This window comes from Dyella sp. NPDC103356 (assembly GCF_055584465.1).
The window spans coordinates 1-57,671 of record NZ_JBVJLZ010000011.1 but is presented as its reverse complement, the minus strand read 5'-3'; the positions used below and the strand labels follow the sequence as shown (position 1 = coordinate 57,671).

Genomic DNA, 57,671 nt, shown 5'->3' with positions numbered 1-57,671 from the left:
CCTCGACGAAGTCGACGGCGTGCGCCGCCTGCTGCAGCGTTTTGATCCCACCGGTGTGGCAAGCCTGGACTTGCGCGATTGCCTGCGAGTGCAGCTGGAACAGTTCGACCCCGACACGCCGCATATCGAACTGGCGCTGCGCATCGTCGACAACGAACTCGAATTGCTCGCGCGCAACGACGTCAGCAAGCTGGCGCGCCGTCTGCGCGCCGAGCCGGAAGAGGTTTCCGCCGCGTCCATGCTGATCCGCAGCCTGGATCCGCGCCCTGGCGCGTCGATGGACCCGACACCGGTCGAATACGTTGCGCCCGACGTGTACGCACGCAAGGACGGTGGCCGTTGGCGCGTGAGCCTCAATCCCGATTGCCAGCCGCGCCTGGGCCTCAACCAGCACTATTGCAACATGATCGCGCAGGCCCGCGGCGAAGACGCCAGTTGGATGCGCGGGCAACTGCAAGAAGCGCGCTGGCTGATCAAGAGCCTGGAGTCGCGCGCGGAAACCTTGCTCAAGGTCGCCGAAGCCATTGTGCGGCGACAGAGCGCTTTTCTCGACTACGGCCCCGAAGCGATGCACCCCCTGGTGCTGCGCGAAGTCGCCGAAGAAGTCGGCATGCACGAATCGACGATTTCTCGCGTGACCACGCGCAAATACATTCACACGCCGCGCGGCACGTTCGAACTCAAGCACTTTTTTTCCAGTGGTGTTTCCACCGAAGACGGCGGCAGCGCATCGGCCACGGCCATCCAGGCGATGCTACGCAAACTCGTCGACGCGGAAGACACACGCAAACCTTTATCGGACCAGGCGATCGCCGAAGAATTGCGCCGCAAGGGCATTCAAGTGGCGCGTCGCACGGTTGCCAAATATCGGGAGGCCATGCGCATACCAAGTTCGAGCGAGCGCCAACGCGCCAATTGATCGGTACGTGAGAAATAAATTCGCGCTTGCGGGAACTTGATCGCGCCAGGAATGTTCCCAGCTTATGACTGATGGTGTTTCCTCGACACCCGAGGATGCATCCAACCCAAGCCGCGAAACGCGGCCAGCATCATGAGGAGGCGCAACATGCAATTCCAACTCAGCGGTCAGCAGATCGAAGTCACCCCGGCCCTGCGCGAGCACGCTACCGCCAAGCTCGACCGCCTTACCCGCCTCGACGAAAAGATATTGAGCCTCAATATCGTTCTCTCGGTCAGCAAGCTGCAGCAGAAAGCCGAAGGCAATCTGTCGGTAAATGGCAGCGTGCTCCACGCCGAGGCCGTCGAATCGGACATGTATGCCTCCATCGATGTCCTGTTCGACAAGCTCACCGCGCAATTGCGCAAACACCGCGACAAGATCTGCGACAAGCACCAGCGTGAAGTACGCGCGGAGCGGCAGTACGGTTGATCTCTCGGGGGCTGGCTAGAGCAAGAGCCCCCTCACCCCAGCCCTCTCCCCCGGCAAGCCAGGGGAGAGGGAGCAAAACCCGGTCCTCTCCCAGCCCATGCCTCGCGACCCGGTATCTTTCGGGGGCGCGTCCTTGTGCTGCAGGGCACAAACGGATCCAAACTGGCACAATATCGCCAGGTGCCGCTCGCGCGGCCAAAGGGACTCCGCTTGGACCGCCTCACCGCTCGACAACTCTACGATGGCGTACACGAACGCATGGCCTTGCGCTGGGTGTCGGGCATGCGTGGGGAAGCGCGCGTGCTCGAACACGGCGTCACCATCAGCCGGCGCCCGTCGCTGATCGGCTACCTGAACGTCATTTACCCCAACAAGATCCAGATCATCGGCACGGAAGAGCTCAACTTCCTCGATGGGCTTGATTCGCGCCAGCGCTGGGAAGTGATCAACAAGATCGCCGCTTACCAGCCGGTGGCGATCATCGTGACCAAGGATCAGGCGATCCCCTCCGATCTGCGCGAAGTCGCCGAAGAAACCAATACGCCCCTGTGGATCAGCTCCAAGCGCGGCCACGAGCTGCTGACCTGGATGCAGTACTACCTGGCGCGCATGCTGGCGCCACGCATCACCCTGCATGGGGTGTTTCTCGAGGTTTTTTCGATCGGCGTGCTGATTACCGGCGAGTCCGGCTCGGGCAAGAGCGAACTGGCGCTGGAACTGATCAGCCGCGGCCATCGGCTGGTGGCCGACGATGCCACCGAATTCACGCTGATCGCGCCGGATGTCATCGACGGCACCTGCCCGGAACTGCTGCAGGATCTGCTCGAGGTCCGCGGCCTGGGTGTTCTCAACGTACGTGAGATGTTCGGCCACACCGCGGTGAAGCCCTCGAAGTATCTGCGCCTGGTCGTGCATCTCAAGCCGTTGCGAGACGGCGAGGACACCGATGGCATGACCCGCCTGACCGGCGACGTCGGCCGCCGCGAGATCCTGGAAGTGCAGGTCCCGCTGATCACCATCCCTGTGGCACCGGGTCGCAACCTGGCGGTCCTTGTGGAAGCGGCTGTGCGCAGCCATGTATTGAAGAGCAAGGGCATCGATCCGGCACAGACCTTCATCGACCGCCAGGCGCACCAGATGCGCCGGTTGCCGCCCTGGTAACAGAGAACCTTCATGAGCGATTCCCCGCAACTGGTTCCTAGTATCGAACCTGACGAAACCCACCTGATCGTCCTGACCGGCATGTCCGGCGGCGGCAAGACCGTCGCCCTGCGCGCGCTGGAGGACCTGGGGTTCTATTGCGTCGACAACCTGCCCACCGCCCTGCTGCACGAACTGGTGCGCACGGTCATCAAGAACGACAAGAGTGGGCAGCGCCGACATATCGCTGTCGGCATCGATATCCGCAACCGTGGTGACGATTTCCGCCAGGTGCCGGAGGTGATGTCCGAGCTGGCATCGGCTGGCGTGCAGGTGCACCTGATCTTTATCGATTGCCGCGACGAGATCCTGATCAAGCGCTATTCGGAAACGCGCCGCAAGCACCCGCTTTCGGCACGCGGCCTGTCGTTGGCCGATGCGATCGCCGAAGAACGCCGGATTCTGCGTCCGCTGTCTTCGCTGGCCGAAAAGGTCATCGATTCGAGCGAACTCAACGTGCATCAGCTACGCCGCCTGATCGCCACCGGCTACGCCGAGGCGACCAAGGGCCTGACCCTGATGTTCGAATCGTTCGCCTATCGCCGTGGCCTGCCGCCGGACGCCGACTTTGTTTTCGACGCGCGCTGCCTGCCCAACCCGCACTGGGACGCGCGTCTGCGTCCCTATTCAGGCAAGGACGCACCGGTGCGCGAATTTCTGGACCAGCAACCGCTGGTAGGTGAGTATTTCGCCGATACCAGCCGCTGGCTGGACAATTGGCTGCCGAGATTCGAGCAGGACGACCGCAGTTATGTGACTATCTCCATCGGATGCACCGGGGGACGCCACAGGTCGGTGTATCTGGCCGAGAAACTGGCCGCGCATTACCGCACGCAACGAGAAAACGTGCTGATCTTCCACCGCGAGCTTGAGTAGTAGTAACCATCATGCACGCCATTGAAAACCACCAGGGGACACTGCGGCCATGAGCGTCGGAGTGATGTTGATGACGCACGAGGCCGTAGGCCAGGCGTTGATCTCGGCGGCACACCACGTGCTGCCCAAGTTGCCGTTGAACATCCAGGCCGTGGAAGTTCCAGGCCAGGCCGATCCGGATGTCATGCGCACGCTCACCGAGCGGCATGCGCGCGAACTGGATCAAGGCGAGGGGGTGCTGGTTCTGGCCGACCTGTATGGCGCCACGCCGTGCAACATCGGTCTGTCGCTCAGCCCGCTGGGCGTTCGCTTGCGTTGCGTCTCCGGCCTTAATCTGCCGATGCTGCTGCGCGTACTCAATTACGCGGAAAAACCACTGGACGAGCTGGCGGAAATTGCCGCGAGTGGTGGCCGCGGAGGGATTTTCATCGATCATGCTTGAGAAAGACATCGTTATATCGAACAAGCTCGGCCTGCACGCACGCGCCTCGGCCAAACTGGTACAACTGGTGCAGGGTTTCAAATCCACCGTGTGGCTGGTCAGCAGAGGCCGTGAAGTCAACGCACAAAGCATCATGGGCGTGATGATGCTCGCCGCCGGCCTCGGTACACCACTGACGATCCGCGCCGACGGCCCGGACGAACAGAATGCATTGGAGGCGGTGGTCGCATTGTTCGATCGAAAGTTCGACGAAGGGGCGTAAGGATGGAATGGGGAAACGGTGATAACGCCAGGCAAGAAAAATTCGGCATGCAACTGATGGCCGTCTGTCGTTGTCTGATGCCGCGCTTGCCCTCTTCCCCACCGCTTCCACCATCGAGACCGCTTGCATGAGGCATCTGTTGCCTGGCACGACCGCATCACGAGGCATGGCATTGGGTCGTGCGCGACTGGTACAGCCGAGCCGTTATCTGGTCGACACCCGCCCGCTGGGCGAAGATGAAGTCGACAGCGAAATCGAAAAGCTGCACCGCGCGCTCGACACGGCGCGTCTGGAGCTGCGCGAACTGCGCGGCAAACTGCACGGCGCACTGGCACGCGAAGTCAGTGAGTTTATCGACGCACATACCTTGCTGCTGGACGACCCCGAGTTGCTGCGCGGGCTCGACGACCTCGTGCGCATCGGCCATTACCGTCCCGGTGCGGCGCTGAAGAAACAACGCGATCGCCTCGCCGCCATCTTCGAGGCGATGGACGATCCTTACCTGCGCAGCCGCAAGGAAGACATCGACCAGGTCATCAACCGCGTGATCTCGGCGCTGCAGCGCCAGACCAGCGTGGAAGAGCGCAAGATCGCCGCGCGCGTGGGCGAAATCCTGATTGCCGACTCGATCGCGCCGGCCGACATGGCGCACCTGGCCGGAAACGGCCTGCTGGGTGTCGTCGCCAGCTCGGGCAGCCCGTATTCGCATAGCGCGATTCTCGCGCGCAGCCTCGACCTGCCCATGCTTGTCGGCGTGCGCGACGCGCTTTCGACCATCCACGATGATGACCTGATCCTGCTCGACAGCGAGCGGGGTGAAGCAGTCGTGCATCCGACCGCGCAGGATCTCTCGCGCTACCGTGCGTGGCAGCGCGAAGCCGCGCAAGCAGGCCGTCGTCTTGCCACGCTGGCGAACGCACCCACGCGCACCCGCGACGGCGTAGATATCCGGCTGTACGCCAACGCCGAAATGGCGCCCGACATCGCCTCGGCGCGCGCACGCGGCGCCGATGGCGTGGGGCTGTATCGCACCGAATTCCTGTTCTTGCGCCACAAGGGCCTACCCTCCGAAGACGAGCAGTTCATCGCCTATCGCGATCTCGTGCTCGGCATGGGCGGCCTGCCGGTCACCATTCGCACACTCGATCTGGGTGCCGACAAGGCCGATGCGGCCGGACTGGCGATCCGTGGCGAAGAAAATCCCGCGCTCGGCGTGCGCGGTGTGCGCCTGTCGCTACGCTATCCCGCCGTATTCACCACGCAGATTCGCGCGATCCTGCGTGCGGCATGCTATGGCCCGGTCCGCGTGCTGGTCCCCATGGTGACCCAGCCGGACGAACTGATCGCCGTACGTACGCTGTTCAAGCTCGCCCGCCAGGAGCTGAAGCGCGAGAACATCGATCTGCCGGAGAAGCTCTCGCTTGGCGCCATGATCGAAGTGCCCGCCGCGGCCATCAACGTGCGCGAGCTGCTCGAACATGCCGACTTTCTTGCGATCGGTACCAACGACTTGGCGCAGTACGTGCTCGCCGCCGACCGCGGTAACGACGCGCTGGAAAATATCTACAACCCCTTGCAGCCGGCCCTGCTGCGACTGATCTCGCACGTGCTCACCGCCGGCCGACGCGCCAGGAAGCCGGTCAGCCTGTGTGGCGAAATCGGCGGCGATGTGAACTTCACGGCGATGCTGCTGGCGTTGGGCTTGTGCGAATTCAGCATGCATCCGGGCCAGTTGCTGCTGGTACGCGATCGCATCGCATCGCTGGATTTCCATATGCTGCGCAAGCATGCGCCGAAGCTGATACGCGCGCGTTCGCACGAAGAAGTGGCCGAGATGCTTGGCAAGATCATGCTTGCCTCGCAAGCCGTGTGCAGCGAACCGATCAGTGTCAACGCGCCGGTGCTGTGACCGGCGTAAATGCAGCCAATAGCTTCTTCAGCGCCTTGAGCGCCGCTTTGGATGTTTCGTCGTACTGAGCACGAATGATCGCGCCGTCGATCGCCACGGCGATTGCGACGGCGTCACCCGCGCGGCGCGAGGCAGGCGGCAGATACCGGGCTATCGCATCGACCATCGACTGCTTGTGCCCTCGTGAGACCTCCAGCACATCGGGCAGGCTGCCGCCCAACTCCACCACACTGTTGATGAAAGCGCAGCCGCGAAACGTACTGGACTCGAACCATTCCTGCATGGCGGCGATGACCGCGGCTGCAATCTTGCCCTCGCCCGCTCCATACCTGGCCAAGGCATCTACAAACCAGTTCATCCAGCGCTCGTGACGATAGTCGAGAAACGCGCGAACCAGATCGTTCTTGCTGGGAAAGTGTCGATAGAACGTCACTTTCGTCACGCCCGACTCGGCAATCACCCGATCGATGCCGGTCGCACGCACCCCTTCGCTGTAGAACAGGTCGTGGGCGGTCGTGAGGATGCGGTCGCGGGCGGCGGAAACTTGGGTCTGGGTTACCATGCCTGGATAGTAGACAGGTCTGTCTACATTAGCTAGCCTTGTCATGTAGACAAATCTGTCTACCCACCCTTATGGATGCCCGCCATGACCACCAAGCCACCTGTGCCGCCATTCACCGAAGAAACCGCCAAACAGAAAGTGCGACTTGCCGAAGACGCCTGGAACAGCCGCGATCCCGAGCGGGTGTCCCTGGTCTATACGACCGATACGCATTGGCGCAACCGCGCTGAATTCGTCGATGGCCGCGAGGCGGTGCGTGCGTTTCTCGAGCGCAAATGGAATAAGGAACTGGACTATCGGCTGATCAAGGAACTGTGGGCCTTTGCCGGCAACCGGATTGCGGTGCGATTTGCCTATGAGTGGCATGACGATTCGGGGCAGTGGTATCGCAGCTATGGCAACGAGAACTGGGAGTTCGACGCGGACGGGCTGATGAAGTTTCGCCATGCGAGCATCAATGATCAGCCGATCAAGGCTGAGGAGCGGAAGTTTCATTGGGCGCAGGGGCGGCGGCCGGATGAGCATGTGGGGTTGAGTGAATTGGGGTTCTAGAGCCCCCTCACCCCTACCCTCTCCCCCGGCAGAGCCAGGGGAGAGCGGGCCGGGTACTCACGAAATACTTTCCTGCACCGCTCTAAAACCTCACCGATCAACCGACGCCAGAAATGCCTCCAATAGCGCCCCGCGATACTTCCCCTTATGCAACAACAACGACAGTTTCCGGTGCAGGTCCAGGAACGGTGTCTTCAATACTTTCAACCGCCCCGCCGCTACCGCATCGACCACTGCAACCTTCGGCAGGCACGCGATGCCCAAACCCGCAACGACGCTTTGCTTGATCGCTTCGGTCTGATCGAGCTCCAACACCGTTTCGCCCGGCGGCAACTGCGCCAGTGCGCGTTCGCTGGTGACACGGGTTGCCGAGCCGGGTTCGCGCAATACCCAGCGCGCACCGGCAAAGTCGGCGGGTAGCAAGCGGCGTTTGCGGGCGAGTGGATGGTCAGGTGGCGCACAGACGACAAGATCGTCGTCGCGCCATGGACGCAGTTCCAATGATGGGTGTGCCACCGGACCCTCGACACAGCCGATATCCAGCGCGTGTTCCAGCAATGCATGCGCAATCGCATCGGTGTTGGCCACCCGCAAACGTACGGCAACCTGTGGATGCTTGCGTACGAAATCGCCCAACAACTCGCCGACGCGGTAGTTGCCCACCGTATTGCTCGCGCCAATACGTAATTCGCCGCCCAACGTGGCTTCATGACCACTACGCCGGCCGAACTCGGCATGACGCTCCAGCAGTTCCTGTGCCAAGGGCAGCAGCTCCCGTCCACGCGCATTGAGATGCAAGCGCCCTCGCTCACGAGCAAACACGGGAGATCCAAGCAGACGCTCCAGCTCGGCCAGCGCCATGCTCGCTGCGGGCTGGGTGAGATGCAGCGCATCGGCGGCGGCGCGCAGGCTGCCGTGCAAGGCGGTCTGTACGAAGACTTCGAGCTGGCGCGGGCTGATATGAAGCATAAGCTTATCTTATGCCATCTATCAGTAATTCCAAGTTTTCTTGATAAGTGCCGCGCAGGACAATGGCCGCGCCCCCAAGGAATCCCCCATGTCAGCCCCCGCAGCGTCACTTCCCCTTCCCAATCTCGGCCAGCGTATGCCGGGACTTATTCTCGCCATCGTTGTCGCCCTCGTCGCCCTGGGACTAGGCCGACTGATGCCGTTGGTCGGCGGCCCGGTGTTCGGGATCGTGCTGGGGATCCTGATCCGTAATCTGGTCGCGCCAGGGGCGCAATTCACGCCGGGCATCCAGTTCGCCGGCAAGCAGATCCTGCAATGGTCGATCATTGCGCTCGGCTTCGGCTTGAGCCTCAACCAGGTGGCCAAGACCGGGCTGGAATCGCTGTCGGTGACCCTGGTGACGATGACCGTGGCCTTTCTCACCGCCTGGGGTCTGGGTCGCGCGCTCAAAGTGCGCGACAAGCTGAAGATCCTGATCGGTGTGGGTACGGCCATTTGTGGCGGCTCGGCGATTGCGGCGGTGACGCCGATCATCAAGCCGGACGAGCACGATACGGCCTTCGCGATCTCGACGATTTTCCTGTTCAACCTGGTCGCCGTGCTGCTGTTTCCCCTGCTCGGCCACCTGCTGCACCTGTCCGACCTGGGCTTCGGCCTTTGGGCAGGTACCGCGATCAACGATACGTCGTCGGTCGTCGCCGCCGGTTACAGCTTCAGCAAGGAAGCGGGCGACTACGCCACGATCGTCAAGCTGACGCGTGCCACGTTGATCATCCCGGTGTGCCTGGTGCTGGCTTTTGCGGTGGCCTGGCGCGAAAAGAAAAAGGGCAGCACCGACTTCAGCCTGCGCCGCATCTTTCCCTGGTTCATCCTGTGGTTCCTGGTCGCCTCGGCGATCCGCACGGCTGGCCTGGTGCCCGCGACGATCCTGCCGGCGATTCACGTGCTGGCCGAGTTCCTGATCATCGTCGCGCTGACCGCAATCGGCTTGTCGGCGAACCTGCGCAAGATGGCATCGACCGGACTGCGTCCGATCCTGCTCGGCCTGGGTGTGTGGGCTGCCGTGTCGATCAGCAGCCTGCTGGTACAGTTGGTCATCGGCCAGCTGTAAGAAGCCTTACGCGCGGCCCTGTTCGACCAGGGTCAGCGCTACCTTGTCGCGCAGATAGACCGGCAAAGCGAGCTCAGGCGCATGCGCATGGCCGGCCTGAAACTCGCGTACGGCAAGCTCCGCCACGTGACGCGCCTGCGGATAACGCGCACCATCGGCCCATACGGGCGCCGAAGGCAAACGCTCGCGCAATACGGCCTCATACGTTGCCCAACCGCTTCCCACGACCTGCCACGATGCCGCTTCAGGCAGGCTGAGCGTATCGGCGGTGCCGACACGCTCCGTATCGAGCGATACCAGGCCACCTTGCCCATCGCTGCGATAACAGGCCGCATAAATCTCGCCCATGCGGGCATCGATCACCGCGAGAATAGCTGCATCGTCATGCTCGGCCTCCAGCGCCAGGGCCGCCAGCGAGGACACTGTAATCACCGGGCAGTCCAGCGCCAGCGCCATGCCCTGCGCCAGCGATACGCCCAGGCGTACGCCGGTAAACGCACCCGGACCGCGACCGACCGCGATCGCGTCGAGCGCATGGCGCCCCAGGCCGGCCTCGGCCAGCAGGGCGTCGGCCATTGGCAACACCAGCTCGGCATGTCGCCGCGGTGCCAGCTCGCTGCGCGCGATGATTTGATCCCCGTGCACGAGGGCGACGGAACAGGCTTCGGTGGCGGTTTCGATGGCAAGCAGGTTCATAGCGTTTCCATGGTAGCCGGATCGGGGCGTGCGGCGGAAATCGGCGCGTAGGCGTACCAGTCGATGCGACGGGTCAAATACATCATCAAGGCGACCGCGGCAAGCAGGGCGAAGGCGCCGACCAACAGGGCGTATTGCTCGGCGGCAATCAGCCCATAGAGCAAGGTATAAACCAGCGCCAACGCGCCGCCGAGCAACAGGCCGGCACGCCGTGCACGTAGCACCGCGGCAGCATAGCCACCGACAATGACAACCACGGCTACAGCGGCCAAGGCGTACGCCAGCGCAAAACCAATCTGCTCGGACAGCGCCAGCAGCACCACATAGAAGGTCGCCAGCGCCGCACCGATCAACAAGTACTGCACCGGGTGCACGCGTAGTCGCTTCAGCACTTCGAACAGAAAGAACACCACGAAGGTCATGCCGATAAACAGCAGGCCATATTTCACCGCGCGCTCATTGCGTTGATAGATATCCACCGGTTGATACAGCTGCACACCGAACGCCGAGGCACTCATGGCCTGCCCCACGCCGGCGTCGCTGTATTCCCAATGCTGACCATAGCTGCGATTGAGATCGGAAGCGTGCCAATGCGCGCTGAAGTTCTTTGTCGACACTTCGCGCTCCACCGGCAACGCGGCGCCGATAAAGCTCGGATCGCCCCATGGGGCATGTATCGTCAGGTCGCTATTGCGCCCCAGCGGAAGCACCTGCAGCGACTCGGTACCTGCCAATTGAAGCTGCAACTCGAATTCGATCGGCTGATCGCCCAGCGCATCGAGATCGATCGGCACGACCACGCTGGACAGGTCGCTCATACGCTCGGCCGATGAAGCAAAACGTGCGGGCTTGCCGTTGATGCGCAGATCGCTGGCGTCACGCAGCCCACGCAGATCGCTCAGGAGCAGCCGCACCTCCGCCTTGCCAGGCTGCCACTGCGACGCACTGGCCTGGCGCGCCTTGAGCAGATCCTCCGGCGAGAAGCGTCCGCTGATGTGTACGGACGAGAGGTAGACCGGCGCGGCATAAATGCCATAGCTGCGTGTCTGTACCTGCATCGTCACGTCGGTCTTCAATGTATCGGGCAGCACGGCGTCGGTAGTGGCGATCGTGCGCGTCGTCTGGTTGTCCGCCAACAGCGCCGTACGTTGTCCTGGCACCGCCAGCAACAACCCACCGAGCACTTGGCGACCACCCCACCCCTGAGCGATCTGGGTGACTGCCGTTTCTCGCAGTGCTTGTCGCTCGGTCACCAGAGTCTGCACCTGGCCGAGCGGGATCAGCATCAACAATGCCAGCAGCCCGACACCCAGGACCTTGGCAGTAACGGTATGAAACCAGCTTTTCACGATGCGACCCCATTCCTTGTTGGAAACGATCGCATGACATCACGCCCATCCGTCGCCAGCCGGGCCTGCCCTGGCAGCGCGCGGCGCGACAAGGGGCAAAGTTATGACGCTGCGTTCTCGTCGAACTGAGGCGAGGGAGTACGGGCAAAAAACGCCTGCACATCGGCAACCTCGCGCGTACGTGGCATCGGCGGCAGGCTGGCCAGAAAAAGCTTGCCGTAGCCTTTGCCGGTAAGGCGCGGATCGCACAGCACCAGCACGCCGCGATCACGCACGTCGCGAATCAAGCGCCCAGCACCCTGCTTGAGCGCGATGACCGCGCTGGGCACCTGCCAGCCCATAAAGGGATTGATACCTGATTGTTCGAGCGCTTCCAGACGTGCCTGCAAGACCGGATCGTCCGGCGCCGCAAACGGCAGCTTGTCGATCACGACGACCGAGAGCGCCTCACCCTGCACGTCGACGCCTTCCCAGAAACTCGCCGCACCGAGCAACACGCCATGACCGCTGGCGCGAAACTCTTCCAGCAGACGGTGGCGCGGTGCATCACCCTGGACGAACAACGGCCACGGTACGCGTTCGCGCAATAGATCCGCCGCGCGCCGCAGGGCACGATGCGAGGTGAACAGCAGGAACGCGCGGCCGTTCGATGCCTCCAGCACCGGCATAACCGCATCGATGACGCGTTCGGTGTAATCGCGTGCAGCCGGATCGGGCAAGCCCGGCGGGAGATAACACAGCGCCTGCTCGCGATAATCGAACGGACTTTCCAGGCTCAGCGTCTGTGGATCGTCCAGGCCGAGCTGGCGCGCGAAATGTCCGAAGTCACCAGCGACCGAAAGCGTGGCTGAGGTATGGATCCATGCCGCCTGGGTACGCTCACGCAAACCGCGCAGCGGTGCGGCAAGATCCAGCGGCGTGGCATGCAGCGCAAAACCGCGCGGAAACTGCTCGTACCAGCGCACGTCCTGTTCGCCATCGCCTTCGGCGATACGGTCGAAACGCTCGCTTAGCACGGAGGCACGCTCGTAGACGTTGGCAAAGCCGCGCGAGCGTTCGGCCTGGGACGCCAGCACGTCGGCCAGCGCCGCGATCAACTCGCGCACGTCGCGCATCGCCTCACGCACATTGACGTGGCTTTCGAGTAAATGAAACGGGCCACGTTGCGGTAACGGATCGAGTGTCAGGCGCAATCTGCGCACGGCATCCTGCACCGCTTCGACCGGTTCGAGCACGGCACCGATCGCACCGGTGATGCCGTTGCATTCGTTCAAGCTGTCCTGCGCCAATTCGGTCAACTGACGCGCGCTGATGCTCTGCGAGAAGAACTGTCCGGCCAGCTCGGGAATCTGATGCGCCTCATCCAGGATAAAAGCCTGCGCACCGGGCAGAATTTCGCCGAAGCCTTCCTGCTTCAAGGCAAGATCGGCAAACAGCAGATGATGATTGACCACCACGATGTCCGCTTCCTGCGCATCCCTGCGTGCCTTGATCACGTGGCAGTCGTCATAGAACGGACACTCCACGCCCAGGCAGTTTTCCGGTGTGGACGTTACGCGAGGCCACAGCGACGATTCCTCGGGGACTTCGGCCAGCTCCATCCGATCGCCGCGCCGTGTGCGTGCGGACCAGGCACGTATCGATGCGAGCTGCGAGGCCTGCGTGCGATCGAAGGTGGCACCTTCGCGCACGGTCTGATCCAGCCGATACAGGCACAGATAATTGGAACGCCCTTTGAGCAGCGCAGTTTTCAGGTGGGTTCCCAACACCGAATGCACACGCGGCAGATCGCGAAAATACAGCTGGTCCTGCAATGCCTTGGTGCCGGTCGATACGATCACGCGATCGCCCGACAGCAAGGCCGGCACGAGATACGCATAGGTCTTGCCGGTACCGGTGCCCGCCTCGGCGATCAGGATGTCGCGCTCGGCGATGGCGTGCTGCACCGCCCGCGCCATCACCTGCTGCGCTTCGCGCGGCAGGAAGTTCGGCAAGTCGCGGGCGAAGGGGCCGTCCGCACCGAGCAGTGCGGAGATATCCGGGTCGGTCATCGGGCTAGTATCGCCGATTTGGGGGTGGCCGCTAATGTGGCGCCTGCCATTGGCATGAACTGAGCAGCAACTTCAAGGAACCTTGAAGAACCTCAGTTTTCATCGTCATCCCGGCGTAGGCCGGGATCCAGTGGCTCCAGTTATCAGTTTTCGCGAGCGTGTTCAGATGCTTTCGCGAAAACCCAGCGCTGACGCCACTGGATTCCGGCCTGCGCCGGAATGACGGAGAGGTTGTTTGGCGTGGCTTGCTACTAAGTCACGAGCCGGTCGCGACTGAAGTCGCTCCTACAAATACCTCCAAGCGTGCACTACGCCATCAATAACGCGGCACACCCTCGACATGGCACTTCTGAACCCACTTGCGCGCGCTGGCGGCAGCGGCCTGGTCGCCCGCACGATCGCGCAGCTCGACGATGGTCTGCCAGTTGCGTGCGCACAGCGGCCCCAGGCGCGGGCCCAGCTCCCACGAGTGGTGGGCGAGCTTTTCGGCACCGGCGTAATCATGCAATCGGATCGCCACTTCGGCACGGTCCTGCAACAAGTCCGGCGAGTCGGGGCTGAGTTTGATCGCCTGATCGAGCTTGGTCGCCGCGTCGGCATAGCGACCGGCAAGCACATCGGCGCTGGCACCGTCCTGCAGCGAGGTCACGCCGGGTTCGCGCAAGGGATTGACGTCGATGATCGACTTTTCCTTGTCGCCGGCGGCCTTGATCGACGCAATGATCAAACTATCGGCACGCACCTGCGGGGCCGGCGGCGCGGGTGGCTCGGGCGTGGCGCAGGCTGCAAGCAGCAGTGCGGCGAGAGCCAGTGGGACATGTTTCAGTAAAGACATGAGGTCAATCTCGTGCGGGCGCAGTGGAGGCCGGGGCGGGCTGATCCTGACCGCCGCCGAACAGATTCTCGACATGTTGCCAGAAGCAGCCTTCCGTGTTGGCGGCCAGCGTACCGGCAATCACCGCAAATTGTCGTGCGCCCTGGCAGGAAGGGTCGGTGCGCTTGCCTTCCTGCGGATTGATCCAGGCCAGCTCCAGGTTTTCACCCACCGCCGCCGGCAACGGCCGCGTCGGCAGCTTACGGAACAGTTCCTGCCACACGCGCAGGCTGCCGGTGGCGCCGTACAGGCCGCTCGGCTTGTTGTCGTCGCGGCCCATCCAGAACACCGCCAGATGATCACCGGTGAAGCCGGCGAACCAGCTATCGCGCTGATCGTTGCTGGTACCGGTCTTGCCTGCTGCGTTGAGCACACCGAGGCTGGAATTGCCGATCGCCGCTGCCGTGCCCGAACGCACCACCTGCTGCATCGCCCAGGTCGTCAGTCGCACGGCGTCCTGGTATTCGCCCTTGCCGCCCTTCACTTCATAACGCTTGATGGTGCGACCGTCGCCGTCGACCACGCCACGCACCGCGAGCAACGGCAGCGCATGGCCATCGGTGGCGATGTATTGGTAGAGCTGCGCGACTTGCAGCGGCGACAGATCCTGCGCACCCAGCAGCAACGAGGGGCTCGGGTTCACGTCCTGCAGGCCGAACGACTCCAGGAAAGCTTTGATACGGGGCACGCCGACATCCATGCCCAGATGGATGGTCGCCAGGTTCCACGAATGAATCAGGCCATCGACCATCGGCACCAGGCCATGGACATCGTGTTCGTCGTTCTGCGGCGTCCACATCGTGCCGTCGGGCTGACGCATCGCCACCGGCGAATCGTCGATCAGGGTCGAAAGATTCCAGCGCGACGGATCGGTCAGTGCGACCAGATACACGAACGGCTTCATCAACGAACCGATCGGGCGACGCGCATCGATGGCGCGATTGAAGCCCTGATCGCCCGGCTCCTTCGAGCCGACGATCGCCAGCACATTGCCGGTTTGTGCATCGGTCACCACACCGGCCGCCTGCGCCGCGTCACCGCGCTTGCCCAATGCCTTGGCGGTGGCAGTGATGGCCTGTTCGGCATAGAGCTGTGCGGCCGGATCGAGCGTGGTGAAGATGCTCAGATTGCCGGCGCTCAACGTGTCGTCGTCGAAATCGCTGGTGATCTGCGCACGCACTAGCTGCATGAAGGCAGGGAAGCGGTTATGCGGCAACTGCCCCGCGCTGGCCAGCCCCAACGGCGTCGCTTGCGCTGCCTTGCCCTGCTCGGCGGTCAACAAGCCCGTATCGACGAACTGTTGCAGCACCAGGTTGCGGCGCGACAGCGCATGATCGGGATAGCGACGCGGATCGTAGTAGCTCGGCCCCTTGACCATGCCCACCAGCAAGGCCACTTCCTGCGGACGCAGGTCTTCCATGCGGCGACCGAAATAGAATTCCGACGCAGCGGCAAAACCATGCACCGCCTGCCCGCCTTGCTGACCAAGGAAGACCTGGTTGACGTAGGCCTCGAGAATGCGGCTCTTGTCGTAATGCGCTTCGATCAGGATCGACATCAGCGCTTCGTTGAACTTGCGCGTGAAGTTCTGATCGCGATCGAGGAACAGATTGCGCACCAGCTGCTGGGTCAGCGTCGAGCCGCCCTGTACCGTATGCCCGGCGCGTAGATTGGCAAAACTCGCGCGCAGGATCGCCGACAGATCGATACCGAAATGATGCTTGAAGTCGCGATCCTCGACCGCCTGCAAGCCACTGAGCAACAGCGGCGGCACATCGGCGAGGCGCACGATGCGGCGCTCTTCCTGCGACGCGCCATACAGCGTGGCAATGCGTGCCGGATCAAGATGCGCGCTATCGACCGGCTTGCCGCTGGCCAGATCCTTGACCGACAGGATCTGGCCCTTGCCGAAGACGACGCGAACGCGTCGCGGCAACTCACCGCCGTCGGGGCCGGCATAGCCACGCGAATCGATCACGTAGGCGGAGCCGTCCTTGGTCCAGCTGCCGGCGACGTCACCGCGCTCATCGCGGGTATAGCCGGCGAAGGTCAGCTCCAGCTCCAGCGCGGCCGGCGTCATCGGCGTGTTGGCCGCCAACGGCAAGGGGCGCGCGTAGACACGCGTCGGCACGGCGAAAACCAGGTCGTTGAAGCGATCCTGGACGCGCTTGTTGAGGATGACCGTGTACGGCAGGACGAAGCCGAACAAAAGCCCCATGCAGACCCAGAATGGAATGCGTATCCAGGGCCAGCAGGCGCGAGCGAACGAGGAAAGTCGGTTCAGAAAGGCCAACGCGGGGAGATCCCTAGCTGCAAAGTGTCAGGGATCATAGGGCCTGCTGGCCGGCGGGCGTCTGAACGCCGGGCCGGGATTCGTGACTATTTGCGGGCATGAGAGGGCGAAACGCTGCTATCAAGACCCTGGGCTAGCTTTTCTTGTCATATCCCCAGCAGGTCGGATCGGGCCGGAACGGCCGTGGCCGCACGCCGAGGCGACGCTCCAGCTCACTGTTGTCGGCCACCAGATCCACCTGGAAACGCGACAGGGCACCGCGAACGCTATGCACCATATAGCGCAACACGCGCAACACCCGCATCGGGACCGGCAAGGGCAAGGTCCAGCCGGGAAGGCTGCTGCGAATGCGCGCGAACATGTCGTGCACGCTCAGGCGTTCGCCACCGCCGATCGGCAGCACATAGCCAGAGGCTTCGCGATGATCGAGTGCAGCGATGATGGCCAGCGAGATATCTTCGGCGTGTACCGGCTGACGCAATCCCTTCCCAGCGAGCAGGGGAAACACTCGGGTGCGCATCGCGCGTCGTGCGATCGGCGTCAGACTCTTGTCCATGCCGACGCCATAGATCATGGTCGGCCGCAACACCGTCCAGGCACAACCGTTACGTTCGCAGACACGCGCTAGCCGCGCTTCGCTGTCACGCAGGCTTTGCGCCAGCTCGCGCTCGCTGCGCAGTTCCGAATCGAGCTTGGTCTGCGCGCTCATCGAGCTGGTGGCAATCACACGCGGTCGCGAACGCAGATCGACCCTGCCCAGCCATTCGTCGAAACCGACCAACGGGCCCATGCTGATGATGGCGCTGATCGGTCCTTCCGGCAGCGACGCAACGGCCACGTGCCCATGCAGCCAGCGTACGCCTTCGATCGGTGGCTGCTCGTTACGACTGAACGCAACTACTTGTTCGCCACGAGCCAACAGGCTCGGTAGCAAAAAGCGGCCGATCTGGCCGCTACCGCCAAACACCACCACCGTCATGCCGACCTCACCGCCCTGCCGACAAACGTGCCTGCAATTGCTGCAGCCTTGCGTTGCCCGTCGCCAGCTTGTTGGCGTGGTTGAGCGATTGCGCAGCACCGGGACGATCGCCGCGCCCGAGCTGTTGTTCGGCCTGATCCATCCAGGCACCGGCCAGACGCTGACGCAGCTGATCCTGGCCGGCATCGCCCGGCGCCAGATCGGAAAGGTCGCCGAGGAAACCTTCGGCCTGCACCAGATTGCCGTTGGACATGGCCTGGTTGAACTGGCGCGACACCAGGTTCGGCAGCTCCTGCAGCCCACGTCGTGCGGCTTCGTTGTTGCCGTCGATGGCCAGCGCGCCGCGATACAGATCGTAGGCACTGTCGCCCGGCGGCAACATGATCTGGCCGCGCTTGGCGGCGATATCTGCGTTCTGCAGCATGCGTGCGATCTGCGCGCTCTGCTGCGGTGTCAGTTGCGCCGGCGACGCCTGTCCCACATCGCCGTCTTCGCCGGCGGCCGTGGCGGTGAGATTGGTATTGGCGGTGGCGCGTCTGTTCAAATCGCCCAGACGAGCGCGTGCAGCAGCAAGGTCGGCCGACTTGGGCGCAAACGATGCGGCACGATCCAACAGTTGTGTGGCGTGTGCGCTGTCGTTCGCATCGATCGCTGCGTTGGCCTGCACGATCAAGGCTTGCGCGACCTGTCCGAGCCCGGCCTTGGCTTCGGCATTGTCCGGGTCGATCGTCAGTGCCGACTTGAAATACGCCAACGCGGTGTCTTCGCCGTCGCCATCGATCCGACCGGCACGCAACGCATCCTGACCTTGCTTGAGGTCGTCGGCCAGCTCGCCGCTGTCCTGTTTCTGCGCCTGCACCAGGGCGGCACGCAACGACGGCAGCTCGCCGTAATTGGGCAGGAGCACGGCCAGCTTGTCGACGATCGCTGCCGCGGCGTTGCGGTCACCCGCATCGAGTGCCTTGCGTACCTGCGCGGCCAGGCCGTCGGCAACCTTATCCATGCCGTGCAGGGCGATCGCGTTATTCGGATCGATCGCCAACACCTGCCGATACAGATTGCCAGCGCCGTCGTCGCCATCCAGACGGCCATCGGCCAGTGCCTGCTGCGCACGTTCGATCAAGCCATCCGGCTGCACATTGGCGCTGCGCGCCTTGCTGATCTGCTGATCCAGCCGCTCGACATCGGCGCCGCCACCAAGCAGTTCGCGTGCAGCGTTCAAGGCCAGCGCGGCCTCATCGAGCTTGCCGTCGCGTACGGCCGCATCGGCGCGGGCGATCTCAGCCTGACCGACCTGACGCAAACCATCGCGAGCGCGATCATTGTCCGGCTCGAGTGCGCGTGCGGCCTCGTACAGCTCGCGCGCGCTCTTGCCATCATTGCCGTCCAGATGGCCGTCATGCAGCGCCTGATCGGCGCGGCCAAGTACGTCGTTGAGTTCGGTGCTGGGCACCAGCCCGCGCAAGCGGTCCTGCTCGACCCAGGCAAAAGCGACCACGCCGATGACCACCAGCAGCAGGACCGGCAGCAGCCAGCCACGCTTGCTCGACTTGGGCGCACGCGGCGGCGGCGCGCCATGGCGGCGGCGATCGGGGTCGACGCCGAAATGCGGCAGCTCGTCGCGCGGCGCCTGCACCTGCGGCTTGTCCCAACCGTCCAGATTGCCCAGGCGTGGCTCGGTGCGACCACCCTGGTCATGCTGATCTTTGCGTCCGCTCATAGATAGATAGCCTCAAGGCAACGGGCGAAAGCTTAACATCGCGCCATGAACGCCACCGGCTCGGACCGGCGCGCGGTTCAACCGCCAGAAAGGCCCGCCGGGCCGCGGCCGACACCTTCGTCGGGCTACTTGCCGCCCACGCGGCGCGCGTCTACCACGTTGGGCAGTGCGGTCAGACGGCCGAGCAGGATCGATAGCTGCTCGAAATCGCGTACGCGCAAGGTAAAGCGCATCTCGACCTCGCCGGTCCGGGTAAAGACCCGGCTGGAGGAGGCAATGATGTGAGTGCCGAAGTTGCTGATCAGGGCGGTGACGTCTTTCTGCAAACCCTTGCGATCGTAGCCATGCAGCTCGATGTCGACCTCGTAGGCCCGTGCGGCCACCCTGCCCCACTCGACGTCGATCACCCGATCCGGATCGCGCCTTGCCAGGCGCGCCAGGCTGATGCAATCGGCGCGGTGCACCGAGACGCCGCGACCGCGGGTGATAAAGCCCTTGACCGGATCGCCCGGCAGCGGCTGGCAGCACCGCGCCAGCGTGGTGAGCAGATTGCCGACACCCTCGATGCTGAGCGCGCTGTGCTCGATGGTGGCGTGGCGCGAAGTAACCGGCAGCGAGGACTGCGTCACCTCTTCGGCCGGCGGCGCGGCGGCCTCCTGCAGGAACCGCGTGATCTGGCCCGGGTTGATCTCGCCCAGCGCCAAGGCGATCAGCAGCTCGTCATGGTTCTTCAGATGAAAATGCGCCGGCAACTTCGACAGATCGGACGAAGACACCGCCATACGGCGCAGTTCGCGCTCGAGCATGCTGCGCCCGACGGCCAGGTTGGCCTCCTGCGCCACACGGCGGAACCACACGCGCACCTTTTCGCGCGCACGCGAGGTGTGCAGATAGCCGTGATGCACCGATAGCCAGTCGCGACTCGGCTCGGCCAGCTTGGCAGTGAGAATCTCGATGCGGTCGCCGCTTTGCGGCTGGAACGTCAGCGGCACGATGCGACCGTTGACCTTGGCGCCACGGCAACGGTGACCGACTTCCGTGTGCACGTGATAGGCGAAATCCAGCACGGTCGCGCCGCGCGGCAAGTCCACCACTTCGCCACGCGGCGTCAGCACATAGACACGGTCTTCGAGCAGTTCGGTCTGCAGGCCGGCGGCCAGTTCGCTATCGCTTTCGCTCTCGCCGCGTGGTTCGAGCAGGCGACGCATCCAGGCGATCTTCGCTTCGAACTCGCTGTCGCCGCTGCCACCCTCCTTGTAGCGCCAATGTGCCGCCACGCCGAGCTCGTTGATGCGATGCATCTCGAACGTGCGGATCTGTACTTCCAGCGTCTTGCCATGCGGCCCGATCACCGCGGTGTGCAGCGAACGGTAGTCGTTGCCCTTGGGCCGCGCGATGTAGTCGTCGAATTCGCCCGGCAGGTGCGGCCACAACGTGTGCACGACGCCAAGCGCGGCATAGCAGTCGGCCACGCTGTCGACCAGCACGCGCACCGCGCGGATGTCGTAGAGATCGGAAAAGTCCAGCGACTTGCGCTGCATCTTTTTCCAGATCGAGTAGATGTGCTTGGGCCGCCCGGCAAGATCGGCACGCACGCCGGCCGATTCCAGCGCCAGGCGAAGCACGGACAGCGACTCGGCGATGAAACTCTCGCGATCCGCGCGACGCTCGTCCAGCAGCTTGGCGATGCGCCGATAGGTGTCCGGCTGCAGATAGCGGAAGGAAAGATCCTCCAGCTCCCACTTCAACTGCCAGATACCGAGCCGGTTGGCGAGCGGCGAATGGATGTCCGTGGTCAGCTGCGCCAGCAGACGGCGTTGCTCTTCGGGCAGGGCGCTGGCCGCGCGCAGCTTGGCGAGCTGGCGCGCCAGCAGGATGAACACTACGCGTACGTCGCGAATGATCGCCAGCAGCAGACGACGCAAGCCCTCGCTACCGCTGCCGGGCGCACGCTGCGCATGCAACGCCCAGACCTGTCCGGCGGCGGCCTGGCCGGCGACAAGCTTCTGCATTTCCACCGGCAGCTTCGCCTTGTGCGCCGCCCAGGCGTCCGGGTCTACTTCGCTTAGCTCGAACCACAACGCGGCAGCCTGCGTCTGCGCATCGCAGCCGAGCATGCCCAGCAGATCGAGCACATCGACGCATTCGGCCATCGCAATGGCCTTGTGCTCGCACGCTTCGAACGCATCGGCCAGCACGCGCGGGAGCTCCCGCGCACGCCAGGCGGCGAAGCGGTCGGAAGCGGAAAGGTCAGCAGCTTGGGCCATGCCGCTATTTTAGCGGCTAAGGCGGCCGAAACGCTTAACCGAGCGCTTCGACCGCCCTGGCCAGCCGCTTGGCCGAGACCGGCTCGGCGGTTTTCAGCTCCTGCGCGAACAGCGATACGCGCCATTCCTCGATCAGCCAGCGCAGCTCATCGAGCGGGCCGACACCTTCGGCGCGCAGCTGCAGATACTGGCGCCAGTACGGCAGCACCTGCAGCATGCGCTGCTGGTCCTTGGTCGGATCCTGCCGCAGCCGCTCGGCGCGCAGACGCATAGCTTTCAGATAACGCGGGAAATGCGCCAGCCGGGAGGTCGACAGGTCGCGCAGGAATCCAGGAGTCAGCAGGGCGTCGAACTGCTCGCGCAGATCGTCGTAGCTGGCGCGCGCAAAACCCATCAGCGGCGGTTCGAGCCAGGGCTTCAAATCCGCTTGCGCATCGACGATGGGCTCGGCCAGTTTCAGGCGCTCGACCGCTGCGGCGAATACCTCGCGCGCCATCTGCGTATGCAAGGTCTCGAATGCCGCTGCGGTTCGCACATCCAGGTTGTGGCGTTCCAGCAGGTCGGTAAAGCCGCCTTCGACCAAGTCTTCGCGCAAACCGTCCACCCCGCCCAGCGGGGCATACTTCAAGGCCATCGCATTGCCTACCGGCAAGCGGCGACGGGCCTGCTTGATATCGCTCGCGATCGCGTTGCGCAGCAGACGCACGACGCCGCCACGATGGGCCTCTCGAGCTTCGTCGGCACGCTCGAAGACGCGCAAGGCCACCGTCTCGCCCAGATCGACCAGTGCTGGGAAGGCCATCAGGCCGCCATCGGAACGCACCTGTGCAGGGATCTCGTCGAAATCCCAACCGGTGACTTCCTCGCGCGTCAGCTCGATATCCGTCTTGCGCGAGAACGCTTCGCGTGCACGTCCTTCCCATTGCGCACGAAGCTCGGCGAGATCGCGGCTAGTCGCCAGCGTCTGGCCGCGACCGTTCTTGTCATCGCCATCGAACAGGCGATAACGCATCAGGAAATGCCGCGGCAGCTCGATGCCGGCAAATTCACTGGCGTCGATATCGACGCCGGTGGCGCGCTTGAGGAAAGCGGCCAACGCCTTGGTCAGCGACTCGTCACGCGGGCTTTCGGCTTCGATGAAGGCACGCGCAAAATCCGGCGCGGGCACGAAGTTGCGCCGTAATGCCTTGGGCAGGCCGCGAATCAGCTCGGCGACTTTCTCACCCAGCAAGCCGGGCACTAGCCACTGGCAGCGCGCCGTCGGCAGCGCGTTCAACATGGCCAACGGCAGATGCAGCGTCACGCCATCGGCTTCGTCGCCGGGCATGAAACGGTATTCCAGGCGATAGCGCTGTGGCGGGATATCCAGACTTGCCGGAAACGCCTTGGGATCGAGTCCCGTACCGCCGACCAACACATCGTCCAGCGACCAGCGCAATGCCGCCTGCTCAACCGGACGCGCCTGCCGATACCACGCGTCGAGCGCGCGGCTGCTGGCCACTTCTTCAGGCAGCTTGCCCTCGAAGAACGCGGTCAGGTCGTCCTCGTGACGGATCAGGCCTTCGCGGCGCTGCTTCGCCTCGATGCCTTGTGCGTCCTCCAGCACCCGCTGATTGGCGCGAATGAAATCGGTGCGCGTATCGATATCGCAGCGTGCCAGCGCCTCGCGCAGGAAAATCTGGTGCGCCAGTGCGGGATCCTGCTTCTGGAAGGTCACCGGGCGACGCTCGACCAGGATCAGGCCGAACAAGCTGACCTGCTCGTAGGCAACCACGGTGCCGCGCTTGCGCGACCAGTGTGCCTCGCGGCAACTGCTACGCAACAGATGTTCGGCTTGCTGTTCGATCCACAACGGTTCGATGCGGGCGCACATCATGCCCCATACGCGGCCGCCGACATCGAGAATCTGCGCGGCAAAGACCCAGGCAGGCGGCACCTTGGAAAGCGCCGATCCGGGGAACACCTGGAAACGGCGTTCGCGCGTGCTGCGGTAAACGCCCTTTTCGTCCTTGTGTCCCACCTGGGTCGGCAGACCGGCAAGCAGGCTGCGGTGGACCGATTCGTACAAGGCTTCGCCTTCGTCACGCGCAACCGTTTTTTCTGCCGGAGCCGCCGGTTGCGGTTTATCCGCAGGCTTGCGACGACGCCCGGTTTGCTCGCGTGATGGCGATGGAGCCTGCTGCACCCGTTCCTGCGAGGGCGTTTTCGCGGCCAGACTCCAACCCAGCTCCTGAGTGACCAACAACAGCTGCCGATGCAACTCGCGCCACTCGCGCATGCGCATGAAACTGAGGAAATGGCGAGAACACCAGTCACGCAGTTTCGACTGCGTCAGGTCTTCATGGGCCTTGGTGTATTCGCGCCACAGATTCAGCACGCCGACGAAATCCGATTTCGGATCGGCAAACAGCGCGTGCGCTGCATCGGCTTGCTGGCGTGCATCTGCCGGCCGCTCGCGCGGATCCTGGATGCTCAGGAAAGACACGATCGTCAGCAGCTCGCGCAGGCTAGCGCGCTGCTGCGCTTCGACCAGCATACGCGCCAGCTGGACGTCGATCGGCAGGCGCGCCAGGGTGCGGCCGATCGCGGTCAAGTGACGCTTGTCGTCGATCGCGGAAATTTCGGCCAGACGACGATAACCGTCGGCAATCACGCGCGGATCGGGCGCTTCCAGGAACGGAAACTCATCGACCTCGCCCAGCTGCAGCGACAGCATGCGCAAAATGACATTGGCCAGGGATGAGCGCAGCAGCTCCGGATCGGTATAGGCGGCGCGGCTGTTGTAGTCGGCCTCGTCGTAAAGGCGAAAACAGATGCCCGGACCGACGCGACCGCAACGGCCCTTGCGCTGGTCCGCTGCTGCCTGGGAAATCGGCTCTACATGCAGGCGCTCCAGCTGGCTGCGCTGGCTGTAGCGCTTGACGCGCGCCTGGCCGCTGTCGATCACGTAGCGGATGCGCGGCACGGTCAACGATGTCTCGGCCACGTTGGTGGTCAAGACCACGCGTCGCTTGTTGCCCGGCTTGAATACGCGGTCCTGGTCGGCGGCCGACAAGCGTGCGTACAGTGGCATGATTTCGGTTTCGCGATACTGGCGTCGCGAAAGCAACAGATGCGCGTCGCGAATTTCGCGTTCGCCCGGAAGGAACACCAGCACATCGCCACGCGGATCGTCGTGGCTGATTTCGTCGAGCACGGCGGCGAGATGTTCCGCACCGCCCTGCTGCATGTCGCCGGCCTTCTGACCTCGACGTGCATTGATGTCATCGATGCTGCGCCAGCGAACCTCGACCGGATAAGCACGGCCTTCCACCGACACTACCGGCGCACCGCCGAAATGTTCGGCAAAGCGCCCGGTGTCGATCGTGGCGGACGTCACGATGATCTTCAGCTCCGGCCGCTTGACGATCAGCCGCTTCAGATAGCCGAGCAGGAAATCGATATTGAGGCTGCGTTCGTGCGCCTCGTCGATGATGATCGTGTCATAGGCCGACAACCAGGGATCGCCCTGGGTCTCGGCCAGCAGAATACCGTCGGTCATGAACTTGATCAGGCTCTGCTCGGAGACCTGATCGTTGAAACGCACCTGGAAGCCGACCTTGTCGCCCAAGGGGGTGGCCAGTTCTTCGGCGACACGGCGCGCCACCGAGCGAGCCGCCAGCCGGCGCGGCTGGGTACAGCCGATCATGCCGGCCTCACCGCGCCCTGCCGCCAGGCACAGCTTGGGCAGCTGGGTGGTCTTGCCCGAGCCGGTCTCGCCGGCGATCACCACGACCTGATGCTCGCGGATCAGCTTGACGATTTCATCGGCGCGCGCGGTGATCGGCAGCGATTCGTCCAGGCGAATCGCTGGCTTGGCCGCGACACGGGCGCGGCGTTTGGCCGCGGAGGCTTCGATGTCGGCAGCGAGCGCCTCGAGCTTTCTTTCGTCGGGCTGGCGTTGCTGACCACGCCAGCGACCGAGCAGGCGGCCGAAATCGCGGCTGCTGACGCCGTCGAGCGCCTTGCGCAAGCTGCGCAGGCGATCGTGGTGGAGGGATGCGTTGGCGGATGGGGTATTCATCGAGCCGCATATGATAGCCGGAGCCTATCGGCGAGATCGGCAACTTTCATTTCTTCCTAACAACTGCGGCCGCTAAGCTCTAAAACAGAACCCTCTGAAGGAGCAAATCATGGCCATTTCCATCGGTATCGCCAAAAAGGACCGCGAACAGGTCGCCCAGCAGCTGTCGCAGCTGCTTGCCGATACGTACTCCCTTTACCTGAAGACCCACAGCTTCCACTGGAACATCACCGGCCCGCAGTTCAACAGCCTGCACACGATGTTCGAGACCCAGTACAACGAACTATGGCTGGCCGCCGACGAAGTCGCCGAGCGCATCCGCACCCTGGACGTGTTCGCACCGGGCTCCTACAGCCAGTTCGGCAAGCTCACCTCGATCAAGGAAGAGCCGGGCGTGCCGGAGTGGAAGGAGATGGTCGGCCAGTTGGTCGAAGGCCATGAAATCGCCGCCCATACGGCCCGCCAGACGATCAAGGCTGCCGACCAAGCCGGTGACGAAGGCACCGCCGACCTGGTGACCGGCCGCCTGATGGAGCACGAGAAGACGGCCTGGATGCTGCGTTCGCTGCTCAAATAAGCCCCGGGAGCGAGCAACCAGGAGTAAGAAACGAGTGAGAGCAGCTAGGGCGCTTTACTTTTTTCTTACTCCTGTCCGCTCGCCAATGGCCCTACCCCTGACCTCTTGCTGACCCGTTTTGATCATCTTTATTGAGCCTTACGCCCTGCGTTAGTAAGCTCCTCGGGCTTTTAGGCCTCGTGTGAGGCACCCACGGGGACCGTTTTGAGCTCGACACCAGCTATTCAGGACAGCCGTCATCCATTCATCGCAGCGGTTTTGCTCGCCATCGTGGTGGCCGCGATGAACGTGGGCCTGTGGTGGTGGAGCAACCTGCCGCATGGCCCGGAGGAATGGCATGGCCCGATCGGAGGCTTCGCGCTATCCGCGTTCCAGCGCTACCAGAATCCGCTCAAGCAGGACTTCCCCAGCGACGACGAGATCGACAGCGATCTGAAGCTGCTGCGGCAGTACACACCTCGTGTCCGTACATACTCGATGCTGGAGAATCCGCAGGTCTATCGCCTGGCTGACAAGGAGGGCCTGCAGGTGATGGCCGGCGCCTGGTTGGACAATCGCATGGACAACAACGAGAAGGAAATCGCAGCACTCGTAGCTCAGGCGCGGCGCTACCCCAAGACGATCAACCGAGTCATCGTCGGCAACGAGGTTCTGTTCCGCAACAATATGCCGCCGGAACAGCTGATGGCCTATGCCGACCGCGTGCGCGCAGCAGTCCATCAACCGGTGACGATCGCCGAGCCCTGGCACATCTGGGCGCGCTATCCGGAACTGGCGGAGCACGTGGACTTCATCACCGTACACCTGTTTCCGTACTGGAACGGCATCGGTATGAATCGCGTCCCGAAGGGTAGCAACGTCTCCGAGTACGGTGCCGTTAACGATGCCTATAACAGCTATCTCGCACTCAAGCGGATGTTCCCGAACAAACCGATCGTAATCGGCGAGATCGGCTGGCCATCCAACGGTAACCGCTACATGTACGCCGATCCATCGGTGTCGAACGAGGCGATCTTCCTGCGCACCTGGTTCAATTTGGCCAAGCGCGAAAAGATCGATTACTACATCATGGAAGCTTTCGATCAGCCCTGGAAGGAGCAGCTTTCCGGCCGCACCGAGGCCTACTGGGGCATGTTCAATGCCGACCGCCAGCTGAAGTTCCCCTTCAACGGGCCGGTCACCGAGGACGTGATGTGGCCGTGGAAGGCGATCGCCGCCAGCCTGCTCGCGCTGCTCCCGATGATCTGGTTCGCCCGCCATTACAGCCGTTTCAAGCTGATGGGGCGATTGTTCTTCTGCGCGCTGATCCAGCTGGCCTGCGGCCTGATCGTGTGGTCGGCGACCCTGCCGTTCAATTTCTATCTCAGCTGGGTCGACTGGACCATGCTGGTGCTGTTGTTCCCGGCGCAGATCGCGATCCTGGCGATCCTGCTGATCAACGGCTTCGAGTTCACTGAGGTGCTGTGGCGTCGCAGCTGGGTGCGTCACGCCACCATGCTGACACCCGATCCGCCGGCCAAGCAGCCGTTCGTGTCGATCCATCTGGCCTGCTACAACGAGCCGCCGGAGATGGTCATCGTCACGCTCGACTCGCTGGCCAAGCTCGAGTACGCCAACTACGAAGTCCTGGTGATCGACAACAACACCAAGGACCCGAACGTCTGGAAGCCGGTGCAGGAATACTGCGAGAAGCTCGGTTCGCGCTTCCGCTTCTTCCATCTGGAACCGTGGCCGGGCTACAAGGCGGGCGCGCTGAACTTCGGTCTGAAGGAAACCGACCCGGCCGCCGACGTGGTCGCGGTCATCGATGCCGACTACGAAGTGCGTGCCGATTGGCTGTCCAGCCTCACCGGCTACTTCCACGACCCCAAGGTGGCGGTGGTGCAGTGCCCGCAGGCGCACCGCGAGTACGAGCACAACACCTTCCGCCGCATGACCGCCTGGGAGTACGACGGCTTCTTCCGCATCGGCATGCACCACCGCAACGAGCGCAACGCGATCATCCAGCATGGCACGATGACGATGGTTCGCCGCTCCGCGCTGGAAGGCACCGGCGGCTGGTCCGAATGGACGATCTGCGAAGACGCCGAGCTGGGCCTGCGCCTCATGCACGCCGGTTACGAGCTGGTCTATGTCGATGAATTGATGGGCAAGGGCCTGACCCCGGCCGACTTCAAGGCGTACAAGAGCCAGCGCTACCGCTGGGCGTTCGGCGCGATGCAGATCCTCAAGGGCCGTTGGGACTGGATGACCAAGAAGGGCCCGCTTTCGGGCGGCCAGCGCTTCCACTTCCTCACCGGCTGGTTCAGCTGGTTTGCCGATGCGCTGCACCTGATCTTCACGCTGATGGCGATCTTCTGGACCGCCGGCATGATCGGCCTGCCCTCGCTGTTCAACCTGCCGATGCAGCTGTTCCTGATCCCGGTGATCGGGTTCTTCTTCGCCAAGGCGATCTTCGGCATCGTGCTCTACCGCGCACGCGTCCCATGCAGCTGGTACGACACGCTGATGGCCTCGCTGGCCAGCATGGGCCTGTCACATGCCATCGCACGCGGCATCCTGCACGGCCTGACGCGCAAGAAGACCGCCTTCATCGTGACGGCCAAGAGCCGTCGCCTGGGCGAGTCGAGCTTCGCGGCGTTCACACCGGTGCGCGAGGAGCTGCTGATGGCCTTCGTGCTGCTGCTGTGTGTGATCGGCATGGCCACCAGCGTAGGCTCGCAGTACATCGAAGGCCGGCTGTGGATGGTCATCCTGGCGGCGCAGTCGATCCCGTATGTGTCGGCCGTCTGCGGCGCCTGGATTGCGCACAAGGCAGGCGACAAGGCGGGTTGATCCCGCCTTGCCTGCCGGATTGGCTGCCATTTTTCGTAGCAATTCGAATAAATTGGTGTCATCGGTACATTTGCGGTCAACATTGCCGCCATTAAGCTCGACGCCGTGATGTGTTCCAAAGGGGAACCATCGACTTTCCCGTAGATGGAACCTACGCATGCGTTGGAACCGCCGCCAAGGCTCGATCCTGCTACCGCTGTTGTTGTGCACGTCGCTGGCTCATGCCGGCGTGCAGTTGGTCGTGGACGGCGTGGACGACAACCTCAAGGGCGCGATCACCTCTACGGTCGAACTGGCGCAGTACGCCAACCGCGATGTCACCGAGGCGCAGGCGCGCCGGCTGTACGAGCGCGCGCACGATCAGGTCACGCTGGCCCTGCAGCCCTATGGCTACTACGAGCCAAGTGTCGACGGCGATATCAAGCAGGTCGGCAAGGACTGGCAGGTCACCCTGCACGTCAAACCTGGCGAGCCGGTCAAGGTGACCGCCGTCGATGTGCAACTGGACAAGACCGCCGCCAACATCCCCGCCGTACGGCGCGCCAAACGGGCGGTCGAGCGACTCAAGGACCAGGTGCTCAACGATGGTGCCTACGACAGCGCGCGCGACAGCCTCAGCGGCGCGCTGACGGCAACCGGCTTCCTCGATGCCAGGCTCGTCACCCATCGTGTCGAGGTCAATCGCAGCGAACACAGCGCGGTGATCAAACTGGCCTGGGAGGCGGGGCAGCGCTATCGCTACGGTACGGTGCATTTCGAAGGCTCGCAGTTTCGCCAGGGCTTTCTCGACCGCTATGTGCCGTTCAAATCCGGCGACTACTTCGACCAGGACCAGCTGCTGCAATTGCAGCAGGCCTTGAACGGCGCGGATTATTTCTCGGTCGTCAACGTACTACCCGAGGTCGATGCAAAAGCGCATGGCGAGGTCGACGTCAAAGTCGAGCTTGCGCCGGCCAAACGCACCATCTACACCGGTGGCCCCTTTATCGGCACCGATACCGGCGTCGGCGTGCGCGCCAGCATGGAACGCCGCTGGGTCAACGCCCGTGGCCACAAATGGAAAAACGAATTGGTGCTGGCGCAGCGGCTGAAAACGCTGTCGACGTTGTATTCGATTCCCATGCCCGGCCCGAACCAGCGCAGCTTCAACTTCGGCGCCAACTTTCGCGACGCCAATACCGACACATCCAAGTCCCGCACGCTCGAACTCGTCGCCAATGAAACGCGCCTGTGGCACGGCTGGACGCGCACGGTCGGCCTGCACGCACTGTCGGGCACGTTCACCGTGGGCCAGGAGGCCAACGAGAACGAGAATGCGGCAGGCATCGAACATGGCCGCAGCACCTTGGTCTACCCGGAAGTCTCGCTATCGCGCAAAGTCGCCGACAACCCCACCTTCGTGCGCAAAGGCTGGGCGGTAAATATCTACGCGCGCAGTACAGTCGGCACGCTGCTGTCCGATACGCGTTTCAGCCAGATCGCCGCCGACGCCAAATGGATCCGCGCGTTCACGCGCCGCGACCGCCTGATTCTACGCGGCGCCATGGGTTACACCGTGACCGGCAACTTCGACGCGCTGCCGCCGCAGTTGCGCTTCTTCGCCGGCGGCGATCGCTCCGTTCGAGGTTACGGCTTCCAGACCATTGGCCCGAAAAATGCGTTCGGTCGTGTGATCGGCGGCAAGAACCTGTTGGTCGCCAGCACCGAAGTCGAGCATTACTTCACCAAGAATTGGGGCATGGCGGCTTTCGTCGACGCCGGCAATGCGTTCAGTGGCACCAACTACAGCCCGCGCATTGGCACGGGCCTGGGCGTACGCTGGCTATCGCCGGTAGGCATGATTCGCGTCGACCTGGGCACGCCGATCAACGATCAGCAGCGTCACGGCGTGGAACTGCATCTGGTGATCGGCCCGGATCTGTAATGCGGTAACGGATCGCGCTTGAGCTCGCCGCGCCGATCCCGCAATGAGGAAGGCAAGACATGAGGAAGTGGCTAAAACGCGTGGCTTTGGCGCTCGTCGCCCTGCTGGTGCTGCTGACGGCGGCGCTGTGGTGGCTGCTTGGCAGTGCCGGCGGCCTGCGCTTCGCGCTTGCCCAGGCGCAGCACTTCACCGACGGCGCGCTCACCGTGCAGCACGCCGAGGGTCGCCTGATCGGACCGCTCAAGCTTTCCGGGCTGCGCTATGCCGACAGTTCAGGCCTGGACGCCAACGTGGCGCAGGCCGAGCTGGACCTGCGCATCTGGCCCTTGCTGCGCAAACGCGTGCATGTACTGAACCTGAAGGTCGAGGGTGTCGATGTCGCTCTGCCCAAACCCGCTCCCGAAAAACCCGAAAGTCAGAGCAGCTTTTCGCTCAAGCCGCCGATCGATCTGCAGCTCGATCGCGTACATGTAGGCAAGGTGCGCATCACGCAGGCACAGGACGATCACCAGCAACAGCCATTGTTCCTCTCGGACAATCTCGATCTGGCCGGCCAATGGACTGCCAAGGGCATCGAGCTGCATAAACTGACGTTGCGCGCGCCGGACGGCCACGCCGATCTCAATGGCGAGCTGGCGATCAGCACCGACGAAAAGGGCGACGGCGCACTCGGCTTCGGCTGGAAGGTAGCCGGCGTCGACTATGCCGGCGATATCGAAGCGCATGGCGACGGCAAGCAGGTGAAGGTAGGTCTCAAGCTCAGCCAGCCGATGGCCGCGCAGATCGACCTGGACCTGACCCAGAGCGGCGAGTATCCGTGGACGGCCAAGGTCGCCCTGCCCGCTTTCGATCCCAAACCTTTGCTGGGCGACAGCGCGCTCAAGACGCTCGCGCTGGATATCCAGGGCAGCGGCAATCGTCATGGCGGCAACGTCAACGGCCAAGTCGGCATCAACCAATACCAGCTGCAACTCAAGCCGCTGCGTGCGCATTTCAGCGACGACTTCAAGCTGCTCACGCTGGACGAACTCAACCTCGGCTCGCCACAGATCAAGGGTGCATTGAGCGCTAGCGGCACGGTGCAACTCGGTGCGCAGCCGGTCAGTGCCGACTTGGCACTGCATTGGAAGGACGCGTTGTTGCCGGCCAATCTGGTGGGACAGGATCTGGCCAGTCGTGGCGACATCACGGTCAAGGGCAGCGCCGAGCAATTCCATACCGAGGGTGATGTCGATATCGGACCGCCGGGAAATCTCGCCAAGCTCGCGCTCAATCTCGACGGTACACAGAAACAGATCAACCTGCACACGCTCGAACTGAAGCAACCGCGCGGACATCTGCTGGCCAAGGGCACACTCGACCTGCAGCCTGCGCTGGCCTGGCAGATGCAGCTGACCTCGGAGAATCTCAATCCGGGGCAGTTGCTGGCCGGCTGGGACGGCGCCTTGAACATGGACCTGGTCACCCAGGGCACACTGCCTAAAGATCAGCCTGACGCGACGGTGGAAGTCCGCAAGCTCGAAGGCAAACTGCGCGAGCGCGCGATCAAGGGCAGCGGCAAGCTGCACGTGAGTCCGACCCAGGTGGTGGACGGCAAGCTCGAACTTGCTTCCGGCAGTAGTACCGTTGATATCGCCGCGAAGCCGGGTGCAAGCAACGACATCGACCTGACACTCGCCATAGCGTCACTGGGCGACTGGCTACCTGAGGCAGCCGGCAAGCTCAATGGCGACTTTCGCGTGCGAGGCAAGCTGCCCAAGCTGTCGATCGACGGACACCTGAACGGCACCGCGGTGACCTACGCGGGCCAGCAGATCGAGAAGTTGCAATTGACCGCCGACGTGCCCGATATCAGCAATCCCGGCGGCAAGCTCGATCTGACCACGCAAGGCGTGACTGCCGGCGGCTTCGCCTTTCGCGAAGTCGACCTGCACGGCAACGGCACCTCCGCGCAGCACAGCCTGACCCTCGATGCGCGTGGCGATCAGCTTTCCGCCGGGCTGAGCCTGAGCGGCACGCTCAAGGGAAGCAACTGGAACGGCACGCTGTCGCGCTTCGATCTGGAGCCCAAAGGCATTCCCCGCTGGCGTCTGCAACAACCGACGAAGCTCGGTTATAACGACGGCGCCTTGAACCTGTCGGAGCTGTGCCTCACCGCCGGCGCGCCGCAACTGTGCGCGGCGGCCAAGCAGGACAAAGCCGGCAATCTCGATGCGAGCTATCGTCTGCATGACCTGCCGCTCGCGCTGTTGACGAGTATCGCCGGCTCGAGCGACCTGCCCATGCGCGCCGATGGCGTGCTCAACGGCAACGGCGCGATCCGCCGTAATGCGGCCGGCGCACTCAGCGGCAACGCGACCATCAGCTCCACGCGCGGTACGGTGACCTATGTGGAACATGCCGACCGTCCGCTGCTCAGTTACACCGATCTGGCGCTGAATGCCGAGCTGAGCCCAACCAGCCAACACGCGACCTTGAGCGCCAACTTCAATGACGGTGGCCGTCTGGACGGCCAGGTCGCGATCAACGGCGCGCAGCAGAATCTCTCCGGCCAGATCAATCTTCGCTTCAACGATCTGTCGCTGATCGAGCTTTTCACCAACGAAATCGCCAGCGTCAAGGGACGCCTCAACGGACAGTTCCACCTTGGCGGGACGGTGAAGGAGCCCGCGATCACCGGCCAAGCCGATGTCGAAGATTTCGCCGCGGAAGTGCCCGTTGCCGGCCTCAAGCTGACGCAAGGCAAGCTCACCGTCAGCACGACCGATGCGCAGCGCTTCCAGATTCAGGGCGGCGTGCAATCGGGCAAGGGAGCGTTGGCGATTGATGGCTATGCCGGCATCGGCCAGAACGCGCAAACGGCGCTTACTATCAAAGGCAGCCAGTTCACCGCCGCGGACATCCCTGCTGCCAAGGTGGTGATTTCCCCCGATCTGGTCATCAAACAAGATGCCAAGGGCATCGATGTCGGCGGTTCGGTCCTGCTCGAAAGCGCCGACGTCGATGTCTCCAAGCTGCCCGGCGCGGGCGCAACCCAGGCTTCGCCCGACGTGGTCGTCGTCGATGAGAAGAAGCAGCAGGAAGAAGCCGCCAAAATGCCGATCACCGCGCAGATCAAGGTCGATCTGGGCCGCAAGACCCACCTTGTCGGCATGGGGCTCGACGGACGTCTCAGCGGCGTACTGAATGTGAGCGAGCGTCCCGGTCGCGCGACGACCGGCCAGGGCCAGATCACGGTCGACGGTATCTATAAGGCTTACGGGCAGAACCTCAATATCGAGCAGGGCCGTCTGCTCTTCGCCAGTACGCCAATCGACAACCCCGGCCTGGATATCCGCGCCGCCCGCAAGCTCAGCCCGAACGCGACCATCGACGATGGTCAGAAGGTCGGGCTGTACGTGTCGGGTACGGCACAACGCCCGGTGCTGACGGTGTTCTCCAACCCGGTGATGGAGCAATCGGACGCCCTCTCCTACTTGATCACCGGCAAGCCGCTGTCGCAGGTCAAGGGCGGTGAAGGCAGCATGGTGGGGGCCGCCGCACAGGCGCTTGGATCGGCCGCGGGCGATCTGCTGGCCAAGAGCATCGGCTCAAAGATCGGCGTCGACGACATCGGCGTCTCGAGCAACGAGGCGCTGGGCGGTACGTCGGCGTTTACGGTCGGCAAGTATCTATCGCCGCGTTTGTATCTGAGCTATGGCGTGGGGCTGTTCGAGCCGGGCCAGGTCATTACATTGCGTTACCGGTTGAGCCATCGGTGGAATTTCGAGGCGCAGAACGCGACGGATTTCAGTCGGGCTAGTTTGAATTATCGGATTGAGAAGTGAGGGCTTAGAGCCCCCCTCACCCCAACCCTCTCCCCCGGCGAAGCCAGGGGAGAGGGAGCCTACTGAGGCAGCCTCGGTGTTTCGCGCTTGCGTAGCTTGCCCCCTCTCCCTTGGCTTCGCCGGGGGTGAGGGGGGCTCCTGCCCTAGCCCATCAGTCATGCACCAAACCCGCACCAAGCGATCTATCGTGGCCTTCCCACTTCTTTGAGAGGTCATCGCCGTGCAGCGACTTCGTTGGATTCTTACCGCCGCCGTCATCGGTGGCTCGACCGCGCTCGTTGGCGTCCAAGCCGCCGATGCTCCCGCAAAGACCGCAAAAACCAGCCCCTCGGGGATCGACCTGGCCGGCATCGACCACGCGATCAAGCCTGGCGACGATTTCGACGGCTACGCCAATGAGAGCTGGCGCAAAACGGCGCAGATTCCGGCCGACCGCTCCAGCACCGGCATCTTCCTGCAGGTGTTCGAGAAAGCCGAGAAGCGCAATGCGGATCTGATCCGCGACATGGGCAAGGGCAACCCGGCGGCAGGCAGCAATCCGCGCAAGATTGCCGACTACTACGCGGCCTTCATGAACACCACGCAGATCGACAAGGGCGGCCTGGCCCCGCTCAAAGCTTCCTTCGATCAGATCAACGCGATCGGCAACGTCACCGACCTCTCGCGCGTGCTCGGCGGCGAGTTGCGTGCCGATGTGGATCCGGTCAACTCGACCAATTTCGACACCGAGCACCTGTTCGGCCTGTTCGTGACGCAAGGATTGGAAGATCCCTCGCACAATGTCGCTTATCTGCTGCAGGGCGGCCTGGGCATGCCCAGCCGCGACTACTACCTGTCGAACGACAAGGATATGGTCGCCGCGCGCGAAAAATATCAGCAGTACATCGCCGCACTGCTCAAGCAAGCCAATGTGGCCGACGCCGACACCAAGGCCAAGAACATCTTTGCGCTGGAAACCAAGATCGCCCAGGGGCAGACGGACCTGGTCGAAAGCCAGGACGTTCACAAGGCCAACAACCCGTGGCCGATCGGTGACTACGCCAAGCATGCACCGGGCATCGATTGGAATGCCTATTTCGCCGCGGCGGGCCTGTCCAAGCAGAAGACCATCGACGCCTGGCAACCGCAGGCGATCGCCAAGCTTTCCGCCCTGGTGGCCAGCGAACCGCTGGGCACCTGGAAGGACTATCTCACCTTCCACGCCATCAACCACAGCACCGCGGTGCTGCCGCACGAATTCGACGCGCTCTCGTTCGAGTTCTACGGCCATACCCTGCAAGGCACGCCCAAGCAGCGCGATCGCTGGAAACGCGCGATCAGCGCAACCAACAACGGGCTCGGTGACGCGGTCGGGCAGGAATACGTAAAGCGGTATTTCCCCGCCTCGTCGAAGAAACAGGTGCAGCAGATGGTCACCAATATCCTGGCCGCGTTCGACGATCACGTCGACACGCTGGACTGGATGACCCCGGCCACCAAACAGAAAGCCAAGGCCAAGATCGAAACCCTGCGCGTCGGTGTCGGTTACCCGGAAACCTGGCGCAACTACAGCTCGCTGGATATCCGTGCCGACGACGCCCTGGGCAACCAGCTACGCGCCGAGAAGTTCGAGTACCAGCATCAGCTGGCCAAGCTCGATCAACCCGTCGACAAGGGCGAATGGTGGATGACGCCGCAGACGGTCAATGCAGTGAACCTGCCGCTGCAGAACGCGTTGAACTTCCCTGCCGCGATTCTCGAGGCACCGTTCTTCGATCCCAAGGCCGACCCGGCTGCCAACTACGGCTCGATCGGCGCGGTGATCGGCCACGAGATCAGCCACAGCTTCGACAACACCGGTGCCGAGTTCGACGAACAAGGTCGCATGGCCAACTGGTGGACGCCGGACGATCAGGCGCATTTCAAGGCAGCCGGTCAACGTCTGGTCGAACAGTACAACGCCTACGAACCGCTGCCTGGCGTGCATATCAACGGGCAGCAGACGCTGGGCGAAAACATCGCCGACGTATCCGGCCTGGCCATTGCGTTGGCCGCGTATCACAAATCGCTGGGTGGCAAGCCGGCACCGGTACTGGATGGCCTCACGGGCGACCAGCGTTTCTTCCTCGCCTTCGCGCAGTCGTGGCGCGAGAAGACGCGTGACGCCGCGCTACGCCAGCAGCTGATTACCGACGGTCACTCACCAGGCAACTATCGCGCACAGACCGTGCGCAATATCGATGGCTGGTACGAAGCGTTCAAGGCTCAACCGGGTCAGAAGCTTTATCTCGATCCGCAGCAGCGCGTGAAGATCTGGTAAGTCCAATCCATGCTGTAGAAAGCCAAGGCCGCGCTCGTTAGAGCGCGGCTTTTTTAGTGTTGTTTGTCGTCCCGATAGACTTTTTCCAACTCGGCCACCTTACGCTCGATCAAGGCCATGTCCTCGTCGACCAAGGATTGGGGTGAGATGTCCTTGCCGAAAAACCGATGCAACAGGTTCTGTGGCGTATCGTCGAAACCGTCCTGAAGAAACCTTGTGTAGCGCACCTGAAAATCTTTCGGATCACGCTGCGCCATGTCGTACATCTTTGCCGCAAACAATCCTGCGTAGAGATAGTTCGCCAGATAAAGCGGGTCTTCGTACATCAACCGCTTGGTCATCCAGACATGCGCAAGGCGCGGCTGCTTCGCCGGCCATATCTCGTAGCGCCCGGTGATCTTCAGCGTCAAGGCGTCGAGGTCCGATGCATTGCGCAATTTGCCAGCGACCACCCCATCGTAGATGGATTGCTCCAACTCGCCCTCTTCGGCCGACGTAAAGATTTCCAGTGTCATGTCGTCGAGCAGGGATTGCAGGTAGTACGCCTTGGTCTGCGCATCTTTTGCGTGCCGGTACAGATAGTCGCGCAATAGAAACTCGTTCAGGATCGCCGCGGCTTCCTTCATCCAGCTAGGGCCACCGGTATAGAACGGCGACACGCCGTGCTCATCCATCAGCTGCGCATGCATCGCATGGCCGCCTTCGTGAATGATGACGCTGGCGCTTCCCAGATCGCCGCTGTAGCGGCTGACGAACAGACCCGGGAGCACGCCAGGGGCATCGACCGAAAACGCGTCGTTAACGCGCTTGCCCAGCTCCGGTGAAATATCGATGCGACGGTTGCCCGGATCGAGCAACGCGTCGAAGCGTGCGACATAGGCCGTACCTAACGGAGCCAACGCTTCATGGGCGATATCGCGCATCTGCGCGTAATTGAATACCGGCGGGGTAAACCCCTGTCCGGCCATGCTCAAGTCCCAAGGCTGCACATCGCTCATACCTGTCAGAGCGGCCACCCTGCCGGCACGCAATGTCTGATATCGCTGCAACAGATCCGCGTGTTTCGCCGTAGCGGCGATCGTCTCATCGACGTTCTTGCGATCGAACTGACGCGAGAAATAGGTCGCGGACGGCGCATCATCGAAGTGTTGCAAGTGAGCCGTTCGGTCGTTCAGTCGCACGATGCTCAGCAACACGCTAGCAAACGTGCCCGCGCGTGAGTTGTAGGCATCCCAGCGCTGCTCCCAGGCCTGCTGGCGCACGCTGCGATCAGGCACGAGAGCGATCGCTTTGGCATCCTTGTCCACGCCAAGATCGCCTTGTGCGGTATGCACCTTGCCAAAATCGATACCGCGCTGGGTTTGTTGGTAGATCGTCCAATAGGCATCCGCCGCGGGTTCGGCGACCTGGTCGAGGATGGCCTGCTGCGCGGCCGGCAACTCGTGCGGCAGGCCACGTTGCGCGCGTGACAGCACATAGCGGTAGCTGGCCAAGGCCGGCTCTCGCTTTACCGCCGCGGCAAAACCGTCATCACCCCAGGTCCGCAATACGCCACGAACACCATCGACCAACCGACCGGCCGCATTGTCGATATCGTTTTTGGCATCTGCTGTCGCGGTATCTTCGATATCCAGTGCGACGCGCAGATGCAAATAGGCGCTGTGCTTATGCGCCAGCCTTAGAAGCGCCTCGCCGTGACGGAGATAATCGAGCAGCGCGGAGGCATCGCCCATGGCCGGGGACTTCAGCGCCGCTATGTCGTTGACGAGCTTCTGACGCGCGTCTGCTTCGTCGGTTGGCGTATCGAAATAAGCCTGCTGATCAATATGATAAGTAGGCACCTGCTGCTCTGCCATCGCCCATGGCGACGCCCCTAGCAACACGCTCAGCAGCCCATACGGAATCGCTCTGCGCACACCCCTCTCCCCACGCCAGACACGGAACAGAACCCAGCCTACCGATTGGCTGCCGCTCGTGCTTGCCCGGGATTAGCGCGCTTGATCGTGCTTAGCGCATATTCTCGCGATAGCTCGATGGCGGTACGCCAAAAACCGCCTTGAACGAGCGGGAGAAGGTGGATGCGTCGCCAAAGCCGCAGGTCAATGCGATATCGAGCAACGGCATGCGGGTTCGGCGCAACAGCTCGGTGGCCCTGGCAACCCGTGCATGTCGGATGTATTCGCCGATGGTGCAGCCATACGATTGGCGAAAACAGCGCGCAACATGCACCGGATGCCGCCGCGCATCGCGCGCCAGTCGCTCGAGCGACCATGCCTGCGCAGGCTCATCGTCAATGCTCTCGCGCAATCGCCGCAACCAGTCAGGCACATGCGGAATCTCACGCTCCTGCCTGGCCAGCAAGGCCAGCAGTTCCATCGCGATCCCTTCGATGGCAACGGAAGCGAAACTGTCGCCGATCTGCAGCTCTCGCAACATGCGCTGTCCCAATTGCGACAGCGACGCGCTACGGCGCAGGTAAGGCGCCTCGCTCAACCTGCTGCCGTGCTCAAGCAGATATTCCAAGGCGGATGATGGCGGCGAAAAAATGAGTTTTCGAGCGCCTTCGGCACCGATCTGCTGGCTGTGCGTCGCATGCTCGGGGCAAAACAACAGGTCGCCGCTGCCATGTTCGTCGATGCGAGATCGAATATGTTCGCGATAACTGCCTTCCAGCACGAGACACAACCATGCTTCGTGATGGACATGCGCCGCCAGGTCGGCTCGCGGTGCGTAGTTGGAGACATGCAAACGCAAGGCGTGTGACATAACTCTCCTCGGCGGTCGGGGAAGACGCGCTCAGGCTATACCCAGGCCACCAATCCCGGTAATGGTCTGGCCGTCGAAACCGGCAAGCTCGGCGAAACGGCGGCCACGATCGGCATAGTCGCGAAATTGATCGAAGCTGGGCGCACCGGGCGACAGCAGAATCGTACCGCCGGCCGGAGTAAGTGAACGACCCGTCTCCACCGCGGCCGCGACATCGGCCACTTCGACCAGTCGACCGGCGAAGGACGCATCGCGCAAGGCCTTGGCGATACGCGGCCCATTCGCACCCTGCGTCACGATCGCATGCGGTGCGTGCCGCGTCATGGCCGCCACGAAGTCGCTCCAGTCCAGGCCGCGGTCGTGGCCACCGACGATGACCGTGACCACCTTCGAGCCCAGGCTTTGCAAGGCCGCCAGCGTCGCCTGTGGCGTGGTGCTGATCGAATCGTTGACCCAATACCAGCCGTCGCGCTCGCCCAGTGGTTGCAGGCGATGCGGCAGGGGATGAAAACTCGCCAACGCCGGCGCCGCGGCCAGCGCATCGGCACCGCTAACCTCGATCGCCGTCAACGCGGCGCAGGCATTGAGCGCATTGTGTTCGCCCGGCACCGGCAGATCGGCCACCGCAAACACGGGCTTGTTGCCGCGATGAATAAACCCCGCGCGAACATGCCAGCCCTCGGAGTGACCGAACAGCAGGCGATGCGGGTGGTCGGCGGTTTTTTCGAGCAACGCCGGCTGCAAGGCATTAACCAGCAGATACCGCGATACATCGGCCAGCTTGAGCTTGTCGGCCACATAGCGTTCGCGCGAACCGTGCCAGTCCAGATGCTCCTCGTACAGGCTGGTGACAATGCCCAACTGCACCGGCCCCGCCTCACCCGTCTGGAAGCTGGACAGCTCCACCGCCCATAGCTCGGCGCGACTGTCGAGCAGCTCCAGCATCTGCATGCCGATATTGCCGGCCAGCGCGGTGCGAATATGCAGTGCGCGCGCCAGATGCGCGATCAGCGCGGTTGTCGTGCTTTTGCCCTTGGTGCCCGTTACCGCGATGACATGTGCATCGGGCTGTTCGGCGAACCACAACGCGGTTCCCGAGGTGACCTTCAATCCGCCCGCCTTCGCTTCGACCAGGGCGGGCTTGTAGGCGGAAACGCCAGGCGATTTCACCAGTACATCGAACCGGGACAGCGCCTGCGCATCCGGCTCCCCGCCATGTACGGCGAGGTTCGCATCGAAGGCCTGTGCGGCAGCCACTTCTGCCTGGGTACAGAACAGGCTCAACGGCAGCCCAGGCAGGCGCGCACGCAACACGCCGATGATGGCCCGGCCTTCGCGACCGAAACCCCAGATCGCAACACGCTTGTCGGCCAGCTCGGCGATACGCATGGATTTAGTCGAACAGCGCCAACGCGCCCTGCAGGCGCGCGGGGATGCCGTGTTCCGACGACGCTTCGAGCCAGGGCTCGATGGCGAGCTGCGTGACGTCCAGCTGCGGCAGGATTTCCTCGCGGAAACGTGCAATCAGGACGTCCTCCTGCCACTCCGGACGTTGACTCAAAGCATACATCGCCGCACGCGCCTCGGCCGCTTCGCCGACGCATTCGAACGGCTTGTGATCCTGATATTCCAGCAGCGCGTCGAAGCCCGCGGCCTGACTTTCGTCGTCCAGCAGATTGCGGCCGAAGATCGACAACAGACGCGGCTTGGGCAGGAAGGGCGCCAAGGCGAGAAAGACGAAATGGCATTTCGGGCATTGCCCGCACCAACGATCCGCCGGTTTGGGACCGAGGATCTTGAAGTTACGGTTGCAGCTGGAAAACACGTCGAAATAAGGCGTGAGCTTGGCGAATGCCCGCGTCACCGCCAGCTCCGAATACGGGCGCAGCAGCGAGAAGAAATCCAGGTCGGCCGCAACATGCGTATGCAGCCACGCGGCGAACATCTGCTCGAACGCGTAGCCCTTGCTCCACTGGTGATTGACCTGCTGGCCCTCGTATTCCAGCGTCGCCGCCGATGCGGAGCGCTCGTTGGCGAACGCGATGCTGTCGAAGCCATAAAGGATGGCAGCCAGCGCAAGGATCGCCGAGTTGATGGCAGTGACCGGGATATGCCCGTTCCACGCGCCCTGGCGATTGAGCTCGAACAGCCCCGGCGCGAGTTCGCGCTGGATATTGAGCATCGGCAGGCCGGTGCGTTCGGCGCAACCGGCGATCAGGGTCGAACTACCGACCCATACGGCCGTGGCGTCGCCACCGGCCTGCTTGATCGCCTCAACCGCGACCAGCGAGTCCTTGCCACCGCCGATCGGCACCAGCGTGCGCGCGGGCAAGCCCAACGCGTCGGTTGTCGGACCAGCCTTGCCGCCGCGCGGAAAGGCGATACGGCTGCGCAGATCCAGGCCGTTGCGATAAGCGAATTCAGCCAGGCCATGCAGGTACAACTGATCGAGCAGATCGGCCGTCGGATCGTCCAGCGGGCCATCGGCCACGTCGATCTTCGGCGGCACCCCGGCCTTGTAATAGCTGACACCGGCAAACAGGTGCAGCGCCTTCAGCGCGGCGTCGAAGGCGCGCGCGTACTTCGGCACCACCGGTGGCGCGTGCGGAAAGCGCACGCGTTCGATCAGCTCCTCGCCCTGGTCGAAGGCATACACCAGCTCGGCCACGCCATCGGCGTAGCTGCAGCGCACGAAGCGGAAGACCTGCGTCAGGCGAGGCGGTATTACGTCGGTCACCTAGTTCTCCAAACGACATCCGCCCGCGTCGGCGACGCGGGCGATCTTGATCAATCGAGCACGATTTCTTCGGCCGGCCCGCGCAGATTGTACGGCGAAGACATCACCTGACCGTAGGCACCCGTGGTGGCGATCAGAATCACATCGTCCTCGCGACTCTCCGGCAAGCGGCGGTCGTTACCCAGCACGTCGCCCGACTCGCAGATCGGCCCCACCACCTGATACATCGCCGTGGCAGGCTCATGCAGGCGGGTGAGATTGACGATTTCGTGCCAGGCGTCATACAGCGCCGGCCGGATCAGGTTGTGCATGCCCGCGTCCACGCCCAGGTAGCGCCAGCCGCCCTTGCCCTTGAGCTGGGTGACCTTGGCCAGCAGGACGCCGGCTTCGGCGACCAGGAAACGCCCGGGCTCCATCCACAGCTTGTACTGCGGATAGACCTGTTTTACTTCCGCCAAGGCGGCACCGACGGCATCGAGATCGAGCGGTCGCTCGCCCGGATGCGAAGGCACACCAAGCCCGCCGCCGATATTGAGGAATTCCACCGTGGGAATGCGCTCGGCAATGCTGGCAAGCTGGGCATAGACCTCGGCCCAATGCGACGGATCGAGCACGCCCGAGCCCAGGTGCGCATGCAGGCCGACGATGCGCGCGTGACGCGCGGTGGCCAGATGCACGAAGGCATCGAGCTGATCGAGCGGCAGTCCGAACTTGCTGGTACTGCCGCCGGTACGCACCTTGTCGTGATGCCCCAGGCCACGTCCCAGATCGACGCGTACGCTGATGTCGTGACCCTCGAAGGTTTCGACCCACTGCTCCATCGGATGCAAGGCATCGATAGTCACCAGCACACCGGCGTTGAGCGCGTCGCGATAGTCGCTGCGCGGCGCGAAGTTCGGCGTAAACAGGCGCGGCGTATCGGCCGGCACAGTCTCGGCTACCCGCTGCAGTTCACCCGGCGACACGCACTCCATGCCCAGGCCTTCTTCGGCCAGCGCACGCAGGATCGCCGGATGCGAATTGGCCTTGATCGCAAACAGAAGGCGATCGACCGGCAGCTTCTCCTTGAGAGAACGCGCGCGTTCGCGCACGGTGGCGATGTCGTAGACATAGCGCGGGCTGCGTTCCTCGGCGAGCTTCAACAGCTGCGGCCGCGCATCCATCCACCATGCCGGATCGTGGCCATTGGACGCCACGCCGTACAGACGTTCCCAACTGGGTCCGAACAGGCTGGCGTCGTCGGTACGCATGGCACCGGTCCGCACCAACTGCTCGTGCAGCTGCGGCAGCAGATCGTCGACTACGTTCTCGTCAACCACGAAAGTGAAGTTCAGATTGTTCGACGACTGCGAGATCATGTGCACGCGATGCTGGCCGAACTCGGCCATTACCGTATGCAGGCGATGCAGCATCGAGCGCATGCCGCGGCCGACCATGGTGACCGCCGCGCAAGGCGCGATCACCTTGACCCGGCAGACCTTGGCCAAGTCGCCGGCCAGCGCGGCCAGCACGTCCGAGTCGAGCAGGTTTTCGGTCGGGTCGAGCGAAACCGTGACGTTGGTTTCGGCCGAACCGATCAGGTCTACCGACAAGCCGTGCTTCTTGAACTGATTGAACACGTCGGCAAGAAAACCAACCTGCTGCCACATGCCGACCGATTCCATCGACACCAGCGTGATGCCCTTGCGCGTGCTGATCGCCTTGATGCTTGGCGCTTCCTCGCGCAGCTCGGGACCGATATGGGTACCGCTCAGTTCGGGGCGGTTGGTGTCCTTGATCAGCAGCGGCACCCGCGGCTCGCGCAACGGCGACAAGCAACGAGGGTGGAGCACCTTGGCACCGGTGGAGGCGATTTCCTGGGCTTCTTCGTAGTCCAGCCGCTGCAACAGGCGCGCACCCGGCACCTGGCGCGGGTTGGCCGTGAACATGCCGGCCACGTCGGTCCAGATTTCCACGCGCTGCGCTTTCAATAGCGCACCGAAATACGACGCCGACGTATCCGAACCGCCGCGACCGAGCAGCACCGTGCGGCCTTCGCTTTCGCGCGCAATAAAGCCCTGCGTGATGAAGACCTCGCCGAGCGCGGCCAGGCGCGCCGAAAGCGCCGGATCGGGTTTGGCATCGACCATTGCCGACAGCAGCTTGGTGCGCTCGTTCTGGTTGGGCAGCGCGATCGCAGCCAGGCAATCGCGTGCGTCCACCCATTCGGTCGCCAGGCCGCTATGGGTCAGGAACGCGGCACCAAGCGCGCTGGAAAGCAGCTCGCCGTGCGCCTGCACCTTCGCAGCCCAGGCCAACTCGCCTAGACGGGAGGAGCCCTCGTCGGCCAGCGCGGCCAGATCTTTCAGCCGCGCGGCCAGCGTATCGGGCATCGTCAACTGCATATGCGACAGCAGCTCGTCGTGCCGCGTCGCGATCGCTTTGGCGGCCTCGTTGCGTTTTCCCTTTTCGCCCTCGGCGCACAATTGTTTGAGTGCGTCGGTGATGCCGGAGAGTGCGGAGACGACGACCAGCACGCGTGCACCTTCGGCACGGCGGCTGGCGACCAGCTCCAGGATGTTCTGCCAGCGTGGGAGCGTGGCGACACTGGTGCCGCCGAACTTCATCACGATCCAGGGGGCGTCCGCGGAAAGCGGCGCGAGGGTTTGCAGGCTCACGAGATCTCTAGTGGGTGGTGGGTAAAGTTATCCGACCAGTGTTGCGCTGCGGCAGAAGGATTGCAACCGTGGCGTTTGGACGTCTAAATGGTCGGAATGCTACGTGCGGCAGGGTACGGTCACGTGGCGGAAAGGTGGCGCTTCGGTGATTTTGCGGCGTCCCGGCTTTCGCCGGGGGAACGACATCTACCTCACCGTCGCCCCGGCGAAGGCCGGGGCCCAGTGACTTGGCTCCAAATCAGGCAACCACCACCGGAATCTTGCCAATCCGCGCCTGCCACTCCTTCGGCCCGGTCTGATGCACCGACGTGCCCAGCGAATCCACCGCGACCGTCACCGGCATGTCCTGAACCTCGAACTCATAAATCGCTTCCATCCCCAGGTCGGCGAAACCAACCACGCGGGAGGCCTTGATCGCCTTGGAGACAAGATACGCGGCGCCGCCGACCGCCATCAGATAAACCGACTGGTGCTTCTTGATCGCCTCGATCGCCGCCGGGCCGCGCTCGGCCTTGCCGACCATGCCGAGCAGGCCAGTCTGCGCGAGCACCTGCTCGGTGAACTTGTCCATGCGCGTAGCGGTGGTGGGACCGGCCGGGCCGACCACCTCGTCGCGTACCGGATCGACCGGACCGACGTAGTAGATAAAGCGATTGGTGAAATCCACCGGCAACGGCTCGCCCTTGTTGAGCATGTCGACCATGCGCTTGTGCGCAGCATCGCGGCCGGTCAGCAACTTGCCGTTGAGCAGCAGCACTTCGCCCGGTTTCCAGCTGGCGACGTCTTCGCGGGTCACCGTATCGAGGTTCACGCGGCGGCCCTTGCTCGAATCGTAAGTGAGCTTGGGCCAGTCTTTGAGCGACGGCGGATCGAGCGCGACCGGTCCGGAACCGTCCAGGGTGAGGTGCGCGTGGCGCGTGGCCGCGCAATTGGGGATCAAGGCCACCGGCAAGTTCGCCGCGTGGGTCGGATAGTCCTTCACCTTGATATCGAGCACGGTGGTCAGACCACCCAGGCCTTGCGCGCCGATACCGAGCGCATTGACCTTCTCGTACAGCTCCAGACGCAGCTCTTCGGCGCGATTGCTCGGGCCGCGCGCGATCAGGTCCTGGATATCGATCGGCTCCATCAGCGACTCTTTCGCCAGCAGCATCGCCTTCTCTGCGGTGCCACCAATGCCGATGCCAAGCATGCCCGGCGGGCACCAGCCCGCGCCCATGGTGGGGACGGTCTTGAGCACCCAGTCGACGATGGAGTCGGAGGGGTTGAGCATGGCGAACTTCGACTTCGCCTCCGAGCCGCCACCCTTGGCCGCGACGATCACATCGACCGTATCGCCCGGCACGATCGATACGTTGATCACCGCCGGCGTATTGTCCTTGGTATTGCTGCGCTTGCCGGCCGGATCGGCCAGCACGCTGGCGCGCAGCTTGTTGTCCGGGTCGTTATAGGCGCGACGCACGCCCTCGTTGACCATGTCGTCCAACGACATGGTGGCGTCGTCCCAGCGCACGTTCATGCCGACCTTCAGAAACACCGTCACGATGCCGGTGTCCTGGCACAGCGGGCGGTGGCCCTCGGCAGCCATGCGGGAGTTGATCAGGATCTGCGCCATCGCGTCTTTCGCCGCGGGGCTTTCCTCGCGCTCATAGGCGGCGGCGAGATTTGTGATGTAGTCGACCGGGTGGTAATAGCTGATGTACTGCAGGGCGTCGGCAACGCTCTGGATCAGGTCTGCTTGCTTGATGGAGGTCATGGCGGCTGCTTGGACGGGGAGGAGGAACGCACCGCCTGGCGGCACGCACTTCCCCTATTGTGCCGCAATTGCACCCGGGCTTAAAAACCGAAGTGGCGCCCCGGGGCTGCAGCTCAACCGCCCCGGACAGCAATCAGAATCGATATTCCGCAGTCACGGTATAGGTATCGACCCGTGACGTTTCAGTCAGTGGCCCGGTGTATTGGCTATAAGGCACGTGCGCCCGGTAGCGATCGTAGTTCACGCCAAGGCCGAACGATCGGTTGATATCGTATCCCATGCCCACTCCTGCATAGCTGCCGACGCCGCTGACGTCATGCCTGCTGGTGGAATACCTGTCCAGCGGCTGTCCGATGATGTGTTCCCAATAATCTCCATGACTCAGCTCGTGATTCGTGGACCTGAAAATTCCCCCACGCGCGGAAACATAGAAACCCATGGGCAGCGCATATTTGACGTTTGCACCGAGCATGAAGCCGTCGATACGCTCTCTGAGATTCTCTGAGCCCGTAAGATGCGCCCAAAATCGGTCCGAATGCCCCATATTCGCGTAGCCGGCTTCTGCGCCGTAAGAAAACGCCCCCTCTTCCCACTGATAGCCAAAACGCAGCGCCTCTGTCTGGCTATGCCACTGGGTCAGACTCACATAAGGCTGAGGCCGATAATTGGATCCGCCCAGACTTGTATTTACAAAGAAATTGTCTGCGTGGCTCGCGCCAACGGCCGACATGAGCGCCATAGCGCAAAAGAGTTTCCTGATATCCATATTTACCCCTGTGATGTGACGGATATTACTATCCCGACGCGCACCCAGGACAAATTTGAAAGAGCCGAAGCAGTGGTGCCACGCAGGGCTTGCCGCCAATCGAGCTAACCGCCATGCTCGGAGGCAGTTCCACCCAACGAAGACTCCATGAGCGAATCCTCGACGTCCGGCGGCTATATCCGCCGCCTCAGCCTGTGGGACGCCGCCCTGATCGTGGTCGGCGGCATCATTGGCGGCGGTATCTTCCTCAATTCGTATATCGCGGCGCAGCGAACCAGCTCGGGTATCGCCCTGTTGCTGGTGTGGGTGGGAGCGGGCGTACTGACCCTGCTGGGTGCGCTGTGTTACGCCGAGCTGGGCGCGCGACGGCCGCGAGCGGGTGGCAGCTACGTGTACCTGCGCGACGCCTTCGGCTCACTGGCGGGCTTCCTGTTCGGCTGGACCATGCTGCTGGTGATCTATTCGGGCTCCACCGCGGCGGTAGCGACCGGTTTTGCCACCTACACGGCCGCCGTCTTCAATCTGCCGCCGAATATCGTTCGACCGCTGGCCATAGGCGGTCTCGTCTTCATCATCGGCATCAACCTTTTCGGCCTGAAACTCGGCGCGCAGATCCAGAACCTGTTTACCCTGCTGAAACTGCTGGCCGTGGCGATACTGGTGGTATGCGGCCTGGTGTTTGCCGGCGTCGGCAGCAGCAATGTGTTGACGACTGACCCCAGCCACATCGGGGAGGGCTTCATGGGCGCAGCCCTGCCGGTGCTGTTCGCCTATAGCGGCTTCACCTATCTCAATAACCTCGCCGGCGAAGTGCGCAATCCACAGCGCACCCTGCCCCGTGCGCTGCTGCTGGGCATGCTGCTGGTGATCGTCGCCTATGCGCTGGTCAACATCGCCTATCTGGCCGTGCTCGGCCACGCCGGCCTGGCCAACAGCCCCACGCCGGCAGCCGATGTGATGCAACACGTGGCCGGCCCGATCGGCGCCAAGCTGATCGCCATCGGCATCGCCATATCGACGCTGGGATTCTGCAACATCACCCTGGTGTCGGGCGCACGCGTATTGCAGGCGATGGGCGAGGACGGGCTGTTTTTTCGCGGCGTCGCCCGCCTGCACCCCAAGCACCACACGCCGAATGTCGCGCTGATCCTGCTGACCGGCTGGACCATGCTGTTGACCATTACAGGCAAGTACGGCCAATTGCTCGACTACGCCACCTTCGGCGACTGGCTGGCCTGTGCGTTCGGCGTGGCCACGGTGTTCTGGTATCGCCGCCACGACGACGGCCACGCACCGCTGGATTTCCGCGTGCCGGGCTATCCGTGGCCGCCGATCCTGTTCATCGCCACGGTCGGCTGGATCATGGTGCAGAGCCTGATCAGCAGCCCGGTCAATACGGGCATCGGCCTGCTGATCATCCTTGCCGGCGTCCCCGTGTATTACGTGTGGCGCCGCCTGTTCAGCCCCGCTGAACCCTAAACCCGGCTATCGATGCCAAAATAGGCGGATTCGGCGAGGAGAGTTTGGCAATGGCGGTACCGGTACAAGCCCAGGGCGCCCCCCCTTTACCCAGCGGCAGCATCACGCCGGAAAAAATGCGTGAGGGTATCGACCTGGACATCAACGGTGAGCGTTTTCGCCATACCGGCGATCCGAAGATGCCGTTGCTATGGTATCTGCGCGACGTGCTGCAGCTAACCGGCACCAAATATGCCGGCGAACACGGCAGCGGTAACGGGGCGGATCTAGTGCTGGTCAATGGCAAACTGACCCCGGCCACCGCTGTCACCCTCGAAGACCTGCATGGCGGCAAGGAAGGCAAGACGGAAAAAGTCCCCAAGGTCGTCACTGTCGAGGGCTTGGCCGACGCCACCGGCAAGCTGCACCCGCTGCAGCAGGCCTTCATCGACGAAGACGCGATCGGCTGCGGTTATTGCACGCCGGGCTGGCTGATGGCGGGCAAGGATCTGCTCGATCGCAAGCGCAACCCATCCGACGACGATATCGACCAGTTGCCCAATCTGTGCCGCTGCGGCTGCCAGACACGTGTACGCCGCGCGATCAAGCGCGCCGCGGGCGTGATCGGCGGAACCAAATAATGAGCGACAAACACTCTCTCGCGAACGACGGCCAGTCGCGTCGCCGCTTTCTCAAGGTGCTGGCCGGCACGGCCGGCGCGCTGATCGTCGGCATTCCCCTGGTCGAGGCAACCGACGCGCCGTTCCCGCTATCGATGCTGGGCGACACGCTGTACGGCCTGGGCGCCTATGTGCGCATCGATGCCGACGGCAAGATCCTGATCGGCGCACGCGATCCGGATACCGGCACCGGCGTGGCTACGGCATTGCCACGCATCATCGCCGAAGAACTCGACGCGGACTGGACCCAGGTCACCGTCATCGGGCTGGGCCTGGGTGTGGAAAACAGCAGCGATCAGCCGCGCTGGACCTATGGCCGCCAGATCGGCGGCACCGGCGACTCGATTCCCGCCGCATGGAACGATCTGCGTCAGGCCGGTGCGCTCGCGCGCTGGCTGCTGCTGCAAGCCGCGGCTCGCCAGTGGGGCCTTCCGGCCGAGCGACTGCATACCGATAACGGCCAAGTCGTCTCGCCGGATGGTCGTCGACTCGGTTTCGGCAGCCTCGCGCAGGCCGCTGCGAAAATCGCACCGCCACAGCAGGCCGTACCGACCAAGGCACCCAATCTCTATCGACTGATCGGCCAACCCGCCGGCGACGTGGATGCCTACGCCATGGTCACCGGCCAGGCACAGTTCGCCATCGATCAAAATCGCAGCGATGCGCTGGTTGCCGTGTTGCTTCGCTGTCCCTGGCCCGACGGCACGCTGGACAGCTTCGATGCCACCGAGGCCAAGGCGATCAAAGGTGTCCTCGACGTCATCGCACTGAAGCCCGAAGCCAATCAACCCCTCGGCGCAACGGTGTACGCGCCTGCCGTCGCGGTGGTTGCGGAAAACACCTGGCTCGCACTACAGGCACGCACCAAGCTCAAGGTGACCTGGAAACCCGGCGCCAGCCAGGGCGAAAACAGCGCCGCGCTGGAACAACAAGCCACCGACCTGGTCAACAACAAGGATCAGGAACCCACGGCGCGCGTGCGTGACGACGGTGACGTCGTAGCAGCAAACAAGAAAGCCGCCCGTCGCCTCGAAGCGGTCTATGTGCAGCCCTGGCTGGCGCACGCCACCGCCGAACCGATGAACTGCATGGCGCGCATCGACAACGATCACGCCACACTCATCGTGCCGACCCAGGCACCGCAACGCGCATGGGCGGTAGTGCAGCGACTGACCGGGTTCAAGCCCGAGCAGATCGAGATCCAGGTGCCTCGCATCGGCGGCGGTTATGGTCGCCGGCTGGATCACGACTACGTAGCCGAAGCGGTGATGTTGGCCAAGGCCGTCAAGAAGCCGGTGCGCCTGTTCTGGACGCGCGATGACGATCTCACCCACGACTACTACCGCTCCGCCAGCGTGACAAAGATCAGCGCGGCGCTCGATCACAAACGCGGCATCCTGACCTGGAACCAGCGCGTTGCTTCGGCCTCGGCACTCGTTGGTCGCGGCGCGCAGGACCAGCGCCTGTGGACGTCCGAAGTCGACCCGAACCAGTTGCCCGCAGGACTCGTGCCGAACTATCGCTCCGACTGGTATGGCCTGACCTCGTCGATACCGCGCGGCCCCGCACGCGGCATGCCGCAGTTGAGCAACGCGTTCGCCGTCGAGAGTTTCGTCGACGAAATGGCGCACATGCTCAAGGAAAATCCGCTCGATACCCGCCTGCGTCTGCTGGGCGAGCCGCGTGAGATTCCGTTGCAGGGCGGCGGTACGCTCGACACCGGTCGACTGATCAACGTACTCAAGCTGGTCGCCGATCGCATCGACTGGTCGCGCTGGCTGCGCACCTTCAACGGCCTTGGCATTGCCAGCTGGTACGTCAATGGCGCCTATGTCGCGCATGCCATCGAGGCCTCGCTGCAAGGCCAGAAGCTCAATATCGAACGCGTGGTCTGCGCCGTCGACGTCGGCCGCGTGATCAATCCGATGGGCCTTGAGGGGCAGATCATCGGCGCCACCAACGACGCCCTGTCGACGGCGCTCAATCAGGCCATCACGTACAAGGACGGCCAGATCCAGCAGCGCAACCTCAAAGAGTATGCGCTGGCCAGCATGGCGCAGTTGCCCGACAACATCGAAACCATCATCGTCCCGGGCGAGGACCGTCCGCCCACCGGCGCCAGTTTCCTGGCGATGCCCACTGCCGCGCCGGCACTGGCCAACGCAGTGTTTCGCGTCAGTGCGGTGCGTGTAAGGCGGTTGCCGCTGATGAAAGAATTGCTGCGGATGCTTTGAACGCAGGAAATGGGAAATAAAAAAGCCGGCATAGCCGGCTTTTTTTATGGAGCGCTTCAATGAAACTGATCGCTGGGCGTCACCCAGCTCGATGCGCTGGGTGCCGGTTTCGGCTTGCCGGGTTCCACCGGCGTCAGCTTGTCATTGAGGCAACCCGGCGGAATCGGTCCGCCGGCCACACGTGCGTTGGCGCAATCGACGCCGTTATCCAGGCGCACGGGCGCTGCCGGCACAGCCGTGCTTGCGGCGGGCTTGGGTGGCACCAGCGGGTTGGCGGGTGCGAGCTTCATCCTTTCGTACACCTTGTCGTCGACCGGCTTGGGCGGCGGGTCGCCGCTGCCGCAGCCAAACAGCGACATCGGGAACAGCGGCATGACCACGCACTCCACGCGCACACCGGGCGCCAGATGGAACGTGTGGCGGACGGTGGTTTTTTCCACCGCATGGCGCAAAGCGGTGTCGATCGAGCTTTCGCCTTCAGGTGTCCAGTCCTTGTCGAAGCGCGTGGCCTGGTAACCAAGGTTCGGTGTGCCATGCGACATGACGTTGGTGTCGCCATGCGGCTTCAACTGGATGTAATGACCGATCACGCCTTCGTTGCTGTTGCCGGGACTGCCGGGCGTGCCCTGTCCCTTCCCTTCGCTGCTGAAGGCGCCCTGGTTATTGCCGTTGCCATGCACGGGAAGATTGAGGTTCAGTCCGCGCTTGCCGTTGCTTGGCGACGATGCGCTTTCCGCAGCAGCCTGCCCCGGCGATGCTGTATCGCTGCCCTGCGGCGTGGCATTGGGTGCGGTACTCACATCGTTGCTACGGGATGACTCGGACGTGTTCGCCTGCGCCGTCGGCGAGGTGTCCGCCTTCGAACTCTCCGCTGCTTTCTGATCGGCCGCGCTGCTGGGCGCTTCGCTCTTTGCCGGCGCTTCTGCCGGTGTCGGTGCCAGGCTGATTTGCGGGCGCTCCACCGCGGGCTTGTCGATAGCGACAGCCTTGGTCGGTGTCTGCATCGGCGGCGCCTGCGGTCGCTCCAGGCTCGGCTTGGCCTGATCCGGTAACGGAACGGCTTCGAGCTCCGCCTCGGCCACGCGAATGGACGGCGACTGCACCTGCGGTTGTTCCCGCGCCACGGTCACCGGCTTACTGGTGCTGTCGGACGCTTGCAGGTTCACGGTCGGCGCCGGCTGCGCAGGCAGCGGGATATCCGCCATCTCCGGCACCGGCGGCGCGGCCGGCGTTTGCGCGCGCTCTACTTGGCTGATGCTCGGCGGCACCGGTTTGGCGACCGCGTTCTCGACCGCGATCGAGGGCGGCGTCACCGCCGGTGCCGATTGGGGCGGCACTTCAGGCATGGCTACTGATGGCGGCGTCAGCAAGGGCTGATTGCCTTCCGCCTGCGCCTTGCGTACCGGCTCGGGCTGAAACTTGGGCGGCACTGGTGGCGCGGTGGGTGGCGTTTCCAGCGCCACTTGCGGTGGCGGCGTGTCGACCTTGATCGGCTGCAGTACCGGCGTCGGCGCGGGCTTGGGCAAGGTCACCGGCGGCAAGGGCGCGGCCACGACCTGTGGCTTGGGCGCACTGGGCTTGTCGGCGGCAATGCTCGGCGTCTCCAGTGCCGGTACGGGCACCGGCCTGGGCTCGGCGTTTGCGCTTGCCGACGCAACGCTCGAGCGCTTGTCGATGAGCTTGGTACCCGGCCTGCCCTTGTGCGGCGGGCCGATTTCCTTCGGCGGCGTACCGCGCACGGGCGGAGGGGGCGGCGGAGGCGGCTCGGGCTCCTGCTTGGGGATCAGGCGTACCTGCAGCGCATTGTTATCCGATTCCTGCGGCTCGATCGGATCGTATGCCGGCCCCAGGATCACGCCGACCATAAAAGCCAGATGCACGAACAGTGCACCGAACAAGGCAGCGATCCGCAGCCAGCGCTGGCTGGGCTTTTCCTGCCGTCGCCGCCGATAGACGGACGCACCATCGGCTGCCTCACGCGGTGAAGGCAGCGCAATACGGGCAAGGCCGGAATTTTTGTCAGGGGGCGTCGCGGACATCCGGTTAGTGTACCGGGCCGGACGCTTCGATCACTTCTGCCTGTCGTCTTCCGGCGCATGCGGCGCGCGCTCTCGCAGTTCCGCATCGACGGAGCGCGTGGGCGTATCGATCGGGCAACCCTGCGGCAAGGCCTTGCCGGCGCGATACATGGCGATGCACTCGCTTTCGCTGGGTGGCTTGGGCGCGTCGGGCATATCGGCCAGCGGGCTGGCCGGCGCCATGCTCAGGCGCTCGTCGCCGCCCTTGGCCGATGGCTTGGGCGGCGGATCCTGGCAACCGGTCAGAAAGGTGCATTTGAGATGGATACCTCCCGGCAGGCGCACATCGTGTGGCTTGGTGACCTTCTCCACCACATTGCGCACGGCAGTCCCGCCGAGCGACTCATTGGCCGGCGGAAAGTATTTGTCGAAGTGCGTGTTCTGCACTTTGACCGGGTTGTTGTGCTCCATCACCTGGGTATCGCCTTCGGGCTTGCGTTGCACGTACTCGGGTGCGGGCGCGGTACTGGCCACGGCGGGCGCGAGGATGGGCTGACCGTTCTTGTCAAAAAGCGCCATCGTCGGCTTGGGTGCCGACTCTGGCGCGGGGGCTGGCTGCGGCGTCGGCATACTGACCGTCATCGCATTTTTCGCCGGCGGCTCGCGCACCGGCGCCGGACGTACGACACGAGGCGTTGTCGGCTGGGGCGGCGACTGTAACGCCGGTGGTACAGGCAGATCAGGCAAGGCCGGCGGATGCGTCACCGGAATCAGCCGTACCTGCAAGGCGTCATCGACGATAACCCGCTGCACCTGGCGCGACGCACGCACCTGCAACTCATGCCAGGTAAAAGCCGCAAAGATCAGATGCAGCAAGAGCACCGCTGCCAACGCCCACCCCAAGCCTCGACGATCGCGCACAGGCTCGCGCCAGCGCATCTGGCGCAGCAGCTCGCGGCTGGAGGCATCCAACGGTGCCAGCCCGCGAGCACGCTCGTCTTCTATCCAGCGATGGTGTTCGACCTGCGGCGATGGTTCGATGGGGCAGCCCTGAGTACATTGCTTGGTAAGTGGCGCGGCAACGGCGAGGTGTGAACGCCGAATTCACACAGACCGACAACACTTCAATCGGTTCCCCTACGCCGCAATGCAGCTTGACCTAGGCGCCCAACCGCTCAAGTCTAAGCGAACGGTGCCAGCCACCGTACCCCCGCCATGACCGCCCCCGCGTCCGACACGGTGGACGACCATGACGGCCCCGTCAGCCGCAACGCGGCGCGTGCGGTGCCGCTCATGCCGGCCGTTACGCATGCGTCGCCTCTGCCAGAGGAGGGACGTCGTGTCGTACAACACGGAAAACATCCGCAACATCGCACTCACCGGTCATGCCGGCTCGGGCAAGACCACGCTGTTCGAAGCCCTGCTGCACGCCGGTGGCGTGATTCAGGCACAAGGATCGATCGAACGCGGAACCACCCAATCGGATACCGACGCACAGGAAAAAGCGCGAGGCCATTCCATCGACAGCTGCATTGCATCGATCGACCGCAACGGCTGCCACATCAACCTGATCGACACCGCCGGCTACGCGGACTTCCGCGGCGGGACACTCTCCGCCTTCGCCGCTGTCGAAACCGTTGCCGTCGTCGTCAATGCCGTCAACGGCATCGAGCACGGCACACGCCGCATGATGGAGCATGCACGCGTACGCGGCCTTGCCCGTATGCTGATCATCAACAAGATCGATTTCGATGGCGCGCGACTGGAGGCGCTGGTCCATACGTTGCGTGAGGAATTCGGCAACGAATGCCTGCCGATCAACCTGCCCGCCCTTGGTGGCAAACAGGTGCTCGATTGTTTTTTTCATCGCAAGGGCAGCACCGATTTCTCTTCGCTGGCCCAGGCGCATCAGCAGATCCTGGACCAGGTGGTCGAGATCAACGAGGCGACCATGGGCGCCTATCTCGATGCGGGTGAAGACGCATTGACGCCCGAGCAACTGCATGACGCCTTCGAACAATGCCTGCGCGAAGGGCATCTGGTACCGATCTGCTTCGTCTCGTCACGCAACGGCGCGGGCGTGCCCGAGCTGCTCGACATCATGCAACGCCTGCTGCCCAATCCGTTCGAAGGCAACCCTCCGCCCTTCCTCGGCGACGACGGCAAACCGATCGAGATCGCGACCGACCCGAATCGGCACGTCGTAGCCGATGTATTCAAGATCATCAACGATCCATTCGTCGGCAAGCTGGGGATTTTCCGTGTGTGGCAAGGCACGATCCGGCGCGACACGCAGCTGCTGGTCGACGATGGACGCAAGCCGTTCAAGGCGGGCCATTTGTTTCGATTGCGCGGCAAGGGGCACGAGGAAATCGACGTCGCGATCCCCGGCGACATCGCGGCAGTAGCCAAGGTGGAGGAGATTCACTTCGATGCCGTGTTGCATGACTCGCATGACGAGGACCGCATTCGGCTTGCACCATTGGCCTTTCCGCAGCCCATGTACGGTCTGGCATTGGAGCCCAAGCACAAGGGCCAGGAACAGAAACTCTCGCAGGCGCTGCTGCGCCTGTCCGAAGAAGATCCCTGCCTACACACCGAACATCACAAGGAGCTCAACGAAACCGTCGTGCTCGGGCTTTCCGACTTGCATCTACGCATCACGCTCGATCGCATGAAAGACCGCTACGGTGTCGAAGTCGCCACGCACCCGCCGCGCATCGCCTATCGCGAAACGATCGCCGCGCAGGCGGAAGGTCATCATCGGCACAAGAAACAGACCGGCGGCGCCGGCCAGTTCGGTGAGGTGTTCCTGCGCGTAGAACCGCTCGAACGAGGCCGCGGCTTCGAATTCGTCGACGCGGTAAAAGGCGGCGTGATCCCGGGGCAGTTTCTGCCTGCCATCGAAAAAGGCGTGCGCCAGGCCATGGAGCACGGCGCGATTGCCGGCTATCCGCTACAGGACCTTCGCGTGACCGTGTACGACGGCAAATATCATCCGGTCGACTCGAAAGAAGTGGCTTTTATCAGCGCCGGCAAAAAAGCCTTTCTCGATGCCGTGGGCAAGGCACGCCCGATCGTGCTGGAGCCGATCGTCGACGTCGAAGTATCGATCCCCCAGGCCAACGTCGGCGACGTGACCGGCGGCCTTGCCGGCAAGCGGGCGCGCATCATGGGGACCGATGCACTGCGTGGGGACGAGTTGGTGATCAAGGCGCAGGCACCGCTGGCCGAGTTGATCGATTATCCCACCGAGCTGAAAGCCATGACGGGCGGACGAGGACGCTACAGTCTGGACTTGAGTCATTACGAACCGGTCCCACCGCCGGTACAGAAGCAACTTACCGAGTCGTGGAAACCGCATCACGAGGACGAATGAGTTCAAGCCAGGTCACGCCTGCCAAGAGCAACGCTGCTCTGTCGGAGATATCACCGCAAGCACCCAGCCCCCTCACCCCAACCCTCTCCCCTAGCTCCGTGTATGGACCGGGGACATAGGTGACAGGTGTTCGGGGACATGGGTAACAGGTTAATCCATCGGGTCGTTGGCGGTCAGATCGATCCTCCGGACG

At 63.3% G+C, this 57,671-nt stretch carries 38 protein-coding genes (1 of these 38 running past the window's edge); 18 read left to right on the top strand and 20 right to left on the bottom strand.

What is annotated here, in order from left to right; genetic code table 11:
- From ACZ6WW_RS20645 to ptsP, 7 genes are all read left to right on the top strand, one after another.
- Window positions 1–919: the 3' portion of an RNA polymerase factor sigma-54 gene (locus tag ACZ6WW_RS20645; protein WP_465275871.1), read on the top strand. The gene continues 557 nt to the left of window position 1, outside the view; the window shows 919 of its 1,476 coding nt (coding positions 558–1,476); its start codon lies off the left edge, out of view; it ends in the stop codon at window positions 917–919.
- A gap of 147 nt (window positions 920–1,066) precedes the next feature.
- Window positions 1,067–1,390 carry a ribosome hibernation-promoting factor, HPF/YfiA family gene (gene hpf, locus ACZ6WW_RS20640; protein ID WP_281850118.1) on the top strand — a complete coding sequence of 108 codons (324 nt, stop codon included), beginning with the start codon at window positions 1,067–1,069 and terminating at the stop codon, window positions 1,388–1,390.
- A 210-nt stretch (window positions 1,391–1,600) separates the two neighbouring features.
- Entirely contained in the window at window positions 1,601–2,551 is a 951-nt protein-coding gene (gene hprK, locus ACZ6WW_RS20635; protein WP_465275870.1) for an HPr(Ser) kinase/phosphatase, read from the top strand.
- Between the two features lie 12 nt (window positions 2,552–2,563).
- Window positions 2,564–3,466, top strand: coding sequence for an RNase adapter RapZ (gene rapZ, locus ACZ6WW_RS20630; RefSeq protein ID WP_281850119.1), 903 nt, complete (start codon window positions 2,564–2,566; stop codon window positions 3,464–3,466).
- A gap of 49 nt (window positions 3,467–3,515) precedes the next feature.
- Window positions 3,516–3,908 (top strand): PTS sugar transporter subunit IIA, encoded by a 393-nt coding sequence (locus ACZ6WW_RS20625; RefSeq protein ID WP_281850120.1) that lies wholly within the window; start codon window positions 3,516–3,518, stop codon window positions 3,906–3,908.
- Complete coding sequence (locus ACZ6WW_RS20620; protein ID WP_281850121.1) at window positions 3,901–4,170, top strand: HPr family phosphocarrier protein; 270 nt, start codon at window positions 3,901–3,903, stop codon at window positions 4,168–4,170. Before ACZ6WW_RS20625 ends, ACZ6WW_RS20620 begins: the two co-directional genes overlap by 8 nt.
- 127 nt (window positions 4,171–4,297) lie before the next feature.
- Window positions 4,298–6,079, top strand: coding sequence for a phosphoenolpyruvate--protein phosphotransferase (gene ptsP, locus ACZ6WW_RS20615; protein ID WP_465275869.1), 1,782 nt, complete (start codon window positions 4,298–4,300; stop codon window positions 6,077–6,079).
- Here the strand turns inward: ptsP and ACZ6WW_RS20610 are convergent.
- On the bottom strand, window positions 6,060–6,641 hold the full coding sequence (locus ACZ6WW_RS20610) for a TetR/AcrR family transcriptional regulator (RefSeq protein WP_465275868.1): 582 nt from the start codon (window positions 6,639–6,641) through the stop codon (window positions 6,060–6,062). The two genes, ptsP and ACZ6WW_RS20610, sit on opposite strands and share 20 nt — an antisense overlap.
- A gap of 75 nt (window positions 6,642–6,716) precedes the next feature.
- Here ACZ6WW_RS20610 and ACZ6WW_RS20605 point away from each other — a divergent pair, with 75 nt between their 5' ends.
- Entirely contained in the window at window positions 6,717–7,193 is a 477-nt protein-coding gene (locus ACZ6WW_RS20605; RefSeq protein WP_465275867.1) for a nuclear transport factor 2 family protein, read from the top strand.
- Between the two features lie 90 nt (window positions 7,194–7,283).
- Here ACZ6WW_RS20605 and ACZ6WW_RS20600 read toward each other — a convergent pair whose 3' ends face one another.
- Window positions 7,284–8,162 carry a LysR family transcriptional regulator gene (locus tag ACZ6WW_RS20600; RefSeq protein ID WP_465275866.1) on the bottom strand — a complete coding sequence of 293 codons (879 nt, stop codon included), beginning with the start codon at window positions 8,160–8,162 and terminating at the stop codon, window positions 7,284–7,286.
- Window positions 8,163–8,250: 88 nt separating this feature from the next.
- On the opposite strand from ACZ6WW_RS20600, the gene ACZ6WW_RS20595 reads away from it, so the two are divergent.
- On the top strand, window positions 8,251–9,273 hold the full coding sequence (locus ACZ6WW_RS20595; RefSeq protein WP_465275865.1) for a YeiH family protein: 1,023 nt from the start codon (window positions 8,251–8,253) through the stop codon (window positions 9,271–9,273).
- Window positions 9,274–9,279: 6 nt separating this feature from the next.
- Here the strand turns inward: ACZ6WW_RS20595 and tsaB are convergent, their stop codons facing one another.
- From tsaB to hrpA, 9 genes are all read right to left on the bottom strand, one after another.
- The gene (gene tsaB / locus ACZ6WW_RS20590) at window positions 9,280–9,969 is read right to left on the bottom strand and encodes a tRNA (adenosine(37)-N6)-threonylcarbamoyltransferase complex dimerization subunit type 1 TsaB (RefSeq protein WP_465275864.1); all 690 of its coding nucleotides are present in this window, start codon (window positions 9,967–9,969) and stop codon (window positions 9,280–9,282) included.
- On the bottom strand, window positions 9,966–11,318 hold the full coding sequence (creD, locus tag ACZ6WW_RS20585) for a cell envelope integrity protein CreD (protein ID WP_465275863.1): 1,353 nt from the start codon (window positions 11,316–11,318) through the stop codon (window positions 9,966–9,968). The genes tsaB and creD overlap by 4 nt, the downstream gene beginning before the upstream one ends.
- 101 nt (window positions 11,319–11,419) lie before the next feature.
- Entirely contained in the window at window positions 11,420–13,369 is a 1,950-nt protein-coding gene (locus ACZ6WW_RS20580; protein ID WP_465275862.1) for an ATP-dependent DNA helicase, read from the bottom strand.
- A gap of 316 nt (window positions 13,370–13,685) precedes the next feature.
- Window positions 13,686–14,204: a tetratricopeptide repeat protein gene (locus ACZ6WW_RS20575; protein WP_281850130.1), complete on the bottom strand. Its 519-nt coding sequence runs from the start codon at window positions 14,202–14,204 to the stop codon at window positions 13,686–13,688.
- 4 nt (window positions 14,205–14,208) lie between these two features.
- A complete protein-coding gene (gene mrcB, locus ACZ6WW_RS20570) occupies window positions 14,209–16,536 on the bottom strand; it encodes a penicillin-binding protein 1B (RefSeq protein ID WP_465275861.1) in 2,328 nt (775 codons plus the stop codon).
- 133 nt (window positions 16,537–16,669) lie between these two features.
- Window positions 16,670–17,515, bottom strand: coding sequence for an NAD-dependent epimerase/dehydratase family protein (locus tag ACZ6WW_RS20565; protein ID WP_281850132.1), 846 nt, complete (start codon window positions 17,513–17,515; stop codon window positions 16,670–16,672).
- 7 nt (window positions 17,516–17,522) lie between these two features.
- The gene (locus ACZ6WW_RS20560) at window positions 17,523–19,235 is read right to left on the bottom strand and encodes a hypothetical protein (RefSeq protein ID WP_465275860.1); all 1,713 of its coding nucleotides are present in this window, start codon (window positions 19,233–19,235) and stop codon (window positions 17,523–17,525) included.
- A 125-nt stretch (window positions 19,236–19,360) separates the two neighbouring features.
- Window positions 19,361–21,502: a RelA/SpoT family protein gene (locus ACZ6WW_RS20555; protein ID WP_465275859.1), complete on the bottom strand. Its 2,142-nt coding sequence runs from the start codon at window positions 21,500–21,502 to the stop codon at window positions 19,361–19,363.
- 34 nt (window positions 21,503–21,536) lie between these two features.
- A complete protein-coding gene (hrpA, locus tag ACZ6WW_RS20550; RefSeq protein ID WP_465275858.1) occupies window positions 21,537–25,565 on the bottom strand; it encodes an ATP-dependent RNA helicase HrpA in 4,029 nt (1,342 codons plus the stop codon).
- A 109-nt stretch (window positions 25,566–25,674) separates the two neighbouring features.
- Here hrpA and ACZ6WW_RS20545 point away from each other — a divergent pair, with 109 nt between their 5' ends.
- From ACZ6WW_RS20545 to ACZ6WW_RS20525, 5 genes are all read left to right on the top strand, one after another.
- Window positions 25,675–26,142 carry a Dps family protein gene (locus ACZ6WW_RS20545; protein ID WP_281850136.1) on the top strand — a complete coding sequence of 156 codons (468 nt, stop codon included), beginning with the start codon at window positions 25,675–25,677 and terminating at the stop codon, window positions 26,140–26,142.
- A 204-nt stretch (window positions 26,143–26,346) separates the two neighbouring features.
- A complete protein-coding gene (locus ACZ6WW_RS20540; protein ID WP_465275857.1) occupies window positions 26,347–28,977 on the top strand; it encodes a glycosyltransferase in 2,631 nt (876 codons plus the stop codon).
- 157 nt (window positions 28,978–29,134) lie between these two features.
- Window positions 29,135–30,901: an autotransporter assembly complex protein TamA gene (locus tag ACZ6WW_RS20535; RefSeq protein WP_465275856.1), complete on the top strand. Its 1,767-nt coding sequence runs from the start codon at window positions 29,135–29,137 to the stop codon at window positions 30,899–30,901.
- A gap of 59 nt (window positions 30,902–30,960) precedes the next feature.
- Window positions 30,961–34,728 (top strand): translocation/assembly module TamB domain-containing protein, encoded by a 3,768-nt coding sequence (locus ACZ6WW_RS20530; RefSeq protein ID WP_465275855.1) that lies wholly within the window; start codon window positions 30,961–30,963, stop codon window positions 34,726–34,728.
- A 220-nt stretch (window positions 34,729–34,948) separates the two neighbouring features.
- Window positions 34,949–37,027, top strand: coding sequence for a M13 family metallopeptidase (locus ACZ6WW_RS20525; RefSeq protein ID WP_465275854.1), 2,079 nt, complete (start codon window positions 34,949–34,951; stop codon window positions 37,025–37,027).
- A gap of 53 nt (window positions 37,028–37,080) precedes the next feature.
- Here ACZ6WW_RS20525 and ACZ6WW_RS20520 read toward each other — a convergent pair whose 3' ends face one another.
- From ACZ6WW_RS20520 to ACZ6WW_RS20490, 7 genes are all read right to left on the bottom strand, one after another.
- On the bottom strand, window positions 37,081–38,943 hold the full coding sequence (locus ACZ6WW_RS20520; RefSeq protein ID WP_465275853.1) for a M3 family metallopeptidase: 1,863 nt from the start codon (window positions 38,941–38,943) through the stop codon (window positions 37,081–37,083).
- Window positions 38,944–39,034: 91 nt separating this feature from the next.
- On the bottom strand, window positions 39,035–39,793 hold the full coding sequence (locus ACZ6WW_RS20515; protein WP_465275852.1) for a helix-turn-helix transcriptional regulator: 759 nt from the start codon (window positions 39,791–39,793) through the stop codon (window positions 39,035–39,037).
- A gap of 30 nt (window positions 39,794–39,823) precedes the next feature.
- Window positions 39,824–41,182: a UDP-N-acetylmuramoyl-L-alanine--D-glutamate ligase gene (murD, locus tag ACZ6WW_RS20510; protein ID WP_465275851.1), complete on the bottom strand. Its 1,359-nt coding sequence runs from the start codon at window positions 41,180–41,182 to the stop codon at window positions 39,824–39,826.
- Window positions 41,183–41,186: 4 nt separating this feature from the next.
- On the bottom strand, window positions 41,187–42,530 hold the full coding sequence (murL, locus tag ACZ6WW_RS20505; RefSeq protein ID WP_465275850.1) for a UDP-N-acetyl-alpha-D-muramoyl-L-alanyl-L-glutamate epimerase: 1,344 nt from the start codon (window positions 42,528–42,530) through the stop codon (window positions 41,187–41,189).
- Window positions 42,531–42,580: 50 nt separating this feature from the next.
- Window positions 42,581–45,187, bottom strand: coding sequence for a bifunctional aspartate kinase/diaminopimelate decarboxylase (locus tag ACZ6WW_RS20500; protein WP_465275849.1), 2,607 nt, complete (start codon window positions 45,185–45,187; stop codon window positions 42,581–42,583).
- 238 nt (window positions 45,188–45,425) lie between these two features.
- Complete coding sequence (locus ACZ6WW_RS20495) at window positions 45,426–46,943, bottom strand: fumarate hydratase (RefSeq protein WP_465275848.1); 1,518 nt, start codon at window positions 46,941–46,943, stop codon at window positions 45,426–45,428.
- 133 nt (window positions 46,944–47,076) lie between these two features.
- The gene (locus tag ACZ6WW_RS20490) at window positions 47,077–47,709 is read right to left on the bottom strand and encodes an outer membrane protein (protein ID WP_465275847.1); all 633 of its coding nucleotides are present in this window, start codon (window positions 47,707–47,709) and stop codon (window positions 47,077–47,079) included.
- Between the two features lie 147 nt (window positions 47,710–47,856).
- Between ACZ6WW_RS20490 and ACZ6WW_RS20485 the strand changes: the two genes are divergently transcribed.
- From ACZ6WW_RS20485 to ACZ6WW_RS20475, 3 genes are read left to right on the top strand one after another with little or no spacing between them, the layout of a single operon-like run.
- The gene (locus ACZ6WW_RS20485) at window positions 47,857–49,188 is read left to right on the top strand and encodes an APC family permease (RefSeq protein WP_465275846.1); all 1,332 of its coding nucleotides are present in this window, start codon (window positions 47,857–47,859) and stop codon (window positions 49,186–49,188) included.
- Between the two features lie 50 nt (window positions 49,189–49,238).
- The gene (locus tag ACZ6WW_RS20480; protein WP_465275845.1) at window positions 49,239–49,808 is read left to right on the top strand and encodes a (2Fe-2S)-binding protein; all 570 of its coding nucleotides are present in this window, start codon (window positions 49,239–49,241) and stop codon (window positions 49,806–49,808) included.
- Window positions 49,808–52,081, top strand: coding sequence for a xanthine dehydrogenase family protein molybdopterin-binding subunit (locus ACZ6WW_RS20475; protein ID WP_465275844.1), 2,274 nt, complete (start codon window positions 49,808–49,810; stop codon window positions 52,079–52,081). Before ACZ6WW_RS20480 ends, ACZ6WW_RS20475 begins: the two co-directional genes overlap by 1 nt.
- A 56-nt stretch (window positions 52,082–52,137) precedes the next feature.
- Here the strand turns inward: ACZ6WW_RS20475 and ACZ6WW_RS20470 are convergent, their stop codons facing one another.
- Window positions 52,138–54,120 (bottom strand): hypothetical protein, encoded by a 1,983-nt coding sequence (locus tag ACZ6WW_RS20470; protein WP_465275843.1) that lies wholly within the window; start codon window positions 54,118–54,120, stop codon window positions 52,138–52,140.
- 30 nt (window positions 54,121–54,150) lie between these two features.
- Window positions 54,151–55,071 carry a hypothetical protein gene (locus ACZ6WW_RS20465; protein WP_465275842.1) on the bottom strand — a complete coding sequence of 307 codons (921 nt, stop codon included), beginning with the start codon at window positions 55,069–55,071 and terminating at the stop codon, window positions 54,151–54,153.
- 367 nt (window positions 55,072–55,438) lie between these two features.
- Between ACZ6WW_RS20465 and fusA the strand changes: the two genes are divergently transcribed.
- The gene (gene fusA, locus ACZ6WW_RS20460) at window positions 55,439–57,478 is read left to right on the top strand and encodes an elongation factor G (protein WP_465275841.1); all 2,040 of its coding nucleotides are present in this window, start codon (window positions 55,439–55,441) and stop codon (window positions 57,476–57,478) included.
- Window positions 57,479–57,671 lie beyond the last annotated feature (193 nt).

Excerpts from the sequence above, each read along its gene's own strand:
- hpf (WP_281850118.1), top strand. The coding sequence starts at position 1,067 with ATGCAATTCCAACTCAGCGGTCAGCAGATCGAAGTCACCCCGGCCCTG.
- rapZ (WP_281850119.1), top strand. The coding sequence starts at position 2,564 with ATGAGCGATTCCCCGCAACTGGTTCCTAGTATCGAACCTGACGAAACC.
- ACZ6WW_RS20625 (WP_281850120.1), top strand. The coding sequence starts at position 3,516 with ATGAGCGTCGGAGTGATGTTGATGACGCACGAGGCCGTAGGCCAGGCG.
- ACZ6WW_RS20620 (WP_281850121.1), top strand. The coding sequence starts at position 3,901 with ATGCTTGAGAAAGACATCGTTATATCGAACAAGCTCGGCCTGCACGCA.
- ptsP (WP_465275869.1), top strand. The coding sequence starts at position 4,298 with ATGAGGCATCTGTTGCCTGGCACGACCGCATCACGAGGCATGGCATTG.
- ACZ6WW_RS20610 (WP_465275868.1), bottom strand. The coding sequence starts at position 6,641 with ATGGTAACCCAGACCCAAGTTTCCGCCGCCCGCGACCGCATCCTCACG.
- ACZ6WW_RS20605 (WP_465275867.1), top strand. The coding sequence starts at position 6,717 with ATGCCCGCCATGACCACCAAGCCACCTGTGCCGCCATTCACCGAAGAA.
- ACZ6WW_RS20600 (WP_465275866.1), bottom strand. The coding sequence starts at position 8,162 with ATGCTTCATATCAGCCCGCGCCAGCTCGAAGTCTTCGTACAGACCGCC.
- ACZ6WW_RS20595 (WP_465275865.1), top strand. The coding sequence starts at position 8,251 with ATGTCAGCCCCCGCAGCGTCACTTCCCCTTCCCAATCTCGGCCAGCGT.
- tsaB (WP_465275864.1), bottom strand. The coding sequence starts at position 9,969 with ATGAACCTGCTTGCCATCGAAACCGCCACCGAAGCCTGTTCCGTCGCC.
- ACZ6WW_RS20580 (WP_465275862.1), bottom strand. The coding sequence starts at position 13,369 with ATGACCGACCCGGATATCTCCGCACTGCTCGGTGCGGACGGCCCCTTC.
- ACZ6WW_RS20575 (WP_281850130.1), bottom strand. The coding sequence starts at position 14,204 with ATGTCTTTACTGAAACATGTCCCACTGGCTCTCGCCGCACTGCTGCTT.
- ACZ6WW_RS20565 (WP_281850132.1), bottom strand. The coding sequence starts at position 17,515 with ATGACGGTGGTGGTGTTTGGCGGTAGCGGCCAGATCGGCCGCTTTTTG.
- ACZ6WW_RS20560 (WP_465275860.1), bottom strand. The coding sequence starts at position 19,235 with ATGAGCGGACGCAAAGATCAGCATGACCAGGGTGGTCGCACCGAGCCA.
- ACZ6WW_RS20555 (WP_465275859.1), bottom strand. The coding sequence starts at position 21,502 with ATGGCCCAAGCTGCTGACCTTTCCGCTTCCGACCGCTTCGCCGCCTGG.
- hrpA (WP_465275858.1), bottom strand. The coding sequence starts at position 25,565 with ATGAATACCCCATCCGCCAACGCATCCCTCCACCACGATCGCCTGCGC.
- ACZ6WW_RS20545 (WP_281850136.1), top strand. The coding sequence starts at position 25,675 with ATGGCCATTTCCATCGGTATCGCCAAAAAGGACCGCGAACAGGTCGCC.
- ACZ6WW_RS20535 (WP_465275856.1), top strand. The coding sequence starts at position 29,135 with ATGCGTTGGAACCGCCGCCAAGGCTCGATCCTGCTACCGCTGTTGTTG.
- ACZ6WW_RS20530 (WP_465275855.1), top strand. The coding sequence starts at position 30,961 with ATGAGGAAGTGGCTAAAACGCGTGGCTTTGGCGCTCGTCGCCCTGCTG.
- ACZ6WW_RS20515 (WP_465275852.1), bottom strand. The coding sequence starts at position 39,793 with ATGTCACACGCCTTGCGTTTGCATGTCTCCAACTACGCACCGCGAGCC.
- murD (WP_465275851.1), bottom strand. The coding sequence starts at position 41,182 with ATGCGTATCGCCGAGCTGGCCGACAAGCGTGTTGCGATCTGGGGTTTC.
- ACZ6WW_RS20495 (WP_465275848.1), bottom strand. The coding sequence starts at position 46,943 with ATGACCTCCATCAAGCAAGCAGACCTGATCCAGAGCGTTGCCGACGCC.
- ACZ6WW_RS20490 (WP_465275847.1), bottom strand. The coding sequence starts at position 47,709 with ATGGATATCAGGAAACTCTTTTGCGCTATGGCGCTCATGTCGGCCGTT.
- ACZ6WW_RS20485 (WP_465275846.1), top strand. The coding sequence starts at position 47,857 with ATGAGCGAATCCTCGACGTCCGGCGGCTATATCCGCCGCCTCAGCCTG.
- ACZ6WW_RS20480 (WP_465275845.1), top strand. The coding sequence starts at position 49,239 with ATGGCGGTACCGGTACAAGCCCAGGGCGCCCCCCCTTTACCCAGCGGC.
- ACZ6WW_RS20475 (WP_465275844.1), top strand. The coding sequence starts at position 49,808 with ATGAGCGACAAACACTCTCTCGCGAACGACGGCCAGTCGCGTCGCCGC.
- ACZ6WW_RS20470 (WP_465275843.1), bottom strand. The coding sequence starts at position 54,120 with ATGTCCGCGACGCCCCCTGACAAAAATTCCGGCCTTGCCCGTATTGCG.